At 44.4% G+C, this 57,671-nt stretch carries 52 protein-coding genes and 2 pseudogenes; 28 read left to right on the top strand and 26 right to left on the bottom strand.

What is annotated here, in order from left to right; all coding sequences use genetic code 11:
* The first annotated feature begins 82 nt into the window (after positions 1-82).
* A complete protein-coding gene (locus AB4371_RS18180; RefSeq protein ID WP_372150442.1) occupies positions 83-646 on the top strand; it encodes a sugar O-acetyltransferase in 564 nt (187 codons plus the stop codon).
* A 71-nt stretch (positions 647-717) separates the two neighbouring features.
* Here the strand turns inward: AB4371_RS18180 and AB4371_RS18175 are convergent, their stop codons facing one another.
* Positions 718-1,905, bottom strand: a complete 1,188-nt coding sequence (locus tag AB4371_RS18175) for an MFS transporter (protein WP_280533528.1) — start codon at positions 1,903-1,905, stop codon at positions 718-720.
* A gap of 280 nt (positions 1,906-2,185) precedes the next feature.
* Here AB4371_RS18175 and AB4371_RS18170 point away from each other — a divergent pair, with 280 nt between their 5' ends.
* The gene (locus AB4371_RS18170; RefSeq protein WP_372150441.1) at positions 2,186-3,067 is read left to right on the top strand and encodes a LysR substrate-binding domain-containing protein; all 882 of its coding nucleotides are present in this window, start codon (positions 2,186-2,188) and stop codon (positions 3,065-3,067) included.
* Between the two features lie 120 nt (positions 3,068-3,187).
* Here AB4371_RS18170 and AB4371_RS18165 read toward each other — a convergent pair whose 3' ends face one another.
* Both AB4371_RS18165 and AB4371_RS18160 read right to left on the bottom strand, forming a co-directional pair.
* Complete coding sequence (locus AB4371_RS18165) at positions 3,188-3,478, bottom strand: putative quinol monooxygenase (protein WP_017062386.1); 291 nt, start codon at positions 3,476-3,478, stop codon at positions 3,188-3,190.
* Positions 3,479-3,685: 207 nt separating this feature from the next.
* Positions 3,686-4,148 (bottom strand): annotated as a pseudogene (locus tag AB4371_RS18160) (hypothetical protein).
* Between the two features lie 455 nt (positions 4,149-4,603).
* Here AB4371_RS18160 and AB4371_RS18155 point away from each other — a divergent pair.
* Positions 4,604-6,136 (top strand): phospholipase D family protein, encoded by a 1,533-nt coding sequence (locus tag AB4371_RS18155; protein ID WP_372150440.1) that lies wholly within the window; start codon positions 4,604-4,606, stop codon positions 6,134-6,136.
* A 104-nt stretch (positions 6,137-6,240) separates the two neighbouring features.
* Here the strand turns inward: AB4371_RS18155 and nfsA are convergent, their stop codons facing one another.
* Positions 6,241-6,963, bottom strand: a complete 723-nt coding sequence (nfsA, locus tag AB4371_RS18150; RefSeq protein ID WP_102320702.1) for an oxygen-insensitive NADPH nitroreductase — start codon at positions 6,961-6,963, stop codon at positions 6,241-6,243.
* Positions 6,964-7,242: 279 nt separating this feature from the next.
* Between nfsA and AB4371_RS18145 the strand changes: the two genes are divergently transcribed.
* From AB4371_RS18145 to AB4371_RS18125, 5 genes are all read left to right on the top strand, one after another.
* Entirely contained in the window at positions 7,243-8,487 is a 1,245-nt protein-coding gene (locus AB4371_RS18145) for an NADH:flavin oxidoreductase/NADH oxidase family protein (protein ID WP_372150439.1), read from the top strand.
* Positions 8,488-8,723: 236 nt separating this feature from the next.
* On the top strand, positions 8,724-9,707 hold the full coding sequence (locus tag AB4371_RS18140) for an HAD family hydrolase (RefSeq protein WP_372150438.1): 984 nt from the start codon (positions 8,724-8,726) through the stop codon (positions 9,705-9,707).
* Positions 9,708-9,867: 160 nt separating this feature from the next.
* Entirely contained in the window at positions 9,868-10,563 is a 696-nt protein-coding gene (locus tag AB4371_RS18135) for an aspartate/glutamate racemase family protein (protein ID WP_372150437.1), read from the top strand.
* A 611-nt stretch (positions 10,564-11,174) separates the two neighbouring features.
* A complete protein-coding gene (locus tag AB4371_RS18130) occupies positions 11,175-11,411 on the top strand; it encodes a YdcH family protein (RefSeq protein WP_017067743.1) in 237 nt (78 codons plus the stop codon).
* A 194-nt stretch (positions 11,412-11,605) separates the two neighbouring features.
* Positions 11,606-12,502 carry a LysR family transcriptional regulator gene (locus AB4371_RS18125; RefSeq protein ID WP_102320698.1) on the top strand — a complete coding sequence of 299 codons (897 nt, stop codon included), beginning with the start codon at positions 11,606-11,608 and terminating at the stop codon, positions 12,500-12,502.
* 101 nt (positions 12,503-12,603) lie between these two features.
* On the opposite strand, the gene AB4371_RS18120 is transcribed toward AB4371_RS18125, so the two are convergent.
* From AB4371_RS18120 to AB4371_RS18095, 6 genes are all read right to left on the bottom strand, one after another.
* Positions 12,604-13,413: an SDR family NAD(P)-dependent oxidoreductase gene (locus AB4371_RS18120; protein WP_372150436.1), complete on the bottom strand. Its 810-nt coding sequence runs from the start codon at positions 13,411-13,413 to the stop codon at positions 12,604-12,606.
* Between the two features lie 302 nt (positions 13,414-13,715).
* Positions 13,716-15,275: a glycerol-3-phosphate dehydrogenase gene (gene glpD / locus AB4371_RS18115; RefSeq protein WP_372150435.1), complete on the bottom strand. Its 1,560-nt coding sequence runs from the start codon at positions 15,273-15,275 to the stop codon at positions 13,716-13,718.
* Between the two features lie 287 nt (positions 15,276-15,562).
* Positions 15,563-16,357, bottom strand: coding sequence for a DeoR/GlpR family transcriptional regulator (locus AB4371_RS18110; protein ID WP_372150434.1), 795 nt, complete (start codon positions 16,355-16,357; stop codon positions 15,563-15,565).
* Positions 16,358-16,617: 260 nt separating this feature from the next.
* Entirely contained in the window at positions 16,618-18,138 is a 1,521-nt protein-coding gene (gene glpK, locus AB4371_RS18105; protein WP_008215951.1) for a glycerol kinase GlpK, read from the bottom strand.
* Between the two features lie 58 nt (positions 18,139-18,196).
* The gene (locus AB4371_RS18100; RefSeq protein WP_017069711.1) at positions 18,197-19,051 is read right to left on the bottom strand and encodes an MIP/aquaporin family protein; all 855 of its coding nucleotides are present in this window, start codon (positions 19,049-19,051) and stop codon (positions 18,197-18,199) included.
* Between the two features lie 446 nt (positions 19,052-19,497).
* A complete protein-coding gene (locus AB4371_RS18095) occupies positions 19,498-19,929 on the bottom strand; it encodes a PACE efflux transporter (RefSeq protein WP_136982433.1) in 432 nt (143 codons plus the stop codon).
* A gap of 130 nt (positions 19,930-20,059) precedes the next feature.
* Between AB4371_RS18095 and AB4371_RS18090 the strand changes: the two genes are divergently transcribed.
* Positions 20,060-20,950, top strand: a complete 891-nt coding sequence (locus AB4371_RS18090) for a LysR family transcriptional regulator (protein ID WP_136982432.1) — start codon at positions 20,060-20,062, stop codon at positions 20,948-20,950.
* Between the two features lie 89 nt (positions 20,951-21,039).
* Here AB4371_RS18090 and arsB read toward each other — a convergent pair whose 3' ends face one another.
* From arsB to AB4371_RS18065, 5 genes are all read right to left on the bottom strand, one after another.
* Positions 21,040-22,095, bottom strand: a complete 1,056-nt coding sequence (gene arsB, locus AB4371_RS18085) for an ACR3 family arsenite efflux transporter (RefSeq protein ID WP_017065681.1) — start codon at positions 22,093-22,095, stop codon at positions 21,040-21,042.
* 109 nt (positions 22,096-22,204) lie between these two features.
* The gene (locus AB4371_RS18080; RefSeq protein WP_017064015.1) at positions 22,205-22,546 is read right to left on the bottom strand and encodes a helix-turn-helix transcriptional regulator; all 342 of its coding nucleotides are present in this window, start codon (positions 22,544-22,546) and stop codon (positions 22,205-22,207) included.
* A gap of 192 nt (positions 22,547-22,738) precedes the next feature.
* Positions 22,739-23,146 (bottom strand): glycine zipper family protein, encoded by a 408-nt coding sequence (locus tag AB4371_RS18075; protein WP_029235181.1) that lies wholly within the window; start codon positions 23,144-23,146, stop codon positions 22,739-22,741.
* Between the two features lie 31 nt (positions 23,147-23,177).
* Positions 23,178-23,840 (bottom strand): START domain-containing protein, encoded by a 663-nt coding sequence (locus tag AB4371_RS18070; protein ID WP_017069715.1) that lies wholly within the window; start codon positions 23,838-23,840, stop codon positions 23,178-23,180.
* Positions 23,837-25,000, bottom strand: coding sequence for a glycosyltransferase family 2 protein (locus tag AB4371_RS18065; RefSeq protein ID WP_017064013.1), 1,164 nt, complete (start codon positions 24,998-25,000; stop codon positions 23,837-23,839). Before AB4371_RS18065 ends, AB4371_RS18070 begins: the two co-directional genes overlap by 4 nt.
* Before the next feature lie 262 nt (positions 25,001-25,262).
* On the opposite strand from AB4371_RS18065, the gene AB4371_RS18060 reads away from it, so the two are divergent.
* The 3 genes from AB4371_RS18060 to AB4371_RS18050 all read left to right on the top strand — a co-directional run bounded on the left by AB4371_RS18060 (position 25,263) and on the right by AB4371_RS18050 (position 28,131).
* Positions 25,263-26,060, top strand: coding sequence for a Cof-type HAD-IIB family hydrolase (locus AB4371_RS18060; protein ID WP_372103764.1), 798 nt, complete (start codon positions 25,263-25,265; stop codon positions 26,058-26,060).
* Between the two features lie 180 nt (positions 26,061-26,240).
* Positions 26,241-26,888, top strand: a complete 648-nt coding sequence (locus tag AB4371_RS18055) for a DsbA family oxidoreductase (protein WP_017060931.1) — start codon at positions 26,241-26,243, stop codon at positions 26,886-26,888.
* A gap of 34 nt (positions 26,889-26,922) precedes the next feature.
* On the top strand, positions 26,923-28,131 hold the full coding sequence (locus AB4371_RS18050) for a winged helix-turn-helix domain-containing protein (protein WP_372103762.1): 1,209 nt from the start codon (positions 26,923-26,925) through the stop codon (positions 28,129-28,131).
* A 28-nt stretch (positions 28,132-28,159) separates the two neighbouring features.
* Here AB4371_RS18050 and AB4371_RS18045 read toward each other — a convergent pair whose 3' ends face one another.
* Positions 28,160-29,017 (bottom strand): LysR substrate-binding domain-containing protein, encoded by an 858-nt coding sequence (locus tag AB4371_RS18045; RefSeq protein ID WP_017069718.1) that lies wholly within the window; start codon positions 29,015-29,017, stop codon positions 28,160-28,162.
* Between the two features lie 106 nt (positions 29,018-29,123).
* Between AB4371_RS18045 and AB4371_RS18040 the strand changes: the two genes are divergently transcribed.
* From AB4371_RS18040 to AB4371_RS18025, 4 genes are all read left to right on the top strand, one after another.
* Complete coding sequence (locus tag AB4371_RS18040) at positions 29,124-29,447, top strand: putative quinol monooxygenase (RefSeq protein ID WP_102320689.1); 324 nt, start codon at positions 29,124-29,126, stop codon at positions 29,445-29,447.
* A gap of 3 nt (positions 29,448-29,450) precedes the next feature.
* Positions 29,451-30,425 carry a Gfo/Idh/MocA family protein gene (locus AB4371_RS18035; protein WP_102394247.1) on the top strand — a complete coding sequence of 325 codons (975 nt, stop codon included), beginning with the start codon at positions 29,451-29,453 and terminating at the stop codon, positions 30,423-30,425.
* 199 nt (positions 30,426-30,624) lie between these two features.
* Positions 30,625-30,963: a hypothetical protein gene (locus tag AB4371_RS18030; protein WP_017060926.1), complete on the top strand. Its 339-nt coding sequence runs from the start codon at positions 30,625-30,627 to the stop codon at positions 30,961-30,963.
* Positions 30,964-31,394: 431 nt separating this feature from the next.
* Positions 31,395-33,626 carry a hypothetical protein gene (locus AB4371_RS18025; protein ID WP_372150433.1) on the top strand — a complete coding sequence of 744 codons (2,232 nt, stop codon included), beginning with the start codon at positions 31,395-31,397 and terminating at the stop codon, positions 33,624-33,626.
* A gap of 43 nt (positions 33,627-33,669) precedes the next feature.
* On the opposite strand, the gene AB4371_RS18020 is transcribed toward AB4371_RS18025, so the two are convergent.
* The 4 genes from AB4371_RS18020 to ulaR all read right to left on the bottom strand — a co-directional run bounded on the left by AB4371_RS18020 (position 33,670) and on the right by ulaR (position 36,590).
* The gene (locus AB4371_RS18020; RefSeq protein ID WP_372150432.1) at positions 33,670-34,131 is read right to left on the bottom strand and encodes a hypothetical protein; all 462 of its coding nucleotides are present in this window, start codon (positions 34,129-34,131) and stop codon (positions 33,670-33,672) included.
* Between the two features lie 204 nt (positions 34,132-34,335).
* Positions 34,336-34,578, bottom strand: coding sequence for a hypothetical protein (locus tag AB4371_RS18015; protein ID WP_017064006.1), 243 nt, complete (start codon positions 34,576-34,578; stop codon positions 34,336-34,338).
* Between the two features lie 68 nt (positions 34,579-34,646).
* Positions 34,647-35,714: an L-ascorbate 6-phosphate lactonase gene (gene ulaG / locus AB4371_RS18010; protein WP_017060922.1), complete on the bottom strand. Its 1,068-nt coding sequence runs from the start codon at positions 35,712-35,714 to the stop codon at positions 34,647-34,649.
* 120 nt (positions 35,715-35,834) lie between these two features.
* A complete protein-coding gene (gene ulaR, locus AB4371_RS18005) occupies positions 35,835-36,590 on the bottom strand; it encodes an HTH-type transcriptional regulator UlaR (RefSeq protein WP_017064005.1) in 756 nt (251 codons plus the stop codon).
* Positions 36,591-36,930: 340 nt separating this feature from the next.
* On the opposite strand from ulaR, the gene AB4371_RS18000 reads away from it, so the two are divergent.
* The 6 genes from AB4371_RS18000 (at position 36,931) to AB4371_RS17975 (ending at position 42,463) form a co-directional block, all read left to right on the top strand.
* Complete coding sequence (locus tag AB4371_RS18000) at positions 36,931-38,769, top strand: PTS ascorbate-specific subunit IIBC (protein ID WP_017060920.1); 1,839 nt, start codon at positions 36,931-36,933, stop codon at positions 38,767-38,769.
* Between the two features lie 66 nt (positions 38,770-38,835).
* Positions 38,836-39,303, top strand: coding sequence for a PTS sugar transporter subunit IIA (locus tag AB4371_RS17995; RefSeq protein WP_017092749.1), 468 nt, complete (start codon positions 38,836-38,838; stop codon positions 39,301-39,303).
* 10 nt (positions 39,304-39,313) lie between these two features.
* Positions 39,314-40,012, top strand: coding sequence for an L-ribulose-5-phosphate 4-epimerase (locus tag AB4371_RS17990; RefSeq protein ID WP_017064003.1), 699 nt, complete (start codon positions 39,314-39,316; stop codon positions 40,010-40,012).
* Between the two features lie 87 nt (positions 40,013-40,099).
* Entirely contained in the window at positions 40,100-40,921 is an 822-nt protein-coding gene (locus AB4371_RS17985) for a pyridoxal phosphatase (RefSeq protein WP_017064002.1), read from the top strand.
* 4 nt (positions 40,922-40,925) lie between these two features.
* Positions 40,926-41,573, top strand: a complete 648-nt coding sequence (locus AB4371_RS17980; RefSeq protein WP_102394250.1) for a 3-keto-L-gulonate-6-phosphate decarboxylase UlaD — start codon at positions 40,926-40,928, stop codon at positions 41,571-41,573.
* An 8-nt stretch (positions 41,574-41,581) separates the two neighbouring features.
* Complete coding sequence (locus AB4371_RS17975) at positions 41,582-42,463, top strand: L-ribulose-5-phosphate 3-epimerase (RefSeq protein WP_017065671.1); 882 nt, start codon at positions 41,582-41,584, stop codon at positions 42,461-42,463.
* Between the two features lie 163 nt (positions 42,464-42,626).
* Here AB4371_RS17975 and AB4371_RS17970 read toward each other — a convergent pair whose 3' ends face one another.
* Positions 42,627-42,836, bottom strand: coding sequence for a hypothetical protein (locus tag AB4371_RS17970; protein ID WP_009845895.1), 210 nt, complete (start codon positions 42,834-42,836; stop codon positions 42,627-42,629).
* Between the two features lie 293 nt (positions 42,837-43,129).
* On the opposite strand from AB4371_RS17970, the gene AB4371_RS17965 reads away from it, so the two are divergent.
* The 3 genes from AB4371_RS17965 (at position 43,130) to AB4371_RS17955 (ending at position 47,160) form a co-directional block, all read left to right on the top strand.
* Positions 43,130-44,332, top strand: coding sequence for a glycerate kinase (locus AB4371_RS17965; RefSeq protein WP_102398421.1), 1,203 nt, complete (start codon positions 43,130-43,132; stop codon positions 44,330-44,332).
* A 286-nt stretch (positions 44,333-44,618) separates the two neighbouring features.
* On the top strand, positions 44,619-46,070 hold the full coding sequence (locus AB4371_RS17960; RefSeq protein ID WP_102398420.1) for a catalase: 1,452 nt from the start codon (positions 44,619-44,621) through the stop codon (positions 46,068-46,070).
* 217 nt (positions 46,071-46,287) lie between these two features.
* The gene (locus AB4371_RS17955; RefSeq protein ID WP_065583767.1) at positions 46,288-47,160 is read left to right on the top strand and encodes a patatin family protein; all 873 of its coding nucleotides are present in this window, start codon (positions 46,288-46,290) and stop codon (positions 47,158-47,160) included.
* A 120-nt stretch (positions 47,161-47,280) separates the two neighbouring features.
* Here AB4371_RS17955 and AB4371_RS17950 read toward each other — a convergent pair.
* A pseudogene (locus tag AB4371_RS17950) lies at positions 47,281-47,526 on the bottom strand (2-hydroxyacid dehydrogenase); the annotation flags it as partial.
* A 116-nt stretch (positions 47,527-47,642) separates the two neighbouring features.
* Positions 47,643-48,443 (bottom strand): ferredoxin--NADP reductase, encoded by an 801-nt coding sequence (locus tag AB4371_RS17945; RefSeq protein WP_372150431.1) that lies wholly within the window; start codon positions 48,441-48,443, stop codon positions 47,643-47,645.
* Positions 48,444-48,786: 343 nt separating this feature from the next.
* Between AB4371_RS17945 and AB4371_RS17940 the strand changes: the two genes are divergently transcribed.
* Positions 48,787-49,731 (top strand): acyltransferase, encoded by a 945-nt coding sequence (locus tag AB4371_RS17940; protein WP_372150430.1) that lies wholly within the window; start codon positions 48,787-48,789, stop codon positions 49,729-49,731.
* Between the two features lie 105 nt (positions 49,732-49,836).
* Here AB4371_RS17940 and AB4371_RS17935 read toward each other — a convergent pair whose 3' ends face one another.
* The 3 genes from AB4371_RS17935 to glgX form a co-directional block, all read right to left on the bottom strand.
* Complete coding sequence (locus AB4371_RS17935) at positions 49,837-50,565, bottom strand: tRNA (adenine(22)-N(1))-methyltransferase TrmK (protein ID WP_017069730.1); 729 nt, start codon at positions 50,563-50,565, stop codon at positions 49,837-49,839.
* Between the two features lie 131 nt (positions 50,566-50,696).
* Positions 50,697-52,439 (bottom strand): diguanylate cyclase, encoded by a 1,743-nt coding sequence (locus AB4371_RS17930; protein WP_372150429.1) that lies wholly within the window; start codon positions 52,437-52,439, stop codon positions 50,697-50,699.
* 240 nt (positions 52,440-52,679) lie between these two features.
* Entirely contained in the window at positions 52,680-54,665 is a 1,986-nt protein-coding gene (gene glgX / locus AB4371_RS17925; protein ID WP_372125831.1) for a glycogen debranching protein GlgX, read from the bottom strand.
* A gap of 434 nt (positions 54,666-55,099) precedes the next feature.
* Here glgX and lamB point away from each other — a divergent pair, with 434 nt between their 5' ends.
* Positions 55,100-56,308: a maltoporin LamB gene (lamB, locus tag AB4371_RS17920; protein ID WP_050632789.1), complete on the top strand. Its 1,209-nt coding sequence runs from the start codon at positions 55,100-55,102 to the stop codon at positions 56,306-56,308.
* Positions 56,309-56,471: 163 nt separating this feature from the next.
* Positions 56,472-57,299, top strand: a complete 828-nt coding sequence (locus AB4371_RS17915) for a MalM family protein (RefSeq protein ID WP_372130449.1) — start codon at positions 56,472-56,474, stop codon at positions 57,297-57,299.
* Positions 57,300-57,671 lie beyond the last annotated feature (372 nt).

The raw sequence follows: 57,671 nt of genomic DNA, 5'->3' as shown, positions 1-57,671 counted from the left end.
AATTGACCTGCATTAGTTAAGTAATGTGAAACTAGCTAAGTAATATAAAAATAGCTAAGTGATGTGAGAACAGGTAAGTAACGTGAAAACAGAAAAACAAAAAATGCTAGCAGGCGAACCTTATCAGGCTTGGGATAAAGAGCTTTATGCCGCTCGTATCGAATGTCGTAAGGTGCTTCAAAAACTCAATAACAGTATTCCTGACACATCGGAATGGGAAGCAGCAACGCAAGAGCTCATTCCGGGCTGTGAAAATGCACATTTAGAACCTCCATTTCGTTGTGATTACGGCTCGAACATCAAGCTGGGCAAGAACTTCTACGCTAACTTTAACTGTGTGATTTTGGATGTGGCTGAAGTGACCATTGGCGATAATGTGCTGCTTGGTCCGAACGTTCAAATCCTGACCGCAGGTCATCCACTCGATGTGAAAGGCCGTGTAGAAGAAGGCGTTGAGTTTGGCACACCGATCAACGTCGGCAACAATGTTTGGCTTGGCGGCGGTGTAATTATCTGCCCCGGTGTCACTATTGGCGAAAACAGCGTGATTGGCGCGGGCAGTGTGGTAACCAAAGACATCCCAGCCAATGTGGTTGCAGTCGGTAACCCGTGTAAAGTGCTTAAAGCGATCGATAACGGACAATAATCAGATTTAAATGACAAAGCCCGAACCTAGGTTCGGGCTTTGTTTTTTCTATCCTTGCTAGATGCTAGATGCTAGATGCTAGATGGAACAGCTTGTTGTGCTTGCTTTTTATCTAACGCACCACTGAATCGAGTCAGAACAAGAGCGATCAAAACGATCACAGCACCTACCCAAGGGGTGTTCATTAATCCAGATTTCGCGACAATCAAACCACCGCCCCATGAGCCTAATGCAATACCGACGTTGAAGGCTGCAATGTTCAATCCAGAAGCGACATCGACGGCGTCTGGTGTGTATTTCTCAGCCAGTTTCACAACATACACTTGTAGTCCTGGAACGTTACCGAATGCGAATGCACCCCAAACCAAAATGGTAGCAACAGCTGCGTAAGGGTTTACTGCGGTAAAGTTGAATACCACCAGTACTGCGGCTAAACCAGAGAAGATAACGGTCAGTGCTTTAATTGGGCCCATCTTGTCGGCCATTTTTCCGCCCCAGATGTTACCGACCGCCACTGACACACCGTAAACCAACATGATTAAGCTGATTGAGCTCGAATCAAATCCTGATACATTTTCCAGTATTGGAGCAAGGAACGTAAACGCTGTGAATGTGCCGCCATAACCTAGTGCTGTGATAGCGTAAACCAACAGTAAGCGTGGTTGAGTTAGAACCTTTAGTTGTGCCGAAATCTTCGCCGCTGGTGGTTGCTTAAGGTTGCTTGGAACCAAGATAGCGCTGCCGATAAGAGCAATAAGACCAAGCAGAGCAACGATCAAGAAGGTCGATTGCCAGCCAAAGGTTTGGCCGATATAAGTGCCCAGTGGTACGCCGGTTACCAATGCAACCGTTAAACCCGTAAACATGATCGCAATGGCACTGGCTGCTTTATCTTTTGAAACCAAACCTGTCGCGATGGTCGATCCAATCGAGAAGAACACACCATGGGCAAGGCCTGTCAAAATTCGTGCGGCGATCAGCGTGTTATAGCCTGGAGCTTGCCACGCCAATAAGTTACCAATGACAAACAATGCCATCACGGTTAGCAATACCGCTTTACGATTCCACTTTCCGGTTAATGCCGTTAATACTGGTGCGCCAATAGCAACGCCAAGCGCGTATAAACTGACTAATAGGCCTGCCGATGGCAGAGATACATTCAAGTCGCTCGCCATGGTAGGAATCAAGCCTACGATGACAAATTCTGTGGTTCCGATGGCAAAGGCGCTGAGCGTCAATGCAAGTAATGCTAGTGGCATAATCATCTCTCTTACTGTTCTTTGTTAAGTACCGAGCGCGATAAAATGGGGCAGCTTGTGACTGCAATAGGAGCGCTTCGTTTGATGGCGAGGATTATCTAGCAAAATATATTTGTGAAAAATGCCATCATTAACAAATAACCTTTGTGATATTTGCAATAATTGGAGGGTTAGCCGATCATTGGATTAAGCTGATGAGATCGAAAAGACACCGTGATTTGAGCTGTGATGAGCACAAGCGAGATGACATTAAACAAAATGAAGATAGCGAAGGAGCCTCATGTTAACCCGTTCAGATGATTTAGAAATGGTACTCACCGTTGTCGATGCTGGTGGTTTTTCTGCGGCGGCAGAGGCGCTGGATGTGCAGGTCGCCAAGGTGTCTCGCTCGGTGAGTAAGGTTGAGTTACAACTCGGCGTCTCAATATTCAACCGAACAACGAGACGCGTGGAATTGACGGAGGAAGGACGGCAGTTTGTCGATTCAGTCAGGGTGGGATTACAGATGATTCAGAGCGCGGAAGAAGAAATCGTGTCGCGCGGTGAGTTGCCAAAAGGTCGTTTAAGAGTCGATGCCGCCAGTCCATTCGTATTTCACCAACTAGTGCCGTTGGTGCAGTCATTCAAAGAGGCTTACCCAGACATTGAGTTGGAACTCACTTCCAACGAAGGCTTCGTTGATCTTCTCGAAAAGAGAACTGATGTTGCGATTCGAATCGGTAAGTTGTCCGATTCAACACTGCACGCTCGCCCGTTAGGAAAAAGTTTACTCCATATTGTTGCGTCACCTGATTATCTCGCTAAGCGTGGGGTGCCCACCAAACCTGAAGATTTGAGTTCGCATCAAATTGTGGGGTTTGCGGGTAACAAAGTGCTTAACCATTGGCCTTTACCAAACCAAAGTGATGTCGCGCCTACTGTGACAGCCAGTAATGGTGAAACCGTGCGTCAACTAGTCTTAGCTGGAAATGGGATTGCTTGTTTATCGGGGTTTATGGTAAAGGAAGATATGGCTGCGGGTCGCCTAATCCCTATTCTGGAACAAGACAAACTTGCCAACACAGACCGAGAGCGAGTGAATGCGGTTTACTACAAGTCGTCATCGGTCTCTAAACGTATCTCGGCGTTTATTGATTTTATTCAACCCCGTTTGAAGCTCTAACTAAGGCGGCTGACGATATCCGCATAAATGAAAAAGCCCCGCTGACGTGTAGCGGGGCTTTCAAATTGAACTCGATAGCTTGTCAGTGTGCTTTCTAGTAACAGACTACTGAAACTGTACTTAAGCGATCTTAGTCATCTCGTTAAGTGTAAATGACGTAACACTACCTTCGGTTGCTGCCATGTATTCAGCGAGGTGAGTATTACCCATGTGTGTTTGCCAAAGTTCACGAGACGTCCAGTTTTCGTAGAAAGTGAAATGTGCTGGGTTTTCATTGTCTTGGTGAAGGTCGTAGTTGATGCAGCCTTCTTCAGCGCGAGTAATATCAATCAGCTTTAGCAGCTCTGCTTTAACCAATTCAATTTTGTCTTCGTTAGCGACGATGTTTGCGACGATAGTTAGTTGAGTCATGTTGGTACCTATATTATTTTTCACCGAAATGGTGATTTGTCTGTGTTTACAGTGCCACTCTTTGTTCATTGAGCTGCAGTCTGTGTCGATGGATAAATAATAGTGGGAATATTTGAAACGATAAACAGTGCTACATTTGAATTATTGTCAAAAAATAATTGATAATAACTTGGGTATTATGTGCTACTCGGCGTAGGTGAGGAGTATTTAGAAGCCGCCCGCCCACGCATCAAAATCGTCAATATTGTCGAGCTCTTCCTTGGTTCTTGGCGCAGGGTAATAAGGCAGTGCTAACCTTTGAACGGAAGGTTGCAGTTCCCAATCGGGTGTAATCTTGAGTCGTGTTAACTCATCGTTGAGGCGTACAAACATATAGTAACCATCAGCGTGAGTATTGGCGTAACTTGCGACTGTCACTATATCTCCAGAGGGTAATTTTACATCTCGGCCGAGCGGGTAGAGTTGGTGTAGCGCAAAGCTGACTTTAGGGTCTTGCAGTTGAGGTCGTGCGAGGCTTCCAACCCGCGAGGAATAATCCACTCAAGCTATCTTGGAATGGTTTACCTATTCGATTGCCTTCATTACTAATGAATTGAACTGTTAGTTTATCTCCTGACTCTTCCAGAATTTCTAAAAGCTGTTCACCAGTGCGATCGACCAAGAGCTTCATAATATCCAGCTACCATCAAGAATGAGAGACGATAAAGGGTACGTAGCGTGAACAATGTTTTCGGTGTTGATCCTTACATGCCCTTAGATCAACAACAGCTTTAGCGCTTATGTAAGTAATGCGTTTGCACAATCTCATATAAGTAAGTCGACACGCCTGTTAGTGTGAAATCAAGCGGTGAAACTAGATCTCCAAACAATGGTGAAGCATCACCCAGACCGAATAGAGCTCACCATTGACATGGTCGAAAAGCCGCTGAGTTTATACTGTTTGGTACTCACCCAACTTAAGTGATTTGTGGGCCAATTTACCGACCTTTAAATTTATACTGGATAATTACCTATAAATTTCAGGCTTTAGCAGTAATAATCAATGAATAGATCGGAATAGCTTGTTCATTGAAAAGCTGTACGGAAAGTTTCTAAAGACGCCATCGTGAAAAGGAAGTCAGATACATGCCTGTGCTCCAACGCATCAGTTTAACGTTAATCTTAATCGCCGTTTTAGGTGGGTGTTCTTCACTTCCTGAAGGCATCGATCATCCAACAGAACCGCCAACCTCTCCTGCACCTAGTTCTTTATCGGTTCTAACCAATGAATTTCAGCCTGAAGCTTTAGAGCAAAGCACCACTGCGGTTCGTCTGCAAGAGTCTGGTTGGGATGCCTTGGCACAGCGATTAGCGCTGGTCGAAAGTGCCGAGCACACCATCGACATTCAATATTACATCTGGAACTCTGACGAATCGGGCAGCTATCTCGCTAGCCGTTTATTAGCAGCGGCCGAGCGCGGTGTGAAGGTTCGCGTAATGCTGGATGATATCAACCTCAACGAACGTGAAGGGTTGTTGTCGGCACTGGATGCACACCCGAACGTCGAGATTCGTATCTTCAACCCAACACCAACACGCCGCGGTTTCAGTAAATGGCTGAGCTTTGTCGGCGACTTTTCTCGTTTAAATCGCCGTATGCACAATAAGTCGTTTACCGTCGATGGTACTTTGTCTGTGGTGGGTGGACGTAATATTGGTGATGAATACTTCGACCTTTCTGATGAAATCAATTTCCGAGACCGCGATGTATTAGTCATGGGCTCGGTAGTTAACACCATCCAAACCAGTTTTGTTGAATACTGGAACAGCCGTTGGTCTTACCCTGTCGATATGCTGGGTGATGACGAGCAACCTGAACTCTCGAAGATAGATAATATTGTCGTTCCGCATTATCAAAATTACCCGGAATTGCCACTAGATCGTAAGGCTGCTGATAGTTTGCTGAAAGAGGTGATTGGTGAGATGGCATGGGTGAATGCGCGTTTTGTTTACGATCAGCCTGTTCCTGATGATTCAGACAATACCGATGAACCGAAAGCGACCGCGATTCTTCTAGGTAAGTTAGCGAGTGAATCGAAACAAGAGATCTTATTGGAATCGGCTTACCTTGTATTCGATGATGGTCAGCTTGAAGAGTGGCAAGTGTTGAACAATAAGGGCGTTGAGATAAAAGCGCTAACTAACTCTATGGCCTCTAATGATCTGGTGACTAATCATTCTGCTTATGCGGGCAGACGTTACGATATGTTGGAGCATGGCATCGATCTGTTTGAGCTAAAACCAGAATCTAAGCTGTGTGAAGCATCGACTCAAGACGCGTCTAAATGTGCGCCTGAGACGGCCTATGGCTTGCACGCAAAATCAGTCGTATTCGACCGCAGCATCGCGAGCATCGGTTCATTTAACTTCAACTTGCGTTCTACCTACCTCAATACTGAATCGGTTTTGATCATCGAGAATAAAGAGGTTGCTGAAACGTTAGCAAAAACTATTGAGCAAGCAATGAGTGACGACAATAGCTGGCGCTTGGAATTGGAAGACGGTGATGTGTATTGGTATTCAGGCGATCAACGTTGGGACAGCGAACCTGACACTGGTCAATGGGAACGAATGCAGTCAGGCTTCCTACAGTTGTTACCGATTGAGAAATATCTGTAAGCTAGCCGCCTCCGGATAAATAAAAATGTCAGCGTATAATACGCTGACATTTTTGTTTGTGGCGATGGAAAGGTAGCTTATTTATCTAAGCAGCGTCTTGAACGTTATCTTTTAGTCAGTTGCTTACTGTTCAAATACGGCAGAATATGTGGGCGAGATTCGCCAGACAGCTTTTGAGTGATCTGCTGTGACCAACTGCTCTGCTTTTGGTTGCTTGAACGGCTTGCGTAGTAGCTTTGCACCGAATCATCGTAGCTGGCAATGTCATCTAGGCTCAGCGGTTGGTATTGGTTTTCGTGCATCACCACATGAGCAGGAAGGCGAGGCTTAACCTCTGGTTGCTGTGCCGGGTGACCTAAGCACATCCCGAACAACACGGCGGTATGTTGTGGTAGTTCTAACAGTTCATCGACTTGTTGTGCGCTGTTACGCAGCCCGCCAATGTACACGCCACCCAAACCTAGAGATTCAGCCGCCAGCATGCAGTTTTGCGCCATGATGCCAGAATCTACCGCGCCAATCAGGGTCAGTTCAGTAAAGTCGGTTTTCACTTCAGGGTTGATTTGAGCGTGGCGTTGATAGTCGATACAGAACACTAAAAACTCAGCCGCATTCTCAACGTAAGCTTGGTTACCTGCGTATTCAGCTAACAGTTTGCGCTTCTCTTTGTCTGTCACTCTCACGATAGAAACAGCCTGCAGTAAGCTCGATGATGAAGCCGCGAGACCAGCCTGAATAATCACATCAAGTTGTGCTTTTTCAATCGGTTGATTTGTATATTGACGAATGGAGCGGTGCCCCAGAATAGTTTCAATCGTGCTGTTCATAACTCTCAGACAGTCCTTGTGATGATGGCGTAGAGAATCACAATAACGACAATTACCATGAGCGTAAAGGGTGTTCGAGCCTTTCTGGTTGACATATTTCAGCAGCGTCAGCCCAGTTTTTGAGATTCTATTTATAATCGATTAATGCCAGCTGCTATGCCGCTGGCATTTTATTATTGAGCGAAACTTGCTTCGAAATAGGCACTAAATGATAAAAACTGTCGGATAAAATAGGGCATACTGGACTCAATATATAAACCAAAGAAAGTAACCACGCGCATGAATCCGATCTGCCTCAACGACCCTTTTTCTCTTCCTAATGGCCAAGTGATCAAAAATCGCCTGTTCAAATCGGCAATGAGTGAACAGCTAGGTGATAAACATCATAACCCTAAGCAAGGTTTAGTCACGCTTTACCAGCGTTGGGCTCAAGGAGGAATTGGCCTATCCATGACGGGCAACGTGATGGTCGATAGAGGTGCGCTTGGTGAACCTAAAAACGTTGTGTTGGATGAGCAAAGTGACTTAAGCGTATTTCGTGAGTGGGCGAAGGCTGGAACACAAAATGGTTCGCAGATATGGATGCAATTGAACCACCCAGGAAAGCAAATCCCTAAATTCTTATGTGATAGCCCGGTTGCGCCTTCGGCTATCTCTTTAGAGCGTGGATTAGAAAAAGGCTTTAATACGCCACGAGCTCTGACTGAGACGGAAATCATCGCAATCATTGATAAATTCGCGCTGAGTGCAAAGCTTTCAAAACAAGCGGGTTTTACCGGTGTGCAGATCCACGGTGCTCATGGCTATCTCGTGAGTCAGTTTTTGTCTTCAAGACACAATCAACGCCAAGACAAATGGGGTGGATCACTCGAAAACAGACTTCGTTTTGTGCTTGAGGTTTATCGCGCGATTCGAAAAGAGGTCGGTGAAGATTTCCCGGTCGGAATTAAGCTCAACAGTGCTGACTTCATGAAAGGTGGCTTCACTGAAGAAGAGTCGATGCAGGTTGTGCAAACACTGAGTGATAACGGTATCGACCTGATTGAGATCTCCGGCGGCACCTATGAAAGCCCATCGATGATGGGTTCAAAGAACAAAGCCGAGCCATTGAAGACCAGCACGGTAAAACGTGAAGCGTATTTTATGGATTACATGGTTAAGGCGAGAAAGCTTGTGAGCACGCCGCTGGTGGTCACGGGTGGTTTTCGAACTGCGCAAGCAATGAATGAAGCATTAAACTCCTCGGCGACCGATTTTATTGGTATTGCGCGCACAATGGCGGTTGATCCTGATTTCCCAAACAAGTTAATTGAAAACCCTAGCCACGGCATGCCGCTAACGGTGCCAACCACAGGAAAACCCGCATTAGACAAAGTGGCGATGGTCGGGCTGGTTTGGTATGAACATCAGATGTGGCGCATTGCCTCTGGCAAGAACGCCGACCCAAAACTAAGCGCACTCGGTGTGGTGTTAAAAACAATTTTCAGCGCCGGCTGGCACGCTTTCAAAAAGCGCAGAGCGTAAGCAGTCATGGATTGATAAAGCAGAACTTTGAGGAATTGAAGTTCTGCTTTTTTGTTTGTCTCCTTTTAAGTTCTCGATAAATACATCGCAGAGCACCCTCAGCCAGCTTAGCTGTGGTACTAATCTAATACCAACATGAGCATTGGTTATAGTGTTCATAAGTGGCAAATCAGAGTAGACCAACTAGGATGAATTGAATTAAACCCTACAATTAATTCAACAACATGGTAGTTGCTATGATGAAAATAACCCTCTTATCTGTCGCGATCTTATCCAGTCTCTCTTTCTCATCTTTTGCTAAAGATTGTGATCCCAACTTGCTGCCTTCTTGGAAGGACAGCGAGAGCAAATCCGCTATCGTCGACTTTGTTGGGCAAGCCACTAAAGCTGAGTCTGATACGTTCGTGGCAATTGAAGATCGCATTGCCGTGTTCGATAACGACGGTACGCTTTGGTCGGAAAAGCCTTATTACTTCCAATTAGCCTTTGCACTAGATCGTGTAAAAGAGATGGCGCCTGATCACCCTGAATGGAAAACCGAAGCACCGTTTAAGTTTGTACTCGAAGATGATATTGAGAGCGTTCTGGGCAGCGGTGAAGAAGGGCTATTGAAAATCATCATGGCGACACATTCTGGTATGACTGTTGAGCAATACCAGCAAGACGTTGAGCAATGGCTGACGGTAACAAAAGATAAACGCTTCAACAAAGCCTACACAGACCTTACTTATCAGCCAATGAAAGAGATGCTGACTTACCTGCAAGATCATGACTTTAAGACTTATATTGTGTCGGGCGGAGGCGTTGACTTCATGAGGGCGTGGGCTCCACAAGCTTACAATATTCCTACAGAGCAAATCATCGGTAGTGCGCTTAAATACAACTACAGCTACAACGACGGTAATCCGACCGTTACCAAAGATTCGTCCATTTTGACCATTGATGACAAAGCCGGAAAGGTCAGCAATATTCAGCATATTATCGGTAAGAAGCCGATTCTAACAGTAGGTAACTCAGACGGCGATCAAGCGATGATGCAGTGGGCAACCAGTCAACCAAACTCAATGGCGATGATTGTTCATCACACCGATGCCGAGCGCGAGTGGAAGTATGATCGTGAGTCCCATGTGGGTAAGCTTGATAAAGCACTCGACGAAGCGAACTCCAGAGATGATTGGACGTTAATCGACATGAAATCCGATTGGTGTGAGGTGTATTAACCCACACAAACATTCGGACAAAACAGCAAAGGCTCGGATGGTTCATTCGAGCCTTTTGCTAAATAGCGAAGACTTCGTCTCATTTTCAGCAAGATCGTACTATAAATTTTTAACGCATGACGCTTTAATCGGGATAGTCAGAAATTAAAGGAATAGAAAAATGAAAACGATCGGTTTGCTCGGCGGTATGAGTTGGGAGTCGACAGTGAGCTACTACAAATCCATCAACGAGGGCGTTAAAGCCACACTCGGCGGGCTCAATTCTGCAAAGGTTTGTATGTACAGCGTGAACTTCGATGAGATAGAAAAGCTTCAACATCAAGGTCGCTGGGCTGAGACGGCGGATATCTTATCGGACGCGGCTTTATCGGTAGAGAAGGGCGGGGCTGATTTCATTCTGATTTGTACCAATACCATGCATAAGGTCGTTCCTGAGATCGAAGAGAAGGTCACGATTCCTATCTTGCACATCGCTGATACCACAGCGCAGAAACTGCTGGAACAAGGAGTGAAGAAAGTCGGGTTACTCGGCACCGCTTTCACGATGGAACAAGATTTTTACAAAGGGCGTTTAATCGATAAATTCGGTATCGATGTTGTGATTCCTGCCAAGGATGACAGAGAGAAAGTCCACAACATCATTTACCAAGAGCTGTGCCGAGGCGAAGTAAAAGAAGAGTCTCGCGCTATCTATAATCAGATCATTGAGAGGCTAAGCCAGCAAGGATCAGAGGCCGTCATTCTAGGCTGTACTGAGATCGCCTTACTGATTCAGCAACAACATACCGATGTGCCCCTGTTTGATACTACAGCCATTCATGCAGAAGCCGCGGTGCGTTTGGCGACGAGTGACTAACTTCTAGTTCTTATTCTTAGTTCCATAGCTGTCCTATTTTCGCTCTTGTACGATTTTCATTCGTTGAAGTGAAAGTTTTTTGTACAAAAGCAGGTCGTTAGTTAAAGAAGCGATGCTTTGTTCATTAACCAAGGCCTTATCGGTAGGTAAGGTTTTAGTTAATGATTGAGGTATCCGCGCTTTTAAGCACTATGCTTTAGTCATGACCGAAAGAGGATTTATTATGAAATGGCTTATCTTATCTGTAACGCTATTGTTCGTGGCAGGATGCCAATCGACAGGCTCTGACACGTCTTCACATGATCAAATGAATCGAGTTCATTCTGGTGGTTGTAGCAGCTAATCCTTTTTTGAAAATACTTTTTAGCTGCTGTTATTATCATTTCTGTCACTGTTCTTATAAAGAACTCACTTCTACAAAGCCTTGCGATTACGTGAGGCTTTCTTCTATGTAAAACAACGCATCCCTGCCGATTTATGTTGTAAATTTGTGAATCTGAATTGTCTATATTCTATGCTGTGTACTGGATCTCATTTGTTATTTGACTCCCTTGCTAAGGTTAATAATGAATGCGTAATACCAATCACTTTACTCAACTTAAGAGGTTTCTATGCTAGGTGAAAATCATTCTCTTGTTCACGAATTTCCTGAAATGAAAGATAAAATTGCTGAGCTTGTTAAAACTGACGATGGCTTTGCAGCAGACATGAAGACGTACGACAACCTTGATAAAGAGATTCGTAAGCTTGAGCTGAAAGATTCACCCATTGATGACGGCTCGATGCACCAACTGAAACATGATCGTTCTGTACTGAAAGATGCACTGCATGCACGTTTAACTGGCTAGTGAGTTGGTAATTTTGCTGACTAGCTAAATGGCGAATTGCAGACTTAGACAAAAAAACTCCTTCGGGAGTTTTTTTTCGTTTTGGCTCAATCACTTCTTCACAATTCAACTGAGTTAATACGTTGTATTATTATGTGAATGACGCATAATGAGGGTTACTGGCACGCGATTTTTAAGATTTTATTGGTAATCTCATGAATATTGAACACCTCAAATTGTTTGTTCGTTTAGCTTCCACACATAACATCAGCATGGCTGGGCAAGAGCTTGGTTTGTCTCCTGCTGTTGCAAGCTCGCACATCAGTAAACTGGAAGACAATTTAGGCGTTCGCTTGGTCCACCGAACCACTCGTAAGGTCTCTTTAACCGAAGAGGGGGAAGCATTCTTACCTCATGCTGAAGAAGTGTTATCGAGCGTGGATGCTGCCAAATCGGCGGTCGGTGTGGGTTGTGATTCTCCAACCGGAACGTTGCGAGTTACCGCATCTGCGTCTTTTGGACGTTTGCATCTTGTTCCTGCCTTACCTGGATTCTTAGAGCGCTACTCTGGGTTAAAAGTCGATCTCAGGCTATCAGATTCGATGGTGGATGTTGTTGAGGGTGGCTTTGATATCGCGATTCGTATCTCGGAGCTGAAAGACTCGACACTGATTGCCCGAAAACTTGCGACAGACAAGCGTATTGTGTGTGCATCGCCTGATTACTTAATCAAATATGGTAAGCCAGCCAAACCTCGAGATCTTAACGATCATCAATGTATTAGCTTAATTGGTTTAGAAAACTGGACCTTCAATACTGAAAGCGGGCCTAAGACGATTAAGGCATCTGGGTCGTTCAGGGCAGATAACGGGGAAGCACTGCGTGACGCAGCCTCAGGTGGTATGGGGATCACGGTGACATCGAATTGGTGTGCCTATGAACAACTGAAAAGCGGTCAGCTGGTTCAAATATTAGAAGATTACCCATTAACATCAGAGCCTGCAATTTGGGCTGTGTACCCAAGCACAAGGTTACTTGCACCAAAGGTGAGAGCCTTCATTGACTACTTCTCTGAATATTATGGTAATCCACCGTATTGGGAACAAAAGTAGAATCAGATAGATTTAACGAAAAAGCCCTACGTGACTAAGTTATGCGTTAGTCACGTAGGGCTTTTTCTTGGAATCAGAAAATCACTTGAGCATAGCTGTCATTAAGAAAGCGTTGCTTTGATGATCTCTTCAATTTTAGCGACAACTTGTTGTGACTTATCGCCGTAAATCGCATCTGGGTGCGGGTTAGCAAACGTGTTGTTGTCGTTATCAAAGTATTGACCGCCTGCTTGTGCGAACTCATCAGACAATGATGCGCGAACCAGAATATCAGAACCGATGCTTAGGTCGCCGCCTGCAATGCCATAAGCGTCTTTCACCATCTTGCTGCCTAGTAACGAAGCTGGGTTGACAGCAACCACCATTGGCCCTGTAGAACCTAACTCTTTTGCCATCTCGCGAGTCCACATGGTGATCGCAAGCTTGCTTTGTGCGTAAGCGTCGCCATCAGAAAGCGGTTTTTTACCTTCTAGCGCTTCGATGTTCACTGCTGCTTGCGCCGCTGAAGATAGGTTCACTACTCGGCTAGATGCATCGAGTACAGGTAGCAGACGTTTAGTCAGGTGGTATGGTGAAATAGTATTCACAACAAAACGAACATCTAAACTGTCTTTAGTGATTGGGTTCGGAGTGTTGAACACACCTGCGTTGTTAATCAGTACATCAATCTTATCGTGCTCAGCAATTACTTTGTCAGCCAACGCATCCACATCGGCCAGAGCAGACAAGTCTGCCACGTAACTTTGAATTTTCGCTTCAGCAGAGATAGCCACAAGTTGCTTCTCTACGTATTTGAGCTTGCTTGGGTTACGTCCATGCAATAAAACGTGGTGACCTTGTTGAACAAGTACTTTTGCCGTTTCGAAGCCGATACCATCGGTAGAGCCTGTGATCAGAATAACTTTTTGCATGGAATAGATTCCTTATTAAAGCGCTGACATAGTGAGCGTTTCTAAATGTGTCGTTTCGTTGAGGTAAAGAATAGCAATCTTTTATAAAGTTGATAATCAAGCTGATTAATAAAACACTATTTAGTTTTTGTTGAAAATGGGGGAGTGAACAAAGCCTCAGCCCGTGCGAAGGAGACGATCAATAGAGAGATTTATCTGATCGAGTTCTTAGGCCGGAATAGCAGGCAATAAAAAAGCTTAGCGCGGGGGACGCTAAGCTTCGTTGTTAAGTATGTTCTTGAACCATGTTTAGGCTAGTGGGGTTAGCCTACTTGAGAAAAGCTTACAACCTTGCTTTGTAGCTTCTCTTTCAGGTAATCCGTCACCGCTTGCTGCTCGGATTCGCTCATGTACAGGCCAAGTTTGGTTCTGCGCCACAAGATATCTTCGTCAGTCATCGCCATCTCTTCATTGATCAAGTAATCGATTTCAACTTGATAAACGCCATGCGCTTCGCTTGAGAATTGGATGCCAAGGTCAGCTTCGCTATTTGCGCCTTCCAGTAGCTTCCACGTGTAAGTACCAAATTGAGTCACGTAGCGAAGTAACAACGCTTCAGATGCCCAAGGGTATTTAGTGTGGATCATCTTCGCAAGTTGCTCTCTGCTGCAACTAAAGTTACCACCGGGAAGCGTATCGTTTGCTGTCCATGGTGCACCCATGTTGGTTAGGTGTGGTTCTAACTTTTTAAGTGCCGCTTCGCCGAGCTTACGGTAAGTGGTTAGTTTGCCGCCGAAGATCGAAAGCAGTGGTGCTTGATCCAGTTCTGCGTCCAATTCCAATGTGTAGTCACGAGTGATCGCTTGTGGTGAATCCGATTCGTCGTCACAAAGCGGTCTTACGCCACTGTATGTCCAAACCACGTCTTCACGGCCAAGCTGTTTAACAAAGTGCTGGTTAACGATATCAATCAAGTAATCTACTTCGACATCATCAATTGCGACGTTACGTGGGTCGCCTTTGTATTCAAGGTCGGTAGTACCGATGATCGAGAATTTATCTAGGTAAGGGATCATGAACACAATGCGATTGTCTTTGTTTTGCAGAATGTACGCTTGTGGTTCGTCATGAATGCGTGGCACAACAATGTGTGATCCTTTGATCAGACGAATATTACGAGGCGAAGCCTGCTCTAATCCATCATCAAAGAACTGTTTAACCCAAGGACCAGCTGCGTTAACCAGCGCTTTTGCTTTGCGTTCAAAGCGTTGGTTTGTCATCACATTAAGGATCGTCACATGCCAAATACCGCCTTCACGGTGCGCTTTTTCAACACGGCAGTAGTTACGTACTTCTGCGTTGTTTTCTTTTGCTGCCAACACGTTGAGCAATACCATACGAGCATCATCAACCCAGCAATCTGAGTATTCGAAGCCTGTCTTCATTTCTGGTTTCAGTAGGCCCGATTTCGCTAGGTTGACTGTCTTACTTCCAGGAAGAGTGGTGCGCTTACCCAAGTTATCGTAAAGGAATAGGCCACAGCGAATCATCCAAGCTGGGCGTAAAAATGGTCGATGAGGTAAACGGAAACGCATTGGCTGAGCAACGTGAGGCGCTTTTCTTAACAAGACTTCACGTTCAGCGAGTGCTTCCGAAACCAAACGAAATTCGTAATGTTCAAGGTAGCGTAGGCCACCGTGGATAAGCTTTGAGCTAGTAGAAGACGTCGCAGACGCGAAATCATTTGCTTCGTATAAGCCAACGTTTAGACCACGACCTGCTGCATCTGCCGCGATGCCTGCACCATTGATGCCGCCGCCAATCACGATCAAGTCTAAAGTGGAAGATGTACTGTTGTTTGAATTATTTTGTTGAGCACTCATGGTTTTGACCTCTTTCTGAGCGAACGAGCATTTTAGAACATAATTGAATCCTATATGAACTTTCGTTTGCGGTCATTTATTATTTTCGTTTATGCGCGTTTTATGTGATTTGCGCATAAAAAACCTTCGCTTATGACAGCGAAGGTTCCAAATAACTCTCATTCGAGCATAGAAGTGATACTGTTCATGTTGAAGTGCGACTTTCTAAGTAACAAAAAAGCCCATTATCGATAAAGTGATCTACCAATAATGGGCTCTTTTAATGAACATGATTTCTGAGCGTTTTTTTATTCGTCCGACGCTAGTGGTTGAGACGCGGTCTCGATAACTTCTAATGGAATATCTGAATCTTTAAGGATGTTCAGGATCTCTTCTGGTGGCTGTTTATTGGTGAACACCATGTGTGCTTGAGAGATGTTACCCAGCTTAACCATTGCGTTACGACCAAACTTACTGTGGTCGACTGCCAGGAAGATGCTGCGGCTGTTTTCGATGATGGCTTGCTTCACTCGAACTTCATGGTAGTCAAAATCAAGCAGTGAGCCGTCAAAGTCGATACCGCTGATCCCTAGAATACCGAAGTCGAGGCGGAACTGCTTCACGAAATCGAGTGTTGCTTCACCCACGATACCGCCATCACGGTTTCTTACCTCGCCACCTGCCAAGATAACTTTTATCTCTGGGTTTGGTAGCAGGATACTGGCAACGTTGATGTTGTTAGTCACGACTCTGAGTTGTTTGTGGTTTTTGTTCAGCACGCGTGCCACGGATTCTGGTGTGGTGCCGATATCAACGAACAAGGTTGCACCATCTGGAATGTGTTTTACCAGCTCGTCGGCAATCACATCTTTTTCATTGAAGTTAAGCGCTTTACGCGTGTTGTAAGAGGTGTTTTCTGAGCTAAGAGGAATGGTTGCACCACCGTGATAACGACGGATTTTGTTGCTATCAGCCAGCTCATTGAGGTCTCGTCTGATGGTTTGTGGGCTGACATCGAATTTTTCAACGAGCTCTTCTGTGCTCACATATCCTTGTGTTTTTACCAGGTCTACAATCTGCTGGTGTCTTGGTATCTGCTTCACTTAACTTACCACTCCCTGCACGCTATGGGTTCTAGCGCGTCACAATCGAAAATATTAACTCGCGCTATTGTGCTCGAATTGATGAGGAGAGAGAAGTAATGATGGTAAGGAATTATGTCCAAACCGCAAAAACGTTGATCAAAACATGAAAAATTGGCTCCAAACGCAAAAAAGAGCACAAAATAGTGCTCTTTTTAGTTTCGTTTACTGAGGAACGAACAATTCAATCGATAAGAGAGTGATTATTCGAACGCTCGATTTTACTCTTCGTCGTCATCGTGCAGTTCAGACCAAACTTGTGCACACTTGATAGCACGCTTCCAACCTTTGTAACGGCGGTTACGCTTTTCTTCATCGTGGTGTGGCAAGAACGTACGGTCTAGTACTGCTTTGTCTTGAAGCTCATCGATGCTGTCCCAGAAACCAACTGCTAGACCAGCAAGGTATGCTGCACCCAGAGCCGTTACTTCAGTTACTTCAGGACGGTGAACTTCTGTATCTAGTACGTCTGATTGGAATTGCATTAGGAAGTTGTTCGCTACTGCACCACCATCAACACGTAGGTTTGCTAGCTTGATGCCAGAGTCCGCTTGCATCGCATCCAATACGTCACGCGTTTGGTAAGCAATACCTTCCAGTGTTGCACGGATGATGTGGTTAGAGTTAACGCCACGTGTTAAGCCAACAATCGTACCGCGAGCGTAAGCATCCCAGTATGGTGCGCCCAGACCAGTAAAGGCTGGAACAACGTAAACACCGTTTGACGTATCTACTTTAGTTGCGAAGTACTCAGAGTCTTCTGCGCCAGCCAGTAGCTTCATTTCATCACGTAACCATTGGATAGATGCGCCACCCATGAATACCGCACCTTCAAGTGCATAAGCTGGTTCGCCTGTAGGACCACATGCTAATGTCGTTAATAGGCCGTTCTTCGATGTTACTTTCTCTTGGCCTGTGTTCATCAGTAGGAAACAGCCCGTGCCGTATGTGTTTTTCGCTTGACCAGCTTCAACACACATTTGACCGTAAAGCGCTGCTTGTTGGTCACCCGCAATACCAGCGATTGGAATACGAGTACCGCCTTTACCACCAAGGTTCGTTTGGCCGTAAACTTCAGAAGAGCGTTTCACTTCAGGCATCATTGATGCTGGAATACCCATCTCGTCTAGTAGCTTGCTGTCCCAGCATAGGTCGTTGATGTTAAACAACATAGTACGTGATGCGTTAGTGTAATCCGTAACGTGTACACGGCCTTGAGTCATCTTCCAAACCAACCAAGTATCAACCGTACCGAACAGTAGCTTACCTGCTTCAGCGTCTTCGCGAGCGCCTTCAACGTTGTCTAGAATCCATTTTACTTTTGTACCTGAGAAATACGGGTCAAGGACTAAACCTGTATTGTCACGCACGTAGTCTTCTAGGCCACGTTCTTTAAGTTCTTCACAAATTTCTGCAGTACGACGACATTGCCATACGATGGCGTTATAAACCGGCTTACCTGTCTCTTTGTTCCAAACAATGGTGGTTTCACGTTGGTTAGTGATACCAATGCCCGCTAGCTCATCGCTGCGGATGCCTGCTTTAGCCAGCGCTTCAACCAATGTAGAGCTTTGAGTCGCCCAGATTTCCATTGGATCATGCTCAACCCAGCCAGCCTTTGGATAAATTTGAGTAAATTCTCGTTGAGAAGAGCTTACGATGTTTGCATCGTGATCGAGGATTACAGCGCGAGAGCTTGTAGTGCCTTGGTCTAGGGCAACAATGTATTTTTGCTCGGTCATGGTAAGAATCCTTTTTGTTCCGTTATTTATATTTTAGTAAATGTAAGGTCGCTTGGGGTTAAGCTTGAGCTTGTTCAGCTTCTTCTTCTGTTTCACATTGGTTTGGAATTGTGCAGCCATGGCCTTCCACTGGTAGGTGAGCACCAATAACACGTGGGTACAACCAGCCACCAAAACACGCACCAGCGATAGGAGCAAGAATTGGAACGATGAAGTAAGGAATATCACGAGCACCAGTCAATGCAAAATCCCAACCTGCAAAGTAAGCGAAAAGTTTTGGTCCGAAGTCACGTGCAGGGTTCATAGCAAAGCCAGTTAGTGGACCTAAAGAACCACCGATAACCGCGATAAGAATACCGATCAGTAGAGGGTTCATTGCACCGCGAGATGCGCCGTTGTTCTCATCACCTAACGCTAAAATGGCAAACATCAACACTGCAGTAATCACGAATTCCACAGCAAAAGCGCCGAAGAAAGAAAGTGAAGCATGTGGGTAAGTCGAGAAGATACCAGCAGTTGATAGTGCGTCTTGGCTGCTACGAACGAAGTTATGTGCGATTTCGTAGTCAGTAAATAGGTTGCTGTACAGGCTGTAAACCAATGCTGCAGAGCAGAAAGCGCCAAGCAGTTGCGAAATGATGTAAGGCACCACTTTCGCTTTATCAAAGCCATGGAACATGGCCAGTGCAATCGTTACGGCTGGGTTGATGTGTGCGCCTGAAACGCCGGCAGTACAGTAAATTGCAATCGCAACACCGAAGCCCCAGATGATGCTGATTTCCCATTGTCCGAATGTCGCACCAGTTAGTACCAGTGCTGCCACACAGCCAACGCCGAAGAATATGAGTAATCCTGTGCCGATAAATTCAGCCAAGCATTGCCCAAATAAAGAAGGGTGTTTGTTTGTTGTCATGTTCGAGTCCTTTTTAGTTTTGCTTATCTAGCACGTGTATTGTGCATATATTTGCGAACTCGAAAATAAACGAACATCAAAAGTGAGCGTTTGAGCATAAAATTGTTAATTAAAGTCACTTGAAATGTTAATCCGAACACTTTTGCTCGAAAAAGATGCTCGCATGAACGTCATTGCTCGAATTGAGGTTGCGAAGCCGCTCAAACTACCTATATGTAAATGAATGCGCAACTGGTACGAGGAGTTTATGTTTGGATTTGTGATGCTACTTCGTGAGTGGCGGATTATTAGACTTAATTAGGGAGGGCTGTGTGATGTTTTTGCTATGTAACAAGGGAGTTAACAAATGAGCTTATATGCATAAATGAATAAACTGCCAACTATTTTGTAGTTTGGCAGTTTTCATTTGGGTGTATGTTCTTGTTATACGAGACGAACTTACCGCTCTAAACCAGAGCTGCCACTTTTCCTTTCGCAACCAATTGATATCGAACCGAGTCATACGCCCAGTTGAACGCTATCGCGTAAAGTACGAAGAAAATAACTAGGCCGATGTCCATGATCAGTACGGTTAGGAAATCGAGTTGTAGAACCCACATCAAGACAGGTAGAGTCACTGTCATTAAGCCAAGCTCAAAACCTAATCCGTGCAGAACACGTGTTTTCTTGGTTCTTTTGCTTCGGTCTGCTCCGTAAATTTTGTCGTAGCCATAGTTGTAAACGTAGTTCCAAGCCATCGCTATCAATGATATTGCGAGCGCTAAGCCTGCCATTTCACCTGCGCCGTTTCCTGTAATATAGGTTCCAAGCCCTGCCATCAAAACCAAAGCAACCAATTCAAATAGCACCATGTGCAACATGCGTTCTTTATGTGACATTTTTCTAACTCTCTTTACGATTAAATAGCCGCCGATGGGCTAATGACTTGGCTAAATAATATCTACTTAAGTGATAATATAAAGATAGTTAGCATCACATATAGTGATAGTAAGTTTTGGGAGACACCGAATGTACAACATTGAACAACTGAAAATGTTTGTGTATGCCGTTGAATTAGGGTCATTTTCTGCCAGTGCTCGTCATTTGGGGAAGGTGCAGTCGGCGGTGAGCCAAGGCATCAGTAATCTTGAAATAGATTTTAATGTTGAGCTTTTTGATCGTTCGACTCGAAAGCCTTCACTAACCAAAGCGGGCGAGCAGTTATTTAAACAGGTGAAAGCGATCGTGCTTCAGGTTGAAGATCTGAATGTGACGGTTAGTGCGATGGGCAGTGGTGAGGAGGGGCTCATCAAAATTGCATTAGATGATTCACTATTGGTCCCGAATCTATCTAAGATCCTTAGTCAGTTCAGTCAACAATTCCCTGCGACTGAAGTGGAACTGGTTGCGTGTACCACGACAGAGGTCAATCCGTTAATTATCGAAGAGAGGGCCGACATTGGATTAATGTTTACTAACTTGGCTTTTGATGTCGGTTCTGAGCCTTGCTTTATCGGTCACTTACCGTTTATTGCTGTGTGTCATCCAAGTCATGCGCTCGCAAAAACAGGTGTGGTGAAACTCTCTGACTTACTCCCGCATCGTCAGTTAATGTTGAGGGGAGACAAAGGTCAGGTGATGGATCAGTTTCCGCTGATTGCCGGAAAGGTATGGTGGTCAAACAGCTTTATCGTCATTAAAGAGATGATTCTTGGTAGCGATATCGGTTGGGCATACTTACCGAAACACCTTGTTGAAGAAGAGCTTATTAAACAGCGCTTGGTAGAGGTGAATGTGTCATTTGACCATAAAACTTGGTCGCCTCCGGTTGATCTTGTTCTGTCTAAAACACGCTCAAAAGGTCCTGCATTACTTTGGCTTGAACAAGCATTGAAAGGCCTATTAGACGAAACTGAATAAAGAAAAGGCTCACCGTTTAACGTGTGAGCCTTTCTGTTCAAAGTGATGCTGCTTTTTGTTAGTTCTAGTTCTAGGTGTAGACGTAGATGCTATACGCTAGGTTTAACCGTCTGACCGTTGTAGTACTTGTCTTTCATCTTAAGCGCCACGTTCACAAGGTAAATCAGCACAGGGACTTCAATCAGTGGACCGATAACGCCTGCAAACGCTTGGTCTGAGTTGATACCGAATACTGAGATAGCCACGGCAATCGCTAGCTCGAAGTTGTTACCTGTTGCTGTAAATGCAATTGATGCGTTCTTGTCGTACTCGATGCCCATCTTTTTACCGATGAAGAAACTGATGAAGAACATCGCAGTGAAGTAGATAGTCAGTGGAACCGCAATTAATAGAACGTCCATTGGCAGTTCAACAATCATTTCACCTTTCAGGCTGAACATCAGAACGATAGTTGCCAGTAGTGCAATCAGTGTGATTGGAGAGATGCGTGGAATAAATACGTCGTTGTACCACTGCTCGCCTTTCATCGACACAAGGATCTTACGGCTTAGGAAGCCCGCTAGGAATGGGATACCTAGGTAGATAAGTACACTGTGTGCAATGTCGATCATCGAGATATCAACCAACATGCCTTCGTAACCAAATACTGGTGGAAGAACGCTGATGAACAACCACGCCATAAAGCTGTAGCTCACCACTTGGAATGCACTGTTTAGAGCAACCAATGCCGCGCCGTACTCTTTGTTACCGCCGCCGATGTCGTTCCAAACCAGAACCATCGCCACACAACGAGCAAGACCAATCAGAATCACCCCAACCATGTAACCTGGGTGGTCTCCCAAGAAAGTTAGTGCCAATACAAACATCAGAATTGGACCAACGATCCAGTTCATGATCAAAGAGAGCTTAATGGCTTTCTTATCTTTTACCACAGTGCCTAGCAGGTTGTAGTTAACCTTAGCCAGAGGTGGGTACATCATTAAGATAAGGCCAATCGCAAGCGGAATGTTAGTGGTGCCAACAGACATTGAATCGTTCCACTGTTCGATCTGTGGGAATAGGGTGCCGAGTAGTACACCAAGGCCCATGGCAATAAAAATCCACAGTGTTAAGTAGCGATCTAGAAAACCTAACTTTGGTTTCATGATAATCTCTCTTAGTTGACATCGTAAATCGTCGAAAAACGATTGGTTGTGGCAAAAAAACACGCTTAAAAGTAAAGGCTATCAAAGCCGATCATTCAAGCGTGAACTTCTATTTTAAAATGCTGTTAAATATCGATTCGAAGCGTTGAATATTGTCGCGGTCGATGCGGTAACACATCTTCGGAGGAATCGACTCAGCCGTAATAAAACCTGAGGCTTTCAATATTCTTAAGTGCTCTGATACCGTTGATTGAGCTAAACCCAATTCACTCACTAGATCACTGTTCAAGCAGCCGCCCGATTTTTCTAACGTGGAGAGGATACTCAATATACGTATTCTTGCTGGGTGAGCGAGTGCTTTCGCCAGTGCGGCCATTTGCTTTTCTGCTTTAGCATCACCGTGTTCGATGGGCAGAGAACAGCCACCAGATGTCGAGCAAGTTGAGTTCATATTGACGTCTCACTTTCATTAATCGTTAAAAGACGATTAATGATAAGCCTATTTTAAATAGGGGTCAATGCTCACTGTCTATTTGAACGAACTTTAAGGTGGCGATTCAGGGACTATGGTTGAACTCTGCTTTGACTCAGCTACGCAAAATGGCGTGAACATCGATTAAACGCCATTTTGCTCGGTTATCCGCTAGTTAAGAACGGTATAGCCTCGGTTGATCATACAGTTACGATTCACTTGAAACTTCTGCTGCTCAGATAGCTCGGCGGATTGTCTTTTTTGAGCACCGTGCTTTAAAGCGCCGCTGATAATACCGATGCCAGCACCAATTTTTGCACCATCATGACCACTCCCGCCAGAGACGGCTCCACCAACCGCACCCAGCGCTGCACCCTTAGCGGTTGAACCGACAATATCGCTGCCAAGAGAATCGACCTCTTCAGGCTTCACTTGTTGAGCGTATTGCTCACATTCATACAGATCGGCGTGATACTGTGTTTCATCAACACCTTTAGTATCGACAATAATTTGATTAGCAAATACTGAACTTGATGCTACAAGCAATATCGCTGCGATTGGAGAGAATGGAAATTTCACAATATAGACCTCTAGAGTATTCATTGCATTGTTAAAGTGACGTGTAGTTCTCGATGAAATCAAGGCGACGATCGGTGTACTCACCAGAATCCAACATCTTAGATAACCCGCGAAGCGTGTTGTAAGGCTGAGAAACGGCCACCATGTTAATGAGCCAATACGGAATATCGCCACCTGGATCACTCAATACTCGATAAGAGATATGGGTGGTGTTTTCGTCGATTGGTGTCAGGATCCAACTCGCCTCTAATTCAGCCACTCTGATGATTTTTTTATTATTGTTTGGCAGGTAATCAGGCCTACCATGCTGACCAATGGTGACAACCATCGTCTCTGGATCTTGAGTGATGACGTTCTCTACGATAGCTTCACGATCGGCAACTGGCCAAGGTGCCTTGGTATAGGTTTTGGTGATCGTGTGCGCCGCACTAAAATGCTCTATTTCTTCCATGTCATCGATGTTTTCTACCCATTGCGTGCCAACAGAGGTATCGATAAAGAGTGCGATAATAGAAGTGAGGGACGCGTTGATGTCGCCTTCTGCTCGAAATTCTTTAAAGTGACTGCCTTCAATTTTACGGTTATAAACCTCGATGCCTTTTTTATCGCGTGCCAGTGACCAGCCATCGGTGTCTGATGCAAACACCGAAACTGAACAAGCAAGAAGAAGCAAAGTAATAATCTTATTCATCATGTTAATGAGCGCCCTTTCCAGCTGATTTTATTGGTTTTAGATAAGCGGTAACTGTTCAGCACGAGTAGGCTTTGAACACAAATACCGAAGGGTACGGTTAACGCAAATTTTGCGGGAACAAACAGTTCCTTAACCAAAATGAAGTAGGTGACGATCGACACCAAGAGCATCACAGAGCTGACAATGAGCGAATAAGCATGAATGGCAGACATGTCACTGATGAAGGCGTTCGCCGATACAAGCATCAAAAGCGGTCCCGCCCATGCGATGATGTTGGCTTTGATGAAGACTTTTAAAGCTTGTGCTTGCGATTGACAATTCACAATAAGATTCATGTTTTTGGAAAAGCCAGCCCAGATTGAGTTGAAGTCTGAATACATGTGCGTACTCATTAGTTTGTCTGCAAATGCCCAGAAAATCTTAAATCCATTGACCTTCATGACTTTTGCAAAGGCGATGTCTTCCGATATCGCGTTTGCTACTGCGGCGTGTCCACCGACTGCGTCGTAGGATTTTCGGGTAAACAACATCGCCTGACCGTTAGCAATCGCTTCTTCCTTAGTCATGTCGTTCGAGTTTTTAAAGTTCATATAAGATGCGATCGATAGAAAGATGCCCGGCAAGGTCGCTTTTTCTGCCACAGACGCAAAAGTTTGTTTTGGATTAAACGATAAGAGATCAGTTTTTTGTTGGATAGCAAAGTCGATAACGCTCTGTAGCATCGCGGGTGCTGAATCGGTATCTGCATCAATGAAATACACATATTCACCGCTCGCGTTGAGTGCGCCAGCCATACATGCATTGCTCTTACCAAGCCATCCGGTCGGTAACGTTCTACCTGAAATACAGCGCGCGTTAACGTCGAACTTACTGATCAATGCTTCTACTTTTGCACGGGTTGAGTCAGTAGAAAAGTCATCAACAACAATGACTTCAAACTTGTCTTTTGGGTAGCTCTGCTTCAATAGAGAGCCAAGGCTGATTTCAATATTGTCTTCTTCATTTCGCGCAGGAATAATGACGGAAACAGTCGGCCACTCAGTTCTTTTGAACGATATTTTAGGTTCAATGTGAATACGATGGCGCTCTAAGTTCGCAAGTGTGATTAGAAACTTGACGGTAACGATGCAAAGCAAGGTCGTAATAATAGCTAAAATCATAATGACTGTGGTCGGAATAAAGTGATGGAGAGACAGGAAAGAATATAGTGGAGTGTGACCTAGCGCACATCTTGTATGTAGGACTTAACCCTTCAAACTGGAATGCGCTTCTGTTAGCGTTTGCCTTGGAAAGATGTGAAACAGTGACTGACAGGCGGTAAAATAAGCATTGTATTCACCAGCGACTCTAGCGATATAATCGAACCCAGAACCGTTACTCAAGATAACGAATGATCATAATCCAATAATAGGTACGCCCGACATGCCCCAACAAAACATCAAATTTATCGCGACTGATATGGATGGCACCTTACTCGATGAACACGGAAAGTTAGACCCAGAATTTTTCAACCTTTACGAGCGCTTAGAAGCTCAAGACATTATTTTTGCTGCGGCATCGGGTCGTCAGTACTACAGCTTGATGGAAACCTTTGCCCCGCTAAAAGATCGCATGATGTTCGTTGCTGAAAACGGCACATTGGTGATGCATAAAGGCCAAGAGCTTTACAGCTGCTTACTTGATACTGATGCCATCAAAGAGATCATTAAAGAAGCTCGCGCGATTGAAGGCGCGCATGTGGTGCTATGTGGTAAGAAGTCTGCATACATCGAAACCAAAGATGAGCGTGCTTTAGCTGAGATCTCTAAGTACTACCATCGCCGTGAGCAAGTAGAAGACTTACTGGCGGTAGAAGACGATTTCATCAAGGTGGCTATCTGTCACTTCGACGGTTCACAAGAGAAAGTGAACCCAACTATTGATGCCAAATTCGGTGAGAACTACCAAGTGGTTGTAAGCGCAAAAATTTGGTTAGATGTGATGAACGCTGAAGCGTCAAAAGGTGCGGCGATTAAACATCTACAGAACACATTAGGTTTCACTTACGAGCAGACCATGAGCTTTGGTGATTACCTAAATGACTTGGAAATGCTTAAAGAGAGCTACCACTCTTACGCGATGGAAAACGCGCATCCAAAGTTAAAAGAGATCGCGCGTTTTGGCGCGCCAAGTAACGTTGACGCGGGTGTGTTCCAAGTACTTGAGAAGTTGCTAGCGTAACGCTCTTAAGCTAGATTCGATTTTTATCAAAGCCAACTCGTGAAAATGAGTTGGCTTTTTTGTTGGCTGCTGTTGTATTGAGTTAAATTTGAACGAGTGTTCAGCTTATTGTAGTCTAACCAGAAAGATGGGTATTCACTTTGAATTGGATACGCCTTAGTAACGATATTTGGAATGATTATGAGCAAGAAACTTCAACTTGATATTATTTCTGACGTAATGTGCCCGTGGTGCGTAGTCGGTTACAAAAACTTAGAGCTAGCCGTTGCGGAACTTGGTTTAGAAGACCAGATTGAACTTGAATGGCAGCCGTTTGAGCTTAACCCTGACATGCCGCAAGAGGGCGAAAACCTGCGTGCCCATATCATGAGAAAATACGGTTCTAGCGCAGAAGAGAGCCAACGTTCACGAGAACAGCTTTCGGCTCGCGGCCAAGCGGTTGGTTTCGATTTCAATTTCTATGACAGTATGAGAATGGTCAATTCACGTCATCTACATGTACTTCTCGATTTTGCACTAGCGCACGGCAAACAGACTGAGTTAAAGCTACGCTTCTTTGCTGCTCACTTCACAGAGCAAAAAGACCTGTCCGATCTTGAAGTCATTGCACAAGAGCTTGAAGCGGTTGGCTTAGACTCAACGAAGGCACTGAAGCGCCTAAAGAACACCGACAACTTGAAGCAAATTGAAGCGCAAGAGTTTGAATGGCAACGCATGGGGATCTCTGCGGTTCCTACTGTGGTGTTCAACCGTAAGAGTGCAGTAACGGGCGCGCAGACGGTAGAAACCTACAAGCAGATTCTTCAAGAGCTTATTGCTGAATCATAAACGGATCATTGCTATCAATTAGAGTCTGAATTTCATGGAATCACTGTCACTCGCTCAAGCGCAAAAACTGGTATTGCTTTCGCAAAAGCTGCCGCCTAAGAAGTTGCCACCTAAAAAGCAACGCAATGGGGGCGCTTTGGCGAACACGTTGTCTGCGATTGAAAACCTTGGCTATGTGCAAATTGATACCATCTCTGTGATTCAGCGAGCTCACCACCACACGCTTTGGAATCGCAATCAAGATTACCAACTGAACCATCTTGATAAGCTGTTAGAGCGTCGAGAAGTATTTGAGTATTGGTCGCATGCCGCCGCGTATTTACCCATGCGTGACTTCCGATTCAGCCTACACCGCAAGAATGGCTTTGCGAGCGGTAAGCTCAAGCATTGGTATAAAAAGGATGACGCACTGATGGCTCATGTTCTCAAACGTATTGAGAATGAAGGGCCGTTGATGGCGAAAGATTTTGAAGGGGATAGGCCAAACCCCGGCGGTTGGGGCGGTAAACCGGCCAAGCAAGCATTAGAAACATTGTTCATGCAAGGCGACTTAATGGTGCCAAGCCGAGTTAACTTTCATAAGGTGTATGACCTAACCGAGCGAGTTTTACCGAGCGGAATTGATACCTCTGAGCCGACAGAACAAGAGTACATCGAGCATCTCATAAAGCGTTACTTAGAGGCTAACGGAGTTGGAATAGCGTCGGAAATGAGCTACCTACTCAAGAACACAAAGCCTTTGATTCAGAGAGCACTCCAACAGATGCTTGAAGATAAGCAGGTTCTGAAAGTAGATATTCAAGGCTCTGATTACTATGTCCTGCCAGGTGCTTTTGAACTGCTGAATCAACCTCTTTCCAGAACCAAGCTTAAGATACTGTCTCCGTTTGATAACCTGCTGATTCAACGAAAGCGAATGCAATCATTGTTCAACTTTGATTACCTCCTAGAATGCTATGTTCCAGAGGCCAAGCGTCAGTTTGGTTATTTTAGCTTACCGATTCTGTGGCAAGGTGAGCTGGTGGCACGAATGGATTGCAAGGTCGACAGGAAGAGTGGTTTGCTCAATATCCGTAACTTGGTTGTGGAAGAGCGAATTAAAAACCATGAGTTGTTGGTTCATGCTTTATGCGATGAACTAAAACACTTCATGGTGTTCAACCAATGTGATGAGATGATCGTCCATAACACCACGCCCTCTGATCTTGGCAAGCGCTTGATGAGCCAATGGCAAACAGTCTAGCGGTCTTTGTTGTTTAGAAAGCGCTTAGTTACTCAGCAAACGCAGCTAACAAGAACTCGACAAAGGTTCTGTTCTTCAACGACAGTTGCTTGGTTTTGTAGAGCAAGTGAATCGGCTTTGGTAACGGCGCCATGCCGGGTAGGATTTCCAACAGCGCTCCACGATCAATCTCTTCTGCGACTAAGATAGTCGGTTGCAACAACACGCCCACACCCTGCAGGGCGGCATACCGCAACACATCACCATTATTCGACATCAAGCGCACACGTTCTTTATTCGGTGTGGCGTGAGGAGCTTGGCTGCTGTAACTGAATCCAAGCGATGGGTGTTGTGCCAAGTCTTCTAATACTCTGATTTCAGCATGTTGGTTTAGGTAAGCGGGCGCCGCGCAATAACACATCTCATAATCCCCTAAATACCTTGCGACCAAGCTTGAATCGGACAGGTCGCCAATTCGCACAATCAGGTCAATGTCGGATGAATAAGGGTCGACAAGGTCATTATTCAACATCAGCTCAACGTTGATGGTTGGGTGATGCGCGAGAAACTTAGCTACGATAGGGGCGAGTACCTTGTTTCCATAGGTGACAGGGCAGTTTATTTTTACCGTGCCTTGTGGTTGATTTTCCAAGGTTTGAATCAGGTTCTCTGCATTGCTGATGTCTTCGAGAATTCGCTTACACTCACGATAGTAAAGTTGTCCTGAATCGGTTAACGATTGCTTACGCGTGGTGCGGTGGATCAGCTGAGACTTCAAACTGGCTTCTAAGGAATGGACATGTTTGCTTATCATGGTCGCCGACAGGTTGAAGTGGTTTGCGGCGCTGCGAAAGCTACCTTGTTCCACCACATAGACGAAGACTTTCATGCTGGTTAACTTATCCATTGAACACTTTTGGTTGATAAACAATAAACAAAACGTGAGTTTATCAATTATTAGGGGTTAATTATATTAATGGCAAACCGATAATTAACTAAAATAAGAGCGTGCAATGCCTCAAACGAATGAAACTATCTTTGTTACTGCCGAACTTAAGATCAAAACCAACATAGAACGAGCAGCTGCGCTCGAAGCTATCGAACAGTTTTGTTTAGACATGCAAAGCGAACCGGGCTGCCTCCAAGCAATTGCAACCTATGATCAAAGCCAAAGCGATCGTGTGATCTTGCTTGAGCAATATGCAAACCGCGAGGCGATCAATCAGCACTTTGTGATGCCTCATACCCAAGCGTTTATTGAGCGTGATATTACCGAGTTGGTTCAAGCATTCGAAACGCAACGTGGGCCTATCAAAGCACAAGAGCAGGAGAGCTAAGCCATGAAATGGGGAATTCTAGGAACCAGTTTTATCTCAGGTGTAATGGCGGATGCAATTAAAGGCGATGCTCAAAGCGAGCTGTATGCCGTTGCTGGTCGCACTGAAAAAACACTTAACGAGTTTGCTGCCCAATACCAACCAACACAAACCTTCAACAGCTATGAAGCCTTGATTGAAGATGAGTCGGTCGACATTATCTATATTGCTCTGCCAAACCATGTTCATCATGAGTATGTGATTAAAGCGGCTCAAAAAGGCAAAGCGATCTTGTGTGAAAAATCGTTATCGGTTGATATGGAAAAAACCGAGCAAGCTTTACAAGCCGTGAAAGAAGCGGGCGTATTCTTTGCTGAAGGTCTGATGTATTTAAACCATCCACTTATCACCAAGCTTCATCAAGAACTGGCAACTGGTGAGATCGGCGAAGTGCGCTCAATTCAAGGTTCCTACGTTGCGGCGATTGATCAGTTCGTGAACCCAGCAAGCAAAGGCGCGTTGTACAACCTAGGTTGTTATCCAATGTCGCTGGTTCATTCTGTTGCGCAGCAGCAATTTGGTGAGAGCGTGTTCGATGACGTGCAGATCTCAGCAATCGGTCGACGAGGCGAAGATGGCAATATCTGTGAATCGTCGGCGATGATGCATTTCAACGACCGTTTTACCGCACAAATCCACACTGCTGAAGACCACGGTTTAAAGCATGGTTTTACGATCCTAGGCAGCAAAGGCTGTATCACGCTAGATACTAATCCATGGCTACCGACGGCAGAAAACACGTTTACGGTAGAGATCTATGAAACGTCGACACGTGAAGTGAAAGTCGAAGCGCAAGGTGATGGTTTCCATTATCAAGTGCGCAATATCCGCCAAGCGGTTGAGCAAGGTGATACACAACTTGCTGCGCCAATGGCAACCCACCAAGACTCTCGCGTAATCATGAAGTTATTAACTGATTGGGAACAAGCGGCGAGCTAATGTTTTAGTAAATTCTATACTCGTCTCATGTTTGATCGCCTCGTAAGCTATCAAACATGAGGCGTTTCCTCTATATCTTCCAGTCGACTCTCCCCAATAAATACTTTGCATTTGAAACCGCCACAGTGTCCAATATCAGGTAGTACGAAACTGACCGAAAAACCTTATTTTTTAAGGTGTTAAATAGGACCTTTGCCGCATGCGTAAATCAGATAAGAAAATCGAGAATCAAATCAGAGACGTGTTAACTGACGTTTGTGAAGACACGCTGAAAGGCTTCGATGGTTTTTTATGGGTGACTCACTCGGTCAACTTCTCATCTTTTCCGCAAAGTTTGAAAATTGTCTGTGTATTCGATACCAATCAGGATAGAACGAACTTCTTAAGTGGCGAAGGTCAACAGAGTGTCTCAGGGGCTATTCAACAAGCGTTCAATCAAGTTGGAATTCAACTGAAGAATATCGATAAGCATGTTAGCTACGATACGCAAGAAAATTGCGATCGCGACCATCAAGGGAAGTGGAACAAGAGGCTTTAAGGAGCGTTGTCATCGTTCTTGTTTAGACAGCCTATCCAAATTGAGTTTCAATAGTGTGGCGCTCAAACTGAGATTCGATACAGCAAATCCAAGTCCTATTCTGAGTTCTAGGCTCTGATAACTTCTCATCTTCCAAACCGTATTATTCTCATTTTGAGAAAATCTGAGTTGATTTCTCGTTAGCCGGAGATACTTGGTTTCCAAATAAAATTAAAATCACAAAAACTTATATTTTCCTTAATGCATTGATTTTGAATCGGCATTTGCTCGTTTTACTTGCCACCGATGAAACAAGACAGACGAGCACTTGAACAATAGAGCCATGTAGTCGATACTTTTTTCGTATTTTGATTCCTAAATTGACACGTAAGTTGGCTGACTTTTCGTTTTGTGATTTAAGGCATGACAGTATCGATTAGGAAATTTGAATCATGAAAACCTACATTTCTGGGCTGCTCGCACTCATACCGTCATGTTTAATCGCTGGTTACGCTTTTGCTGTTGGTACAGCGGTTGTGCTGCCAGGGCAACATGAAGTTGGTGTTGATCTTTTGGGCTCCCCACTATCTACGAATGCCGTCATTGATTGGGAAATTTCCAACAGTGATATTGTGTTCGGAGCTTATGCCGACAAAGCCGACAATGAGCGGGCCACGACAATTGGTTATATGTACAACCAAGTCATGGCGATGAACTCGGGTTGGTTGGAGAACGATCTCCGTAACCAAGCTGAGTTAGAAGGCCTCAATTTCGAAGACTATTTCCTGCACTTTTCTGAAGATACTGTCATTGCCGAAGTTGATGAAACTCACGGCGAAAAGACTCTTTTAAACCGAAAACCTATGATCTTGGGTTATACAGCCAGTGAAGACCATGCTGGTTTTTGGCTGTATCAAGAGCCTCCGTGGGATGCCGATGTGTTTGAGAATTTCGAACAGGGTGGGGCTTTGTATGTCTATCATGCTGAGCAGTTCGAACGGCTGACCTTTAAGTTCTCACAGTTTGCTGGCAGCGGCGAATTTTGGATTGAATACCCAACGGCTATTGATTCTCAGGGTAGGGTTTCACAGTGGGAAAGGCTCGATGTAAAGAAAGACAAAACGCTCAGCATGACCAAAAACCAATCGGTGATCTGGAACCTTCCTAATGATTGGGTAAGAGCCACAACTCATGATGGCAGTGGTGCGAGCTATGGTGGCGGCCAGTATTTTGGCTCCACCTTTTTGAGAGATGGTGGGCGCTTATACGTTGTGAGAGTTCGTTGGCAAAGTGAAAACGCCGACGACAGGCCGCGCTTAAAAGAAGTAAAACTGAAAAACAGTTTTCCAACCGTCAAATTAACCGACGCTCCGACTACAACGCCGGACGGCAATGCTATCAGCCAATGGCGAAAAATCCGCGGTTTTGATGTGTCTGCAGACCTAGATGGCGATAACTACTTGTCGCCAAGCGAGTATCGAAATCGAACCAATAAGAACGCAACAGCGCGTTTTCGTTGGGAATCAAGAGTGGTGCCATTTGGTCGAATGTGGAGCGCTAGCTCATCTTGGTCGCTAACGAACGTCGCAAACGCGGATTATCTATCTGCTATTCATCGCTACTACAAGCAAAGCTGGGCAAGCCAAGGTTTGAATGGTGCGTACAACGACGACACAAATAAACTCATTGGTTCGAACCAGTTCTATGTTCATTCTGGTGGGCATGTTCAAGAGTTAGGAGCCGTTGCGGGTTCGAATCAAGCGGATGATCTCTATAAACAACAATTTTCAGCGTTTCTGAAAAATCTATCTGCTTTAGAAAGTGATGCGTCGATTGGGTTGAACATCGGAACCGCGAACTTGCTGGGTCGAAATGGACAGGCTCATCTTAGCGAGGCGGGATCTCTGTATTTACGCGAGCACTACATTTTTCCGTCTACTGGGTTTAGTGGTTACTCGGGGATCTCAAAATTCTGGGATAATTCTGCGCTCGCCTACAATGGGCAAAGTGTTATTTTTCAGGCGACAACGCGTTATGGGCGAGTTCAGTATCTTGGAAATAGTGAAGATAATTGGAAGCAAGACCAATACTCGACCCTAGCGATCTACCACCTCAATCGACACGCTCAACATAGCTACTTTAATCAGTGGAACAATGGTTACGTCTATGGAAGTGGCAATACGACGGCTGACACTTTCTGGCAAAGTGGTGTCCCTAAAAACATCGCCTACCAACCCAGTTCGTTATTGGCCGTTGACTTGGGAGAGCCGAGTCATCAAATCCCACATGGCTTTGCGCCGATTCCTTTGATGCTTTCGACAACGACACCTCAGCCTGCTGACTACACCATCGTTGGCGATTCCTCGATGAACGAAATGGTGCATGCTGATCTGCCCAATGGTATCACTCACGTTCTACCGACGTTCACGTACTTTATGTATCAATCTGAAAATCAGGTGGTTGCTGGTGGCCCTGAGGACATGGTGTTAGCGAGAGAGTTCAGCAATGGTCGTGTGTTGTATCGCACGGATTTCCACGGTAAGAATCCGAGCTTTTATGACGCGGAAAAACTCACCATCGCGCTGGATGTTCCAATGAAACCTGTTGATGCCAACGGTAACGTTGGTGACTATGTGAGTGAAATCGAAATTGGCGGTTATGAAGGGCTGTTCTTACTTTATTAGAACCAATGTGAGTGAGTACTCTCGAACCAGAGCAGACTTGAGCTTAGGTTCGGGATATGAGTTTATTCTTTTTACACTGCTTAAATTCTTTGGCGATCCACGATTGCTCGTTTAAACCATTGTCGATTAGAGCAAAAAGGTAGCCATCGACTTTGCCTGAAGCCGCAGGATATTCTTGAAAAGCGTGCTTAGGGTAGCCGGGGTAATCCATCTCGTATTGAGCGTCTAACTGCTTACCGAGTTGACGCCATTTTACGAATAACTCAGAAGAAGATGTCTCAACCTTATATTGGCCCAAAATACGTTGGTGGTGGGTTAACGCCACTTTAGCGCAGTGATTGGTCTGTACGACTTTTTGTATCAATTCAACTTGTTCTTCACTCATGGTTTTCGCCAGTACATTTTCTTGTTCGATACGCGCCATTCGCTCACCAAACGTTTCAGCATGGGTGGGAAACACAAAAGTAAGCGGTAAAGCCAATACCAAAAGACGCTTGTAGAACATAACCAAACTCGTTAAAAGGATTCGCGGCTATTATGCCGCCCGCCGCCAATATTATTAATCAATATAAACGCTTAATTGTAAGAATTATTTTTATCGAGTAGATAAACAGATGATTTTGGAGTGGTGGTATTCAGGCTCTGAATGTTTGGTTATTTTACGAAGCGACACCGATAGCAGAATCAACCCAATATCTAATCATCTTGATTATAAATGTTGGATATCAATCGAGTGGTAGGAAAAACCGATTGCTTTAGCGGCGTTCAACAAAGCTTGTTGAGTCTTGAATACCCTGGGTTGCATTTTTCTGTCGGATTCAAGAAAGCTGTTTACTCCCCACTTATGACTTTTGACCATTAAGTAATAACCATTAGCTCCAGGGGACACGACACCAATTGCTGCTTTCAGGTCGCCACGACTGAAATGTTTTTTGAACTCACGTAATACCATATCAACATCCTTATTCGATGATAAAAAAAGGGAGCGCATTGCTCCCTAGTTAGTGCTTTTCTTAATGTTTACAAGAATGCGCGGTATGGCAGTTCTGGATCATTTGTGAAGATGTCTGCAAAGCCACGGAAGTGCTGGTAGTGCATGCGGCCTTTATCTGTTGGGTATGTGTATTTACCACCAACTTGCCAGAAGAAAGGTGCGAAGCCGTATTGAAGACGTTCTTTCTTCATGTTCCACAGCATTTCGATTTCACGCGGGTCATTTTGGAAGTTAGCCCAAATGTCGTGGTGGAACGGAACAACTACTTCACAGTTCAAAGACTCAGCAGCACGAAGAATGTCTGAAGATGTCATTTTGTCTGTTACGCCACGTGGGTTCTCACCGTAAGAAAGCAGTGCAACGTCGATCTTGTGGTCATTACCGTGTTTAGCATAGTAGTTTGAGTAGTGAGAATCACCAGAGTGGTAAACTGAACCGCCTGTTGTTTCTACTAGGTAGTTCACTGCACGGTCGTCCATTCCGTCTAGAATTTCTTTGTCTAGGGAAGATGTTCCTTCAGGAAGTGTCACTAGAGCTGTACGGTCGAATGCGTCAAGAACCTTGATGTTCACGTCTTTGATTTTGATCTCGTCGCCAACTTTAGCAATAACACACCGATCTTCTGGCACACCCCATTTCATCCATAAATCAACACACGCTTTAGGGCCAATGAATTTAACGTGGTCGCCGCAGTTTTGTAGAACTGCCGCTGCAACGTTGATATCAATGTGGTCGCCGTGGTCATGAGATGCCATAACTGCATCGATCTCTTTGATAGCGAAAGGGTCCAATGGGAAGATCGCGGTACGTAGGTTTGGTTGAAGTGCTTCCACACCGCCCATACGCATCATTTGGTGCTGGTTTTTCATTTTTTGAACGGCTTGTGTTTTTTTACCAGTACCACACCAGAAGTCCATTGATAGGTTTGCACCTTCTTCTGATTTTAGCCAAATACCTGTACAACCCAGCCACCACATAGAAAACGTACCCGGTTGCACAACTGTTTGTTCAATCTCTTCATTTAACCATGTGCCCCACTCAGGGAATGTATTTAGGATCCAAGACTCGCGAGTGATTTCGTTTACATTGCTCATGATAATACCTTTTATTTCAATAATTTGATTAATTTTGGATGTAGGGAGCCGAGCGCCTTAATTTGGATTAAGGCACTGAGCTAAATTTATTATTATTGGTGGGCTAGTTAGCCCTGCGATTTAAACTAGGATGACTTGCGTCCCTTGAGCTTCAATCAGTTTTACGACTTCGGGATTGGCGTCTTTACCGGTGATGACAATGTCTATTTGCTTGGTGCTGCAAAAGAGCATTCCGGTACGTTGTCCAACTTTTGAGCTATCGACCACGACGACAAGCTTATCGACCTGTTCGAGCATTTGTTGTTCGGCTACGGCCGTTAACATGTCGGCTTTGTACAGCCCGGCATCGGTTAAGCCTTTACCTGAGGTGAACATCCAGTTTCCCGCATAGCCGCCTAATGAATTAGGGGCAGGGTTTAGAAAGATGTTCTGCGCTTTGTTGTATTGACCACCAATGATGATGACATCGTCATGATCTTCGTTGATCAAGTAGCTTGCGAGTGGAAAGTAGTTCGTTACGATTTGAACGTCATCGCCACATAATTGCTGACCGAGTAGGAAAGCCGTCGAACCACAGTTGATCACGACTGTATCGCCAGCCTGACAAAGCCCTGCAGCTGCTTGAGCAATCTCTGATTTCTCTTCATAGAACTCAGTGCTGTTGATATTCAGTGGTGACCACTTTCTCTTCTGAGTTTCTACTCGTTCCGCACCATTTCGAATTTTTCTAAGTCGGCCAACTTCATCTAACTTAGCGATATCGCGCCTAGCAGTAGCAGGAGAAACGCTAAATTTATCAATAATATGAGAGACGTTGATTGTCTGCATATCTTCTAACAGCGACAAGATGCCGTTATGTCTTTGTACTTCATTCATATTTATCACTCTTTTTGTCGTTGTGACAATTTAATGATTACTTTTGATTTGTTTTGATTCTAATAATCACCATCATGATTGTCAAACCACATCGCTATAAAAACCAGACATTAATCACAATGTTTTATAAGTGGTTGATTTCATTGTATTTATAATTTTTACGTGTGATCTAAAGCTCAATTAAGCACATTCTGGGTGTGGTTAATTGATATAAATCAAAGTAATCACAAGTGAGCATTGAATGATTACTTTTGATTGGTAAAGTCTAGTTCGTGAGCAAAACTAGACATCATCACATCCTACAAACCATTAAAATTAAAAATTAATCAGGGGTAAAGATATGGAATTCTTATACGATATTTTCTATATTTTTTACAGTCAGGTAATGACCAAAGCACCGTTGCTACTCGGTCTTGTTACTTGTCTCGGCTACATCCTTCTAAAACGTGACGCAACAACTGTTATCTCCGGCTCTATTAAAACCATCGTTGGTTTCATGATAGTGCAGGTAGGTGCAGGAACATTGGTAGCGGGTTTTAAACCGGTTATTGAAAAAATGAGTGAAATACATGGATTAACGGGATCGGTAATCGACCCGTACACCTCCATGATGTCCACCATGGAAACCATGGGCGACAACTACTCTTGGGTTGGGTATGCAGTATTACTGGCTCTTGGGCTAAACATTCTACTTGTTGCCTTCCGACGTATTACGGGTATCAGAACCATCATGCTGACTGGGCATATCATGTTCCAGCAAGCTGGCCTCATTGCTGTTTTCTACTTCGTGCTTGGTGCAGGTATGTGGGAAACCATTATTTATTCAGCAATATTGATGGCGTTGTACTGGGGTATCTCCTCAAACATCATGTTCAAGCCGACTCAAGAAGTCACTGGTGGTGCGGGTTTCTCGATTGGTCACCAACAACAGTTTGCTTCATGGGTAGCCACCAAGGTTGCACCGAAGCTTGGCGACAAGAACGACAGTGTTGACCACATCAAACTGCCTAAGTGGTTACACATTTTCCACGACAGTATCGCTGCAACAACGTTAGTAATGACTGGCTTCTTCGGCATTATTCTTCTTTCGTTCGGTCTTGATAACCTTCAGGACATGGCAGGTAAAACGCACTGGTTTATCTACATTTTTGAAACTGGTTTGAAATTTGCTGTTGCCATTCAAGTCATCGTTACTGGTGTTCGCATGTTCGTTGCGGAACTGTCCGAGGCATTTAACGGTATTTCTCAACGCCTTATTCCTAACGCTGTTTTAGCAATCGATTGTGCGGCTATTTACGCCTACTCTCCTAACGCAATGGTATTTGGTTTCATGTGGGGCGCAGTGGGTCAATTCACCGCTGTTCTTGCAATGCTAGCGTTTGACGCACCAATCATGATCATTCCTGGCTTTATCCCAATGTTCTTCTCGAACGCCACTATCGGTGTGTTTGCTAACCACTTTGGTGGCTGGAAAGCGGTGATGAAGATCTGTTTCGTGATGGGCATCATCGAAGTGGTTGGCTCTGCGTGGGCAATCCATATCTTCGCTCAATCAGGTACTGAGTTTAATGGCTGGATGGGCATGGCTGACTGGGCTCTGGTATTCCCACCAATCATGCAAGGTATCTCAAGCTCTAGCATGTTCTTCTTTGTGATTTTGGCTTTGGCTGGCATCTACATGTACTTCGCTTCTAAGCAACTACGAGCTGAAGAAGACGCAGAAGCTGCTGCTGAAACAATGACCGCAGTAACGCCTGAAGGTATTGAGGTTGAAGTCGCGGTTCCACAACAATCGACAGCAACCGCTGAAGCACCATCTGTTTCAACAACGGCAGCTTCTACAACATCAGAAACTCGAATCTCACCAGCCGCTGACCAGAAACCGGTTCGTGTCTTAGTGTGCTGTGGCTCAGGACAAGGTTCTTCAATGATGTGCTCTAAGAAAATCAAAGAGTATTTGGACAAGAAAGGCATCCCAAGCTCGACCTTTAACAGCGCCATCACTGATTACAAATCACACCTTGGTTCATTCGACATCATCGTTACTTCGGTTGCTCTTGCAGCGAAGATCACGGGTCTGCCGGAAGGTAAGCAACAGTTAGCGGTTAAGAACATGATTATGGTGAAAACTTTCGGCGACGAGCTTGTTTCCATCATCGAGAACAACTTCCATAAATAATTAAAAACGGCTCAGTGGTGTCGCACTGCTGAGCCAATAAAAACAATTATATAAGTGAGCAATAACATGAACTTAAAAGAATCTCTTATCAAGAATAACTCTATCCTACTGAATGCAAAAGCAACCGACTGGAAAGCGGCGATCAAGCTTGGGACTGACGCATTGGTAAAAGCGGGCGTGGCTGAAGAGCGTTACTACGACGCGATTACCAAAGCGATTGGTGAAGAAGGCCCTTATATCTGTATTCACGATGCGTTCGCACTGCCACATTGCCGCCCTGAAGACGGTGTTATTCGTACTGGGTTTGCGCTAACCGTGCTTGAAACGCCAATTACGTTTGAAGGTGTTGATGAGCCTGTAGATGTGCTGATAACACTAGCGGGTAAGGACTCAGAAGAGCACATCGAAGGCACCATGCAAGTGGCGAACTTGATTGAATTCGATGAAGACTTCTCAAAACTTCGCGCGTGCAAAAGCCCAGAAGAAGTGGCGCGTTTAATTGATGCTGCATTGCTTCAAGCGGAAGCGGCGTAAGGAGGCAACGATGTCTAAATATAGCCAATTGAAACAACGTGTTTTAGAAGCCAATTTGCAACTTCCGAAATACGGTTTGGTGACATTTACTTGGGGTAATGTCTCTGAGTTTGACCGTGTTAACGGAGTGATAGCGATTAAACCATCAGGTGTCGAATACAGTGATATGACGGCTGAAGACATGGTGGTCGTCGATCTCGAAGGCAAGGTTGTTGAAGGGAAACTCAATCCTTCAAGCGATACCGCAACGCACTTAGAGCTCTATAAAGCTTTCCCTGAAGTGAGTGGCATTGTTCACACGCATTCACGCAGTGCCACCATTTGGGCACAAGCTGGTATCGACATCCCAGCCTTAGGCACCACTCACGCTGATTATTTCTACGGTGACATCCCATGTACACGTCGATTGTCTCACTCTGAAATTTCTGAAGAGTACGAGAAAAATACTGGCTTGGTGATTATTGAAGAGTTCAAGCAACGTCGAATCGATCCAATGGCCGTTCCAAGTGTGATTGTTGCAGGACATGCGCCGTTCTCTTGGGGCAAAGATGCCAACGACGCCGTTCATAACGCGGTGGTATTAGAAGAAGTGTCGGCAATGGCGTTGGCAACGCGCACCTTGAATAGCGGCATCAAAATTCAGCCAGAACTATCCGACAAACACTACTTACGTAAGCACGGTGAAAATGCTTATTACGGCCAACAGTAAATCGGATTTCGTTTAAGTAAGTCGTTTCTATTCGAAGTAGCTTCAATATTGATTAGGCCCGACTTCAGGGAATAAGTAGAGGACTCTATGTATAAAGTGCTGGCGTTAGATCTCGATGGAACCGTGTTAAAGGATGATCACACGATTCATCCAGAAGTAAAAAAGGCGATTCAAGAAGCCAAACAAAGTTGTCACGTCATGATTGTTACTGGCCGACACCACACAGCAGCACGACCTTACTATTACGAATTGGGGCTAGATACTCCAATCATCTGCTGTAACGGCACTTATGTTTATGACTATCAAACTGAAACGGTATTGACTCAAAACGCCATAGAGAAAGATAAGGCACTTACTTTCATTAACATGGCTGACGAGTTTCAGCTCAAGATGGTGATGTATATAACTCATGCCATGACGTACTCACAGTACAACCCATTTGCCTACATGTTGGCATTGGAAAGCTGGGCTGAAACGGCACCAGAGCAACATCGCCCACAAATTTACCAAGTGGAATCATTCATAGAAACAGCTCAACAAGCTGAACACGTTTGGAAGTTTGTGGTAGAGGGGAGCCAAGATTCCGTCGACCGTTTGATGCAACACCCATGGATAGGAGAGAACTTCAACGGTGAGCGTTCTTGGTCAAACCGAATCGACTTTGCTGCAAAAGGTAACAGTAAGGGCCTACGCCTTGCAGAATACATCGCAGAACTCGGTTATCACGCCGATGACGTCATTGCCGTCGGTGATAACCACAACGACATATCCATGATTAAGTACGCCGGATTCGGTGTAGCGATGCTCAATGCTGATGACATCGTCAAATCACACGTTCAACGCGTGTGCTCAACAGATAACAACCATGATGGCTTAGCCCGTCTAATACGTGAACAAATTAAAGGATAACAACATGACTAAACCAATGATTCAGATCGCCCTAGACCAAACAAATCTTCCTGCCGCAATTGAAGTGGCAAACAACGTTGAAAGCTTTGTTGATGTGATTGAAGTGGGCACTATTTTGGCTTTTTCTGAAGGGATGACAGCGGTTTCTACCCTTCGTAAAAACCACCCAGACCATATCCTTGTGTGCGATATGAAAACCACCGATGGCGGCGCAATTTTGGCTCGAATGGCATTCGAAGCGGGTGCTGATTGGATAACCGTTTCTGCGGCTGCACACATCGCAACCATTGGTGCGTGTAAGAAAGTCGCTGACGAATTTAACGGTGAAATACAAATCGAAATTTACGGCAATTGGACAATGGACGATGCTCAATCTTGGGTCGACCTAGGTATCTCTCAAGCTATCTATCACCGTTCTCGTGACGCTGAATTAGCTGGTGTGGGCTGGACTGAAGAAGATCTTGTGAAGATGCGTGCATTGTCTGAAATGGGCATCGAGCTTTCTATCACAGGTGGCATCGTGCCTGAAGACCTTTACCTATTTGAAGGCATTAAAGCGAAAACCTTTATTGCAGGTCGCGCACTTGCGGGTGAAAAAGGTAAAGAAACAGCAGAAGCACTAAAAGCTCAGATCGACCGTTACTGGAATTAGGAGGCGTTATGTACCAAAACTTATTACGCCACCGAGTAGGGCTTTATGAGAAGGCCCTACCTAACGAACTCAGCTGGGAAGACAAACTGGCAACAACCAAAGAGCTCGGCTTTGATTTTCTTGAGATATCGGTAGATGAATCAGACGAGCGCCGTAGCCGTTTGGATTGGAATGACGATGAAGTGTATGTCTTACGTCGCCTGTGTGAAAAGCATGGTGTACCGCTGCAATCCATGTGTTTAAGCGCGCATCGCAAGTTCCCATTTGGATCTGCAGATCCGGTGATTCGTGAACAAGCGGCTATCCATATGGAAAAAGCGATCTCACTCGCTTACAAATTGGGTATTCGTACCATCCAATTGGCTGGGTATGACGTTTACTACGAGCCTGCGGATAAGGTGACTCACCAGAGGTTCATTGAAGGCATGAAGCTTTCTGCGCAGTTGGCGGAAAGGTCGGGCGTTATGCTCGCTGTGGAGATCATGGATACCGATTACTTGAACTCTTTGAGCAAGTTTGAAGTGCTGAGTCGTGAAGTCAATTCACCGTATTTCACGGCGTATCCAGATGTGGGTAATATCTCCGGTTGGAATTACGACATAGTGACGGAACTAAAGTTGAGCAAGCCTCATATCACTCAGATCCACCTCAAAGACACTTATAAAGTGACTGACGAATACAAAGGTCAATTTCGAGACTTAGTGATTGGTGATGGTGAAGTCGACTTTAATGCCATTTTTGAAACGTTGAAAGAGACTGAGTGCGTCGTACCACTCGTGATTGAGATGTGGGCTCAAGATGAACGTTGGAAAGAGAATATACTTACGGCACAAAAACGACTGAATGATGTTTGTGTGCAAACGGGTGTTCCGATGTTGTTTGACCACTAACTCTACTTAGAATTATTAACTAGTTTCTCTTTGCGTTCTCGGTGCTCCTAACGAAAAGAGAAAATGCAGCATATTGCCCCCCAATATGCTGCATTTTTATATCAACATGTCGCTCTAAACTGTTGAAGCTGAGGTTATGTCAATTTCGAAATAGTGGCTGTTCTTAAACAGCAATAGTCACATGATCACGGCCCACTTCAGCCATCTGAATCAGGTAGTCTGTGTGGTACTTCTTTTTGATGACGATTTGGCTACCGATTTCAGCAACAATCTTTACCACTTCCAACGCATCAGAAGGATGCAATGAAGAGTCTTTTGAAATTTCGATATTAACGCCTAAATTTGCCAATTTGATGATGTCGCTAGAATGCATGATGATGTCCAAGATGTTTGATTTTCGTGGACTATACCATCTTCAATTTATGCAACTCTACTCTGCCTATCCTAAAATTTCGGTCGATGCTCTCAATCTATGATTCCAATATGTAAGTAGTAGATCTAACTCACAAATTGCGGGTATCAATAACCTCAATGTGAGGGTGACGTTATGTGCTTAGTATTTACTTTATATACTGCCCCTATTAAGTGATTAGCTTGCTGATCTTCAATAGGGGCATTTTTGGATCGGGCACTCATCAAAATTACTAATCTTTTGGATCTCTCAGTATGAAAATTGTTATTGCACCAGACTCGTTTAAAGAATCTCTATCGGCTGTATCTGTGGCGGCGTGTATTGAAAAGGGCTTTCGTGAAATCTTCCCAGACGCTGAATACGTAACATTGCCTTTGGCTGATGGTGGTGAAGGGACTGTGGATGTATTGCTCCAAGGGCTTTTTGGTGAAAAGCGACATAGCCAAGTCGAAGGGCCGTTAGGGCAACCAGTCAATGCAGAATGGGCAATGCTAGAACCGTCGGATCAGAATCCTAAGAAAACGGCTTTAATTGAGATCGCCGCTGCCTCTGGTTTGGATTTACTTAAATCAGAACAGCGTAACCCGTTAATAGCTTCTTCATTTGGTACAGGGCAATTGATCTTAGAAGCCATTGAACAAGGTGCTGAGAGCATTATTTTAGGATTGGGTGGCAGTGCGACCAACGATGGTGGTGCAGGTATTGTTCAAGCGTTAGGTGGACGCTTGTTAGTTAGTAAAGGGCAAGATGGCAAAGGGCAAGATAGTACTGGACAAGAGCTTGGCCGAGGTGGTGCTGCACTTGCAGAATTAGCATCAATAGATCTTACAGGTTTGGATTCGCGCTATGCAGATGTCGAGTTGATTGTGGCATGCGATGTTGATAATCCATTGTGTGGGGATAACGGTGCCAGCCATGTATTTGGTCCGCAAAAAGGAGCGACACCTGAACAAGTCTTAATGCTTGATAAGGCGCTTGCGAATTTTGCTCAAGTCGCAGAAACGCAAGGTTGTGTAGACGGCGGTGAATCCGTTCAAAAGCGTATGGGTTATGGTGCGGCTGGTGGCTCGCCGATGGGACTTGGTTTGCTATTCAACATGCAAATTAAACCCGGTATCGAGATGGTACTGGACGTTTTGCAAGCCGATGATGTGTTGAAAGGTGCCGACCTTGTGATTACCGGTGAAGGGCAGATGGACAATCAAACTCTGCAAGGAAAAACACCTTATGGCATTGCCAAACGTGCGAGCTTACAGGGCATTCCAACCATAGGAATTGCCGGATCTTTAGGCACCGAAGTAGAAGCGCTTTACGGCGAAATGAGCAGCTTGTTTGGAACTGTAAGATCGCCACAAACTTTAGAAAAAGTATTACAAGAGGCGGAGCTTAACTTAACAAGAACGGCAAGAAATATCGCAGCGACTTTACGGTTAGGTCACAAAATATCTCAAAAATAGTGGCTTCTACGAGGTAGGCTGCGCCTAGCTTTGGTTTTCTGCGTGTTGTAAGTTCATGATTATTATATTGTAAATATTATTGTCAATATTGAATGATTATGATTTAGATCATTAATTTGATAGGTTTTATCCATGATAACGATAAATACAAACGATTATATTTTACTTTAGCCCAGGCGTATTCTATATCCTTAATTACTGCGTGGTTTTGTGTGATGAATAGCCACCATTCAGAAGTAAAGATGCAACAAAGATGGTGCATCTAAAAGGTAATAAGGAATAGATGATGAGTAAAAAATTAACTACAGCTGCGGGTTGTCCTGTTGCTCATAACCAGAATGTTCAAACTGCGGGTAAACGCGGTCCTCAACTTCTTCAAGATGTTTGGTTTTTAGAAAAAATGGCGCATTTTGATCGTGAGGTGATTCCAGAGCGTCGTATGCACGCGAAAGGTTCAGGGGCTTACGGCACTTTCACTGTGACTCACGATATTACTCAATACACCAAAGCTAAACTATTCTCTGAAATCGGTAAAAAGACGGATCTGTTTGCACGATTTACAACGGTAGCTGGCGAACGTGGCGCAGCGGACGCGGAGCGTGATATTCGCGGTTTCGCGTTGAAGTTTTATACTGAAGAAGGCAACTGGGATATGGTGGGTAACAACACGCCAGTATTCTTCCTTCGTGATCCTCTTAAGTTCCCAGACTTAAACCACGCCGTTAAACGTGACCCTCGCACTAACATGCGTAGCGCGAAGAACAACTGGGATTTCTGGACTTCTTTACCTGAAGCACTTCACCAAATTACTATCGTGATGAGTGATCGCGGTATCCCTGCGACTTACCGCCACATGCATGGTTTCGGCAGTCACACGTTCAGCTTCATCAATGCTGACAACGAACGTTTCTGGGTTAAATTCCACTTCAAATCTCAGCAAGGTATTAAGAACTTGTCTGACGCAGAAGCGGCACAAGTGATCGGTGATGATCGCGAAAGCCACCAACGTGATTTGCTAGACAGCATCGATAACCAAGATTTCCCGAAATGGACGTTGAAAGTACAAGTGATGCCAGAAGCGGATGCAGCGAAGGTTCCATACAACCCGTTCGATTTGACTAAGATCTGGCCTCATGCAGATTACCCGTTGATCGAAGTGGGCGAATTTGAGCTAAATCGTAACCCGCAAAACTTCTTCGCAGAAGTAGAGCAGTCAGCATTCAACCCAGCGAACGTAGTTCCAGGTATCAGCTTCTCGCCAGACAAGATGCTGCAAGGTCGTCTGTTTGCTTACGGTGATGCACAACGTTACCGTTTGGGTGTAAACCATCAGCACATTCCAGTGAATGCGCCTCGTTGCCCAGTACACAGCTACCACCGTGATGGCGCGATGCGTGTCGATGGTAACTTCGGTGGCACATTAGGTTATGAGCCAAACAACGAAGGTCAATGGGCTGAGCAACCAGATTTCGCTGAACCAGCACTGAACCTAGATGGCGCAGCAGCACACTGGGATCACCGCGAAGATGAAGATTACTTCTCGCAACCGGGTGACTTGTTCCGCCTAATGACACCAGAGAAGCAAGCGATTCTTTTTGATAACACTGCTCGCAACCTAGGCGGCGTGCCAAAAGAGATTCAATTGCGTCACCTAAGACACTGTTACAAAGCTGACCCTGCATACGGTGAAGGCATTGGTAAACTGCTTGAAATCGACGTGAGCGAATTTAAGTCGTAATCAATCATCTTGATTCGTTAATTGAAAGGCCGTTGAGTGAATCACTCAACGGCCTTTTTTGATCTCGCTGTTTATTAAGCAACCCTAAATCATTGAAAAATTTAATAATCCACATTGATAGTTTTTACCTATCGAATTGATAAATCTATCCCATTATCTTTGTAAGAGTGATGGGATTATTCTACGACTATCAGTTTAGAAAGTAGAGGAGTTTGAGATGAATAAGAGCGCATTAATCGTTGAAGGTGGAGCAATGAGAGGTATTTTTGCTGCTGGAGTTTTAGACGCCTTCATGCAAGACGATTTCCGTCCTTATGATTTTGCCATCGGCGTATCTGCAGGTGTGTCGAATCTGGTTGGCTACTTATCTCATGCACCAAAACGCAGTTATGATGTGATCACCACGATGGCGACGGATAAAACTTTCTTTAATCCTGCTCGCTTTGCCAAAGGCGGTAACTTGGTAGATGTTAAATGGTTATGGAACGAATCCAATCAACGTTATCCGCTCGATTGTGGTGAGTTGTTTTCAAGTATCCCACTCATTGCTGCTGTCACAAATGTCGATACGGGCAGTGCAGACTACTACCATATTAAGCCAGAAAACCTTTCTAATGTTGTTGAAGCAACAACGGCTTTACCTATCGCTTACCGTGAAACTCCGTGTTTCTCTGGTGGCTGTTATACCGATGGCGGTGTAGCCGATTCGATTCCGGTTCGTGAAGCATATCGCCGTGGCGCACGCGATATTACCGTGATTCTGTCTCACCCATTGAGCTACCGAATGAAGCCTCAAAAGCACCAATGGATGCTGAAGAAACTATTAAAGAAATTCCCAAATATTGCTGAATCGATGGCGGTGCGTGCTGAAAACTACAACCAGTCTCTGGAGTTCATTCGTAACCCACCCAAAGATGCGACCATTAAAGTGATAGCGCCGCCAGAAGCGTTCGCAGTAAAGCGTTTAACTATGGATCAAAGTACTCTTAATACAGGTTACGAGATGGGCGTCAAAGCCGGTGAAGAGCACCTTGCTATTAGAAAAGGCGTTTATGGTTTAGACACTGAAGATTGTCATTTCTGCGTCTAGGAACGGTTTTAGAATACTGAATAAACGACGAAGCCACGCTGTTCACTTCAGAATAGCGTGGCTTTGTATCTGTAGACCTAGTTTGTTTTTAACTCAGCCTGCTGTTAACTCAATCTGTTATTAAACGAGTTCGTTGCCGCTGGTGTTGCCAGCAAAGAAAGCATCAACACTGGTGAGTGTTGTGTTCGCGATATTGAACAGAGCATCTTTGGTTAAGAAAGCTTGGTGACCTGTGAACAGCACGTTGTGACAAGCAGATAGACGGCGGAACACATCATCGACAATCACGTCGTTTGATTTGTCTTGGAAGAACAGCTCTTTCTCGTTGTCATACACATCAAGACCAAGTGCGCCAATCTTACTTTCGGGTGTGGAACGTTGAATTTTCCAGTGTGACGGAATACGTAAATGACTCATATAAAACCTCTTCTCTAACTGTTCTTTGAAAGTTGTGCTTCTGTCTAACGAGTGGCGGTTGTTATTTACCAGTAGTTCTCACTGCTGAATTGACCGGGTTTTCTGCGTAAGTGCTTTTCGAAACCTAAGCTAGTTAGCGCTTCGCTTGTGTCACGAACCATTTGCGGATTGCCGCAAAGGTAGAAAAAACTGCGGGTTTGATTGAAAGCGACAGACGCGGCTTGCTCGAGGTCGCCTCCAAGTAACAAATTTGGGATTCGTCCGCGCAAAGTTCCGGTAACTGATTCTCTAGAAATAATTGGCACATATTTAAGTCTCCCTTGAAAGTGATTAACGAGTTGAGTGATACGATCTCGATAAGTCAGGTCTTGCTCTGTTCTTACAGCATGCACTAGAACCAGATTCTTGAATGAAGAGGCTTTGTCTGAAGCCAACTCATTTTGCTGTATCTGCATGCTCTCAAGTATTGAGATAAATGGGCCTACCGCGGTTCCGGTTGAAAGCATCCATAGATCGTCGGCGATCTCTGGGATCTCATCTAAGGTCATAAAGCCACTTGGGTCTTTGCCGACAAAGATGTCATCGCCCATCTTCAACTCATGAAGTTGAGGTGAAAGCTGACCGTTCTGATCCTTAATAATCAAAAATTCCAGATGTTGATGACCTTGTTCGTGCTCTGGCGCATTCACCATTGAATAGGCTCGCCTTACGAACTCATCCTCTCTGTTAAGCAAGCCAAGTTTCGTGAACTGACCCGCCTGATAGGGAGAGACGGGAGCACTGACTTGGAGCGAGAACAGTTGATCTGTCCATTGTGTTTTATGTAAGACTTTGCCAGTTACCAAACCATGAGGAATATCTGTCATATCATCACCTTTACTTAGAGAAGTTATCTCATTAAGGATACTCAACTATTTACACTTTGGAGTTGCATGTACCATGCCATTAGTGAGAATGCTTATCAATACTGACAATTCGGTGAAAATGAACTTGAATGATGTCAAATAGACTTTGTATTTACTGTGTCTAAATGACATCTTTATTGTTTTTTGATGTGATTCCTTGTGATTAAGAACGATGAGTTGCTCTATGGACACAGACCAAAATTGATACAGTGGTTTGACCCCCAGGGTATTCAACCAATTACTAAAGAGAATATTTTACAGATGAGTATAATGTCGGCTTTCGATCTCAATATAGCCGTGTTTTATGCTTGATAATCTTCGTATGGTTTTGAACGTATTGTTCGTGACTATCAATACCGCAATGACTGCGTTTACCGTGAGCTTCTTTGGCCTCATCAAACTGATTCTTCCAATCTCTATTGTTCAAAAATCATGCACTCGCTTAGCTAACTTCACATTCTGGTGTTGGGCTTCTCTTAATTTATGGATGTTGAACGCCAATAACGATATCGAATGGCAAGTGGAAGGGGGGGAAGATATTTCGACCAAGCAGTGGTATTTGATGATGTCTAACCACCTAAGCTGGGCAGATATTGTGATTTTGTCTTCAATCCTAAAAGACAAAATGCCGATGACGAAGTACTTCTTGAAACATGAATTGTTGTACGTACCATTTGTTGGCTTGGCCTGCTGGGGCTTAGATATGCCATTCATGAGACGCCACTCTCGTGAGTTCCTATTACGCAACCCAGAACGCCGTAATGATGATTTTAATGCAATCAATAAAGCGTGTACTAAGTTCAAATTAGCACCGACAACATTGGTTAATTTTGTTGAAGGGACTCGTGCAAACCACGAGAAACTGGCGTCAGCAAAGACCCCTTATCGCCACTTATTGAAGCCGAAAACTGGGGGCGTGGCATTTACTTTATCTGCAATGGGCCCAATTTTGGATGGCATCGTGGATGTGACCTTAGCTTACCCTGAAAACCAAACCTCTCCGTTTGAAGATATGCTGAAGGGCAAAATGACTAAGGTCGTTGTGCGTATTAAATTGCATCCAATGGATGAGAACGTGAACGGTAATTACTTTGAAGATAAGGCTTTTAAACGTCGCTTCCACAATTGGTTGAACAGCACGTGGAAAGAGAAAGACGTCTACCTTGATACGGTTTATGGGGTTGATAAGCCTTCTGAGGTAGAGACAGTTGACGAGCCTGATGTGGCTTATAAGAAACAAGAACAGTAAGCTAAAACTGAATCGATAGCATTAATAAAGCCGATAGCTCATTGAACTATCGGCTTTTTTATTAATTTGACTTTCTTAATATTCAAACCATTAAGTTAGTACTTACTATGGCTTAACCGCCTGGTAAGCATCAATAATATGCTTTACTTGGCTAGGTTTGCCTTGCTTCTCTTGTCCTTGATGGATACGTAAGTAGTGCTGCAATGTTTTGGCTTTGTATTGCTGTGATACCTTCACTTGTTCATCACAACTTGGTGTCCAGATCTTGTCACCGACGTTTGATATCTCGCTAACGGTTTGGCTCTTTTCTGAATCACCGCGACTATTACTCACCAATAAAATCTCGTAGTAACGACGGTTCTCTTCAATCAACACTTCATCGATAAGACCAAAATGGATCGCCTTTAAATGGCTTCTCAACTCGAATTGCTGATGCACCGGACAAAGCAAGAAATCGATCGCTTTGTCTGGGTGTTGACGATGAATATCATCGACGAGCTTTTGAGTAAGATCGCCACCGACGCCCGCAATAATCACCAGGTGTTTGCCAGTATGTTTCTCAAGCGGGATAGCGGCGACATCCATACAGTAGACTTGCCATTGGCTAGTCACTTTCTGTTCTGCTATTGCACCTTGCGGAAAGTAACGCGTAAGTTTGCTTTCCAAATCGCTCATAAGAGACGGGACAATATCGACAAAGTGAAGCTGAGGTGCTTTGTTATCCGACAACAGTTGAACACCCAAGAAGCCGTGATCACAACAACAGTCCCAAATATGTTGGTAGTCATTGCTGACAAGGGAATGGAGAGTTTGCAGTCGGTTACTTAGCTTCATAAGGCTCGTGTCGTTAGAAAAGGGGTATTGTCGTGTTGAACGCGCATTGTAATGACTTTCCATAAAAACAAAAGCACCTAGGGTATGAATCCTAGGTGCTTTGTAGTGGCTACAGAAATGTAAGTATAGGTTTACGATGCTTTGGCAACGGCTCTGATATGGCCTTCCACTCGGTTCTTACCAAGTTGTTGCGCGATAAGTTTCGCTTGTTCCGCCAGCGCTAAAGCTGAGTCTGTTTCACCCTCTATTTGCGAGTATCCCACGCTAACCCCTAGCGATAAGGTGATATCTGGAGTGGCGATGGTTTTCTCCGCGATTGCGACTCTGCACTGGTCTAGCTGGAATTTGGCATCTTTCACATCATTGGCTTTGAATAATACTGCGAACTCCTTTCCTCCAACACGAGCCAAGCAAAGTCCCTTTGGCTTGGGGAAGTAACTGCGTATCGATTCTGCAGTCAGCTTGATCATCTTGTCGCCAACCGCTTCACCGTAGGCTCGGTTTACGTGGTCGAAGTTATCGATATCAAGCAGAGCGACATAGGTATCGGGCTCGCTCACGTAGTTTTCGATGGCGATGCTGAAACTGCTCTTATTGTCTAACTGCGTCATCAGATCTTTGCTGCTCAATTGATGTTGAAGCAGTAAGTTAGACAAAGAGACTTCAGTGTAATCACGGATCATTCGTAGAATACTCTGGCTGATCGGTAAGTTTACGTTTACGTACAACACTGCGATCAACTGCTGACGAGAGTGCAAAGGAATACAGTAATGACGTTGGTGTATTTTGAGTTTACACGCCAGTGGATCGGCGTACTTACCACTTCGGTAAGCCATAGTGTCCGGTGTAAATCGCTCTGCAAGGGCTTTGTCACAATGTACCGTGGATTTGTTTCCGTGATAGTCGATGGTACTGAATGCGTGGTTCTCAGGCTGATAGAGACAGAATTGAATGCCTTTTTGGTAGGTGAAACTATCCAGTATGGATTTTAACTCTCGCTTAAAGCTTACAAGGTCATCGACTTTATTCAGTTGCGACAAGGACACGTTCAAACGATAAGCCAGATAGTTGGCACCAATCCACAATAGCAGGAGTGAGCCCAGTACTAAGCCCGTCAACGTAAATTGATGTGAGCTGGTTAAGATGTCATGGCGGTCAGTGCCCGCAATGAACACCCAATTTAAGCTGTTGTCTGCGTCAAATACCGATATTTTGAAGTTATCTTGATAGTAATATTCGTGCTTACCAACGGTTTCACCTTGTGAGAGTTGGTGGCTGATCCCTGCATGGAAGCTGATGGATTTAGAACCGATACGCTGTGGATCCGGGTGGAATACCAGTCGCTCTGTTGCTCTGTCTACAACAAATACATAGCCATTATTAAGCGTTTTTAAATCTCTTAAACCTTGCGTGGTATGCATTAAATCAAACTCAATCCATATTTCTTCGTTGAGCTTTTCTGCAGTGTGTTTAACGGCGAAAACCCATCGTCCATCGGCTTTTTGGTAAACGGAAGAGATGTAAAAATCTTCTACAACACCGTCTATTGAATGCCATTGTATTGTGGCGATTTGTTCATTGGAAAGAGGAAGGCCACGAGTGGAGACATAATGTTGGGAGTTAGGTTGGTATCGAACGATATCGGAGAAATTTGGTGTTCTTCTTAGAATATTATCACTCAATTCTCTGAATTTTTTATCACCGATTGGAGCCGTTTTAGGCAAGCCTAGACTGGTTTCTAAAAAATAGAGTTTGCCGAATGTGGCTTCGATGTTGGAACGAATGGTAGAGCTTGCGATACGAATGTTTGATGATGATTGTTCTGTTGCTGCTGTTTCTACTTTTTCAAGCTGAGTCATAGCAAGATAGAGCATCCCTCCAGTTAATAAAATAATGTATGGTTTAAAAAGCCGAATTAATGTTTTAGGTAAAGCCATGATATCCAAAGACGTTATAGATTCATTTTTATAGTACGGCAATACTAAACAGTTTCATTAACCACATCAATGCAAATGATTCCATATGGATGAATGATTTTTGTGATATTCAGCTAACAAAAAAGCCAGCTGTAAATATAACTGGCTTCTATGGTTTTCGGTGTTTTATTAAGCTGACTAAGCTTTTGCTTTAATCAAATCAGCCTGATCTGGCGAATAGTGCAAAATTGCCATCGAAGTTGGCGACAACAACATTTCACCTTCTGCATGACCGGGTTTAACGTTTCGCAAGTTGGTATCACAGATGGTTACCCAGTTTTGTTCACGGTCATTCGGTAACGAGAAACGTGCTGGCGCATTGGTTTGGTTGATAAGATAAATTAACTCGTCGCCATCTTTACCAATACCTAAATGCAAAGCGACTGAGCTTAAGCGGTTCCAGTCGTCATGCTCCATAAGTGTGCCATCGACGCGGCTCCAGAAGATGCGGTTAGAGTTACGCTTTTCGCCACTGAATGCTTTAATAAACGGCACCATGTATTGCTGACGAGCGGAGATCATTTCAGATAACCAAGTCTTGAAGTAAGTCTTGCGCTCTGAATCTTCCCAGTTAAGCCAGCTGGTCACGCCATCTTGGCAGTAAGCGTTGTTGTTACCTTTTTGAGTATGAGATAACACATCGGCCGTCAAAATATGAGGAATACCAAAAGCAAACAGCAGGCTCGCCATGAAGTTTCGTTTCTGCTTTTCACGTGTCGCAATAACTAACAGGTTTTCGGTTTCACCTTCAACACCGTAGTTTTCAGAACGGTTGTCACCGTGTCCATCGCGGTTGTTCTCACCATTCTCTTCGTTGTGCTTATGCTTGTAAGAAACAAGATCCTGCATGGTGAAACCATCATGATAAGTGATGTAGTTGACGGTTAATTTATACGGCCAGTGCGCAGCACTGTAGATGTCACGTGACCCCATCAAACGAGTCGCAAACTCTTTTAGGTAGCCTTGATCACCACGCCAGAAGCTACGTGTGATGTCTCGTAGTTTGTCGTTACACTCATTCCAGCCTAGCGGGAAATTACCCACTTGGTAGCCATTCGGACCGATGTCCCAAGGTTCTGCAATGAGCTTGGTTTCTTTAAGTACAGGGTCTTGAGCCACAGCTTTAAAGAATGCAGCCTCAGGGTTGTAGTTGTCACCTTCGCGCCCCAGTGTTGCAGCCAAATCAAAACGGAAGCCGTCGACTTGGAACTCACTTACCCAATAGCGAAGCGTATCCATCACTAAGTTGAGTGCTGGCTGGTGGGTGAGATCAACGGTGTTACCACAACCAGTAAAGTTCGCGTAATGGCAGCCATGTTTAATGTAGTAGCGGCTATCTAGCGCTTTGAGGTTGAAGGTTGTACCACCTTCGCCACCTTCTGCTGTGTGGTTGTACACCACGTCTAGAATGACTTCGATGCCATTTCGGTGAAGTTCACGAATGGCGGTTTTGAGTTCATTAACAGCGTCTTTTTCTGCGTAGCGTGGGTCTGGCACCATGAACAAGTATGGGTTGTAACCCCAATAGTTCACTTTATCCATGTCCAATAGATGAGGTTCATGCATGCACGCAGCAACGGGTAGAAGCTGTAGCGAGTTGATATTTTGTTGTTTGTAGAACGCAAGCATTTCAGGGCTCACTAACCCTAAGTAACGACCTTTAGTATTGGCAGCCACTTCTGGGTGCAGTTGAGATAGACCTTTTACATGCGTTTCAAAAAGAACGGTATCTTCGCGGCTAATGCGTGGCTTTTCTACATCTTGCCAATCGAAGGTGTCATCAACAACGACACATTTCGCCATAGCAAAGCTTTTTTCATTGGTATATGGCGTGACGTAATCGAGCGGTTCGCTTATTGCTTTGGCATACGGGTCTGAAAGCAGGATAGGGCCATTGTCCGTTTCGGCAATGAAGCCGTATTTTTGCCCCGCTTTAATACCATCAATAAAGACATATCTGATATCAGCGTATTCATTTTCCAATTTATAAGTGGTGAATTCGTCGTTCTCGTCAAAAAGAGCGAGTGAAAGAGATTTACAGTCAGGAGAATAAATAGAGAAGTTGCAGCCAGTGTTACCTAGCGTTGCGCCTAGCGGATAAGGGCGAGCGAGCGTTCTAGTCATTGCTTGATTTCTTGTTCGTTTATCGACATCAGTGAACTATAAGTAAAAAGCTTTGTCACAGTAAGGTCAAGCAACTTCACAGAATAATTACGGTTAAAAAAATAATTCATCGATGAAGTTCAAATTATATATTTGAAGTAGATCTCACTTAAGGTGAATAATTAGATCTGTGTGCTGTCTACTCCTCCTAGATTAAGTGATCTACCTCTTTAAAACACCGTTCTGTATATTTTCTACTCCCTTCTCATCCCCCTTAATTTAGTTCAGGGTGGAGGAAGTCAAACTTGTCATCCCCTCTTAATATTGACCCCGTTGAAACGAATCAGGGGAAACCCTAAACCTCTCTATCTTACGACTACCATTACTGCCTTTGGTTGCCGCAAGAGAGCAAAAATATAAAAACCTAATATAAATCGTCCTTAATGGAGTTAAGAATGAAAAAAGTAAGTTTGATTGCTGCTGCAGTGGCAACTACATTAGCTGCTGGCTCTGCGTTCGCTGTAGATTTTAATGGCTACATGCGTGCTGGTACTGGTATTAGCGGAAATGATGGTGGTGACGTTTCATTCATGAAGAATGGTATTGGCCGTCTAGGTAATGAAAACGACAACTACTCTGAGTTTGGCTTGGCTGAAGAACTAAAAACTGGTGAACAAACTTGGCGTTTAGAGTCAATGATTGCTTCTGGTGTTGATGGCGCGAATGGTTGGGAAGACGGTGACTTTAACGTTGCTCAGTTCGCTGTTAAAGCAAAAGGCGTTCTATCTTTCGATGAAGAAGCGACTCTTTGGGCTGGTAAAACATATTACCAACGTAAAGACATCCACATTACTGACTTCTACTTCCTAAATACATCTGGTACTGGTGGTGGTATCGAAAACATTTCAGTTGGTAACCAAAAGCTTTCTTTAGCAATTATTCAAGATGGCGAAGATGATAACGGCGCTGGCTACATGGCTGATGCTCGCCTAGCTAATATCGGTCTATGGGAAGATGCTAGTTTAGAGCTTGGCGTTGTTTACAACTTCAGTACTGAAAATAAGAATGGCAAATACGATGGTGATGACGGCCTACTTGCTACAGGTATTATCCACCAAAATATGAGCAATGGTTTTAACCAAACAGTTGTTCAGCTAGGTACTGCTGGTTACGGCGTTCAAATGGCTAACTTCTGGGGTTCTGGTGCATACTATGATCGCTCTGGTGATCAAAACGATGGTTTTGGCTACCGTATCCTTAACTGGGGTGTAATGAACCTAGGCGAATCATGGGAAATGGGTCACCAACTTGCATACTTAGCAGGTTCAGACCTCGGTGTTAATAAGCATGATTCAAGCCAATACTCTATCGTGGCTCGTCCAATGTATAAGTGGAACGACACAATGCGTACTATCTTCGAAGCTGGCTATAACGCAGGTGAAGTAGATAACGTTGACTTCGGTGGCGCTAAATTTACTGTTGCTCAAGCGTGGGCAATGGGTGACAGCTTCTGGGCTCGTCCTGAAATCCGCGTATACGGTAGCTACTTGATGGATCTAGAAAACGATTCATTCGGTGAAGTTAAAGATGAAAACGGTGTTGTTACTGGTCAAGGCGCAGACAACGACTTCGTTGTTGGTATCCAAGTTGAAGCTTGGTGGTAAGCCACTTAGCTTAAAATCCTAAACTGTCCTAATTCATAGCCGGCTTGCGTCGGCTATTTTTTTAAGGAATGTACGATTAAGTTGATCGTTCCCTAGGTGAATAGTTCTCTTTGTGGTAATTAAAGTTAGTAAATTTCTTAAAAAAATAAAAAAAGGAAGGGTTATGTATTTTAAAGCTCTGATGTTGAGTGGCTGTGTTGCATTGGTCGGTTGTCAATCTGCACAAGTGGTTGAGCAAGTGCAAGTGGCACAGGCTGAACAAGTTAACTCTATTGCTGGTCTTCAATTTGCCCCGATGAAGCTTCCAAGCTCGGCAATTTTCGATGTAACACCAGACAGTCAAATTTTAAACTATCAGGGTATAAACAGCCCTGTAGTAGCGATCGAGCTACCAGCGGATCGCGGTGAGTACTCGATTAATATCACGAGCATTATCGGTGAGACTGCATTTGTCCCTAATGCGGTTATCTATGACGAAAACGGTATTGAGCTAGAGCGTTACGGTAAAGAGAGCTTCGAGTACGCTAAACCAAGACTACACTTGGGGAACCGTCTCGTTGCTGAGAGCGATTTTTACCCACCGACAACAGCAAAATCAGTTTATTTAGTTATCTATACAGATCAAGAAGGTCTTGGTGGTTTTACTGATGTTATTCACCCTGCACGTTTAGATGCGGAAGGCCGCGGTAATTATTTACCTGAAGTGAAAGATATCCCGATTCCAAATGCTAACGTTGGTAAAATAGAAGTTACAATCGATAAAGTGAGCTTCTTCTCATTTGGCTCTAGCAGTGAATCTAACGCTAAACCAGCGGCAGCAGCTAAGGTTGAGACAATTCAACCAGAAACACAAACTTACTACCATAATGCCATTCAAGCAGCAGTAGACGCAGATAATATTCCCAAAGCTCTGAGCCTACTAGATGAAGCAAAAGCCCTTGGTATTGAAGGTGCACAAGAAGTATTTGTAAAAGCCGTCAATAAAAAGTAATCAACTAGTTTGTAAATACCGATTGATATAAAGAAAAAGGCTCCTAACTAGGAGCCTTTTTTATTTCCTGTAGTAAATTAAAAGTCATGCTGATATTAACCGAATACTTGAATTTAAATAACCACAGACTTACACATAATAACCAATGGTTAATATAAATGGGCGTGATTCGTTATTTATGGTTTTGATTTTCTAACTACTAATACAAACACTCTCGTCTATTTTACTTTTCTCAAATAGCTGAATACGAACTCCTTTGACAAATCGCCATTTCATCTACCGACCTAAACTTGGTTTCCTACATTTTACGTATACTGGAATGAGATGTTCACATGCACTCGTTATACTTTCTACTAAGAACTAAGAACTAAG

The sequence above is a fragment of the Vibrio sp. 10N.261.51.A3 genome, from assembly GCF_041471965.1.
Classification (GTDB): Bacteria; Pseudomonadota; Gammaproteobacteria; order Enterobacterales; family Vibrionaceae; genus Vibrio; species Vibrio crassostreae_C.
This window is presented reverse-complemented; position numbering and strand designations above follow the sequence as displayed.

Coding starts and splice junctions, on each gene's coding strand:
- arsB (WP_017065681.1), bottom strand. CDS start 22,095: ATGAAACCAAAGTTAGGTTTTCTAGATCGCTACTTAACACTGTGGATT.
- AB4371_RS18095 (WP_136982433.1), bottom strand. CDS start 19,929: ATGTCACATAAAGAACGCATGTTGCACATGGTGCTATTTGAATTGGTT.
- AB4371_RS18175 (WP_280533528.1), bottom strand. CDS start 1,905: ATGCCACTAGCATTACTTGCATTGACGCTCAGCGCCTTTGCCATCGGA.
- AB4371_RS17960 (WP_102398420.1), top strand. CDS start 44,619: ATGAGTAAAAAATTAACTACAGCTGCGGGTTGTCCTGTTGCTCATAAC.
- AB4371_RS18155 (WP_372150440.1), top strand. CDS start 4,604: ATGCCTGTGCTCCAACGCATCAGTTTAACGTTAATCTTAATCGCCGTT.
- AB4371_RS17970 (WP_009845895.1), bottom strand. CDS start 42,836: ATGCATTCTAGCGACATCATCAAATTGGCAAATTTAGGCGTTAATATC.
- AB4371_RS18065 (WP_017064013.1), bottom strand. CDS start 25,000: ATGATTTTAGCTATTATTACGACCTTGCTTTGCATCGTTACCGTCAAG.
- AB4371_RS18145 (WP_372150439.1), top strand. CDS start 7,243: ATGAATCCGATCTGCCTCAACGACCCTTTTTCTCTTCCTAATGGCCAA.
- AB4371_RS18130 (WP_017067743.1), top strand. CDS start 11,175: ATGCTAGGTGAAAATCATTCTCTTGTTCACGAATTTCCTGAAATGAAA.
- ulaR (WP_017064005.1), bottom strand. CDS start 36,590: ATGAATGAAGTACAAAGACATAACGGCATCTTGTCGCTGTTAGAAGAT.
- AB4371_RS18165 (WP_017062386.1), bottom strand. CDS start 3,478: ATGACTCAACTAACTATCGTCGCAAACATCGTCGCTAACGAAGACAAA.
- AB4371_RS18140 (WP_372150438.1), top strand. CDS start 8,724: ATGATGAAAATAACCCTCTTATCTGTCGCGATCTTATCCAGTCTCTCT.
- AB4371_RS18060 (WP_372103764.1), top strand. CDS start 25,263: ATGCCCCAACAAAACATCAAATTTATCGCGACTGATATGGATGGCACC.
- AB4371_RS17930 (WP_372150429.1), bottom strand. CDS start 52,439: ATGCTCTATCTTGCTATGACTCAGCTTGAAAAAGTAGAAACAGCAGCA.
- AB4371_RS17945 (WP_372150431.1), bottom strand. CDS start 48,443: ATGACAGATATTCCTCATGGTTTGGTAACTGGCAAAGTCTTACATAAA.
- glpK (WP_008215951.1), bottom strand. CDS start 18,138: ATGACCGAGCAAAAATACATTGTTGCCCTAGACCAAGGCACTACAAGC.
- AB4371_RS18000 (WP_017060920.1), top strand. CDS start 36,931: ATGGAATTCTTATACGATATTTTCTATATTTTTTACAGTCAGGTAATG.
- AB4371_RS18100 (WP_017069711.1), bottom strand. CDS start 19,051: ATGACAACAAACAAACACCCTTCTTTATTTGGGCAATGCTTGGCTGAA.
- nfsA (WP_102320702.1), bottom strand. CDS start 6,963: ATGAACAGCACGATTGAAACTATTCTGGGGCACCGCTCCATTCGTCAA.
- AB4371_RS18055 (WP_017060931.1), top strand. CDS start 26,241: ATGAGCAAGAAACTTCAACTTGATATTATTTCTGACGTAATGTGCCCG.
- AB4371_RS18025 (WP_372150433.1), top strand. CDS start 31,395: ATGAAAACCTACATTTCTGGGCTGCTCGCACTCATACCGTCATGTTTA.
- AB4371_RS18135 (WP_372150437.1), top strand. CDS start 9,868: ATGAAAACGATCGGTTTGCTCGGCGGTATGAGTTGGGAGTCGACAGTG.
- AB4371_RS18170 (WP_372150441.1), top strand. CDS start 2,186: ATGTTAACCCGTTCAGATGATTTAGAAATGGTACTCACCGTTGTCGAT.
- glpD (WP_372150435.1), bottom strand. CDS start 15,275: ATGAGTGCTCAACAAAATAATTCAAACAACAGTACATCTTCCACTTTA.
- lamB (WP_050632789.1), top strand. CDS start 55,100: ATGAAAAAAGTAAGTTTGATTGCTGCTGCAGTGGCAACTACATTAGCT.
- AB4371_RS17915 (WP_372130449.1), top strand. CDS start 56,472: ATGTATTTTAAAGCTCTGATGTTGAGTGGCTGTGTTGCATTGGTCGGT.
- ulaG (WP_017060922.1), bottom strand. CDS start 35,714: ATGAGCAATGTAAACGAAATCACTCGCGAGTCTTGGATCCTAAATACA.
- AB4371_RS17995 (WP_017092749.1), top strand. CDS start 38,836: ATGAACTTAAAAGAATCTCTTATCAAGAATAACTCTATCCTACTGAAT.
- AB4371_RS18045 (WP_017069718.1), bottom strand. CDS start 29,017: ATGGATAAGTTAACCAGCATGAAAGTCTTCGTCTATGTGGTGGAACAA.
- AB4371_RS17955 (WP_065583767.1), top strand. CDS start 46,288: ATGAATAAGAGCGCATTAATCGTTGAAGGTGGAGCAATGAGAGGTATT.
- AB4371_RS18080 (WP_017064015.1), bottom strand. CDS start 22,546: ATGAACTCAACTTGCTCGACATCTGGTGGCTGTTCTCTGCCCATCGAA.
- AB4371_RS18030 (WP_017060926.1), top strand. CDS start 30,625: ATGCGTAAATCAGATAAGAAAATCGAGAATCAAATCAGAGACGTGTTA.
- AB4371_RS17980 (WP_102394250.1), top strand. CDS start 40,926: ATGACTAAACCAATGATTCAGATCGCCCTAGACCAAACAAATCTTCCT.
- AB4371_RS17990 (WP_017064003.1), top strand. CDS start 39,314: ATGTCTAAATATAGCCAATTGAAACAACGTGTTTTAGAAGCCAATTTG.
- glgX (WP_372125831.1), bottom strand. CDS start 54,665: ATGACTAGAACGCTCGCTCGCCCTTATCCGCTAGGCGCAACGCTAGGT.
- AB4371_RS18020 (WP_372150432.1), bottom strand. CDS start 34,131: ATGTTCTACAAGCGTCTTTTGGTATTGGCTTTACCGCTTACTTTTGTG.
- AB4371_RS18015 (WP_017064006.1), bottom strand. CDS start 34,578: ATGGTATTACGTGAGTTCAAAAAACATTTCAGTCGTGGCGACCTGAAA.
- AB4371_RS17940 (WP_372150430.1), top strand. CDS start 48,787: ATGCTTGATAATCTTCGTATGGTTTTGAACGTATTGTTCGTGACTATC.
- AB4371_RS18125 (WP_102320698.1), top strand. CDS start 11,606: ATGAATATTGAACACCTCAAATTGTTTGTTCGTTTAGCTTCCACACAT.
- AB4371_RS17935 (WP_017069730.1), bottom strand. CDS start 50,565: ATGAAGCTAAGTAACCGACTGCAAACTCTCCATTCCCTTGTCAGCAAT.
- AB4371_RS18090 (WP_136982432.1), top strand. CDS start 20,060: ATGTACAACATTGAACAACTGAAAATGTTTGTGTATGCCGTTGAATTA.
- AB4371_RS18050 (WP_372103762.1), top strand. CDS start 26,923: ATGGAATCACTGTCACTCGCTCAAGCGCAAAAACTGGTATTGCTTTCG.
- AB4371_RS18035 (WP_102394247.1), top strand. CDS start 29,451: ATGAAATGGGGAATTCTAGGAACCAGTTTTATCTCAGGTGTAATGGCG.
- AB4371_RS17965 (WP_102398421.1), top strand. CDS start 43,130: ATGAAAATTGTTATTGCACCAGACTCGTTTAAAGAATCTCTATCGGCT.
- AB4371_RS18120 (WP_372150436.1), bottom strand. CDS start 13,413: ATGCAAAAAGTTATTCTGATCACAGGCTCTACCGATGGTATCGGCTTC.
- AB4371_RS18070 (WP_017069715.1), bottom strand. CDS start 23,840: ATGATGAATAAGATTATTACTTTGCTTCTTCTTGCTTGTTCAGTTTCG.
- AB4371_RS17975 (WP_017065671.1), top strand. CDS start 41,582: ATGTACCAAAACTTATTACGCCACCGAGTAGGGCTTTATGAGAAGGCC.
- AB4371_RS18040 (WP_102320689.1), top strand. CDS start 29,124: ATGCCTCAAACGAATGAAACTATCTTTGTTACTGCCGAACTTAAGATC.
- AB4371_RS17985 (WP_017064002.1), top strand. CDS start 40,100: ATGTATAAAGTGCTGGCGTTAGATCTCGATGGAACCGTGTTAAAGGAT.